This window comes from Halorussus pelagicus (genome assembly GCF_004087835.1).
Lineage (GTDB): Archaea > Halobacteriota > Halobacteria > Halobacteriales > Haladaptataceae > Halorussus > Halorussus pelagicus.
Genome location: NZ_CP035119.1, coordinates 1,455,077 through 1,508,643, shown reverse-complemented (window position 1 = coordinate 1,508,643; position 53,567 = coordinate 1,455,077). Strand labels below are relative to the sequence as shown.

Sequence of the window (53,567 nt, the reverse complement as noted above, 5' to 3'; positions counted from 1 at the left end):
GCCTCGTCGAAGCCGCGAAACACCTTTATCGCGCTCCACGCCAGCACGACCAGTCCGATGATGGTCGTCCCGCCTCGTCCCTGCGGGTTCGTGATGAACTCGACGATCTGTTCCTGTCCGGTCGCCGTCAGTAGCCCCGAGGCCTGACTGACGACATCCCGCGCGAACTGGTCGGTCGCCACGAACGAGATGACGACGAAGGCAAGCAGCAACAGCGGGATGAGCGAGACGAAGGCGTAGTAGGCCGTGCTCGCCGCGAGGAAGGTAATCTCCTGTTCGCGGGCCTCCTCGACGACCGAGCGACCGACGCTCACTGCGGTTCCGAGACTGGACACGCGAGTCATTTCGCCAACGAGATACAAATATTCACTGGCACGACGACGGGTATTCGGTCGTGAACCCCGACTTTAGGAGTTTCGTGTCGCGGCTCGAATATCTTCGACGGTCGCGCGCGTCTTGAACGTCGTCCCGCCGTAGTGGGTTCTCGACGCCTCGTAGCCAGCGTCCCGGAGACCGTCGAGAAACTCGTCCATGCCCGAGGCCGTGCGACTCCACTCCTTGCAGAGTCGGTGCTGGTCGTAGTGGGTCGGCAGGTGGAGTTCGCCTTCGAGCGTGTTCAGCAGTCGCTCGATCTTGCTCGCGGTGCCCATCGACGCATCGAGTTCGTCGCGGACGGCCGCCACGAACTCGGCGTCGTGAGTCGCTCCAAGCCACAGCGGTCCGGCGGTCAACATTCGTTCGCTGTCACACTCCGGACAGGAGTCGAAGGGGTCGGCGACGAGGCCGTGGTCGTGTTCGCGGTGGAGACAGTCCTCGCAGTGGTAGACGTGGCCCAACTCATCGATTGCGGCGTTGGCGTCGCTCGCGCTGTGGTCGAGTTCGAGGTAGGTCCGAACGTAGTGGTTGGTCGCGTGCGTGAGGATAGGCGTGACGCCCGCGTCGTAGCGCGCGGCCGTGCGTGCCATCGCCGACAGCAGGATTCGGACGCCCATCTCGGCGTGGTAGTCGGTGTTGCGCGGGACCGCGCTGTACTTGCGGACGCCGCTGTGGAAGTGCGCCCCACAGAGCGGCGCGGTGTCAGTCGCGGTGACACAGACCAAATCGCGGGTGTTGGCGAACGCGGCGTCCGCGAACGGAATCGGCGTCCCGAACGGGTCGATGTCCACCACGTCGAAAACCTCCTCGTGCATCAGCGCGTTGGCGTCGCGCTGGACGACTTCGGCGTCGAGGTCGTTCCGGTCGAGATTCCGGCGGCAGAGTTCGATGGCCTCCTCGTCGATGTCCGCGAGCGTGGCGTTCCACCCCTCGGCCGCGGCGCGGACGCCCCGGACGCCGCTGGCCGCCATCGCGTCGAGGTAGTATTCGGCGCGCGGCTCTCGGTCGCGGTAGGCCCGGAGCGTCGCCACTGTCAAATCGCGGTTCAACTCCTGCACCGGGTTGAAAAACACCTCGTCGCCGATTCCCTCGTCGGCCTGTTCGGGGACTTCGACCTCGACCCCGCCTTCGCTGACGTTCATGCCCGTAGTCGTCGCTCCCCGGCGAAAAGCGAACCGATTGGTTCGCTCGGCGTCGGCCGACTCGACTTCGACGCGAACGCGCGACACCGGAACCGGTTTAGTCCCGCCGTCCGAACGCCTCTGTCGTGTTCCCGGCCGACGATACAGTGCCCGAGAGTCCCGAGCGCGCGCTTCGGAGGCGGTCCCCGTGAACGCCGTCGAAGAGTGGCAAGCCGACCTCGATGCGGCGGGCGAACTCACCCCCGAGGTCACGAACGCCATTCTGTCGGTCCACGACGACCGAGGCGCGCAGGCCATCGAAGCCGTCTCGGAGGGCCGGGTCAAGGAGTACCGAGATTTCACCGTCGTTGTCGGTCACGACGAGGAGTACGTCGTGGAGGGCCGCGGCTGTGGCTGTCGGGACAGCGAGTACAATCTCGACCCCGAGGACCCGACCGACCTCTGCTGGCACGTCATCGCCGTCGCCATCGCGCGTCGGGTTGGCGAGGTAGACGACCACGACATGTGGTACTCCGACGTGCGCGATTTTCTCTAGAAATGCGGTAGTTTAGCAACTGTACGCCTGTCGGTCTGCGAACAGACCCGTCTCAACACCAAACGTTACCGCCACAGGGCGGCATAACGCGTTGTACGATACCGTACATCATAGTTCACCTCCTACATACATCCACGAGCCACAATAGTATTAAATCTTATGTATAGATAGCTGACTATAATAGAAACTATTCTAAATTAGAGTAAGATTTGACCAGTAAAAGAGTCAAGCGAGACCGGAGTATCAGTTACCATGTGATCGGACCCGTAATCGGCGACTCAGTAATCGGGGCGTCTGCCGTGATCGGTGCGGCAGACCACCGCCGGTGAACGCGATTCCCAGTACCGTGAATCCGATGCGGCTTCCGAGTGCAGGCATTCATAGTAATATTGTCGTGTTTTATTGTTTAATTATTTGTTGTAAAATCTTTATTTTTATTATCTAATACTGTGAAGAACCCATAATTATATCTTAATTTATATATTTTGGTAATTGCTCGATTCTGATACGGCCTGCGCTGTCCCGGCGGACGACGAAGACGTAGAAACGGACTGCCACTCACTCGGCGCAGATGTCAACGAAGTTCCGGAGGATTCGGAGTCCGGTCTCACCGCTCTTCTCGGGGTGGAACTGCGTTCCGAAAATGGTCCCGTCCTCGTTGGCGATGACCGCGGGGAACTCAGTTCCGTAATCGGACGTGGCGACGACGGCGTCCTCGTCCTCGGGGACCGCGTAGTACGAGTGGACGAAGTACGCATACTCGCCGTTGACCCCCTCGACAAGTGGATGGTCGCGTGTTACGTCGAGTTCGTTCCACCCCATGTGCGGGACCTTCTGGCCCTGCGCGAAGCGGACGTTCGTGCCCGGAATCAGGTTGAGTCCGCGCACGTCGCCCGCGTGTCCACCGGCACGCCCGTCGTCTTCGGACTCTTCACCGCGGACGCCACTGTCTCGTTCGGCCTCCTCGCTGGTCGTGAGGAGCATCTGCATGCCGAGACAGATGCCGAAGACGGGCGTGCCGTTCTCGGCGACTTCGAGGAGCGCGTCCCGGTACGGTCCCGCGTTTTCGACGCCCTCGCGGAACGCCCCGACGCCTGGCAGGACGACGCCGTCGGCGGACTCGAAGGTATCGGGGTCGTCGCTGACCTCGACGGTGGCCCCCGCACGCTCCAACCCCCGCGTGACGCTCCGGAGGTTGCCTAGTCCGTAATCGACCACGACGACTGTCGCCTCGGCCATGTCGCGGTCGCGCGTTTCCATGGTACTCATGCCAGGACGTTCTCACGGCACGGCAAAGTTCCTTTCCCTCGTGGGGTCGGGTCGCCGAAAAACCGGCGAGGTATCGAGTCGTATTCGCAGACGTGTCTCGGGAACTGGGGGTTCAGCGCGTCGTTCTTTTGCGCGTAACGGTTGCCACAGACTGCGGTGGTTCCAAGCATTATCACGGACGCGAAGTTCTACTCTATCAATCCACCAGTCTGACAACACCACATTATTTTACCGCAAATAGATGAAATACATGCATATATAAATATTATAAAATTATATTTTCTATCTCCGCCCGCCCGTATGTATGTCGGAGAAGTCCGATACGACACGAAGAGCACTGCTGCGAAAGATGGGAAGCGTCGCCGCAGTCGGAGCCGCTTTCGGTACACTAACTACCGAGAGCGTCAAGGCACGCTACCAGAAACGACAGCAACTTCTCAACGAGTACCGAGACGAGGATCGCCTCCGTCAGACGTTCACCGAACGGGCTGAGACGGTGAAGAAGACACTCGTGGCCGAAGACATCCTTCCGGCCGACTTCGACTTTGAAACGGAGTCTTTCCAGACGGATGGGAGTGTTGAACACATCGATCCCGAAGCAGACTTCGACGTGACGCAGGTCGGAACAACTCGTCAGGACGGCGAACAGACAGCCATCGTCCTCCATTCGACTGAAAGCGACTCACACCGCATCGACTTCTACGTCCAACCGGAGCGTGACCTTGCTTACGCCCGAGTTCGGGCGAAAGACGGCGACGAGACGTTTGTGGCGGACGAAAACGGCGTGACACCGTCCGACCACTGTTCCGGCTACGAGGACTGCACTCTCGAAGTGTGTGACGTGAATTATACTCCCGGTGGTCCGACACACTCCTTTGTGAAGAACTACTACGGTGCCAGAGAAGACTCCACTGGCAAGTGCGAATACTACACCTACGGGACTGGGTGCGACTGCTGACGACCGAATAGTTCAAATCACCGCCATTTATTTTCAGAACTTGAGAAATGGAAATTATATAAATATAGCTCCAGAATCACACGACATACTGTTCTGGCACGTACGTGTTTCTTCGACATACAAAGTGCAATGACACATATATATAGTAAGAATAGGAAGATTTAACAGATACGTGTCTGACCCTATAGATGACTCATCCATGGAAAAGCGACGGAAGTTCCTGAAATCTACGGCCGCCGCTGGCGTCGTCGGACTGACTGGGACCGCAGGTTGCATCGGCGACTTGTCCGGTTCTGACAACGGGGGCGACGAGACCTCGGAGGAGAACGGAACGGACGGCGAAGGAACCGAGACCAATGGGAGCGACGAGACAGAGGAATCGGAGACGGTCCGGTTCGTACTCACTCCCGCGGAGTCTTCGGTCAACGTCAAAAAGCAGTACCAAGGCCTGTTCAATTATCTCGAAGAGGAGACCGGCGTCACCATCGAAGCGACGGTCGCTGGCGACTATCCCGCGGTGTACCAGTCGCTCAAGAGCGACCAAGCCGATATCGCCGACGCGTCGCCGACGCTCGCGGTCGTCGGAACCAACGAGGATGTCGTTGACATCCTCGGCATCCGCGTCGCCTACGGCGCGGCGAAATACTTCTCGCTCATCACGACGACCCCTGATAGCGACGTTGAGGAACTCACGGACCTCGAAGGCAAAAACATCGCGCTCGGCGGTCGTGTCTCGACCAGCGGGTCGCTGTTCCCCCTCTATATGCTCGACGAGGCGGGACTCGACGTTGGCAACGCGCCCGACGGGAACCCGACCGACTTCGAGGCGCAGTGGTCCGACCACGACAACGCCAGAAAGGAACTCATCAACCGCGACGACGTGGTCGCCGCCGGAACCGGGGCGTTCTCGACGGCATCCCACGTCCCGGCCGACCAGTTCCCCGACCGGTTCGAAGAGCATTCCGCGGAGTTCGACGGTGCTGGCGAGGAGGACCCGGAACTTCAACTCGTGGCGGCATCCGACCCGATTCCGCGCGCGCCCATCCTGACTCGGAGCAACTGGGAGTCCGACAAGCGCGAGGAAGTCGAGAAGGCGCTGTTGAACGCCGAACCGGAGGACTTCAAAACCGACGACGAGGACGTTGAGGACATCTGGTTCACCGGTCTGAAGGATGGCGAGGCGAGCGACTACGAACCAGTTGGAAAGGTCAAGGACGCCCTCGGTCTCGAATTCGGTAGCAACTCGTAGACTGCCACGAACTTTCGTACTATTTTAGTTGGTAGGGAAGTCGGTTATAGCAAGGACGCTGCTCCGACAGAAGGAAAAAATGAGCACAATCAAAGTCGAAAACCTGAGTAAATCATACGGGGACGTGCAGGCGTTGGTAGACGTTTCGTTCGAGATACCGGACGGCGAGTTCGTCGTCATTCTCGGAGAATCCGGTGCCGGGAAATCCACGCTTCTGCGCTGTCTCAACGGATTGACCCGGCCGACGGAAGGGAGCATCACTATCGACGGGGAGGAGATAACCGGACCGCGAGACGACGTGGCGATGATTTTCCAGCAACACCACATCATCGAGCAGATGAGCGCGTACGGAAACGCGCTCACGGGGTCGCTGAACCGCACGTCGTTCGGACGAAGCCTGATTCAGTGGAACGACCGCGAGGACAAAATCGCCGCGCTCGAAGCGCTCGACACGGTCGGACTTCTCGACGAGGCCGACCAGCAGGTCGGCCGGATGAGCGGGGGACAGCGCCAGCGCGTCGGCATCTCCCGTGCGCTGGTTCAGTTGCCGAATCTTCTGCTCGCCGACGAACCGGTTGCGAGCCTTGACCCAGCGAGCGCCGAATCGGTGATGGGGTATATCCGTGACGCCGCGGACGAGCGTAACCTGACGACGCTCGCCAGCCTGCACCAAGTGAACCTCGCGCGCGAGTTCGGCGAGCGATTCCTCGGCATGAAAGACGGAAAGCTCGTGTTCGACGGCTATCGGGACGATCTCACTATCGACGTTATCGACAAAATATACGGTGACATCCAGACCGATTCCATCAGAGGCGGACAGGAGGTAAACTCATGAGCGCAGACGGCGGTATCGGTCAGCGACTCCGAGCGTACTTCGGCATCGGCTATCGCACCGACGACCGCATCGAACAGCGACTGACAGAACTGAAACGCGCCAAGACCATCCGGCGACTCCTGTGGTTGGTGGGTCTCGTCGTGTTCGGCAACCTGTTCGTCTCCGCGCTGGACACGGTCGGGTTCACCGTCGCGCAACTCATCGAGTATTGGCCAGAGTTCGAGGAAGCACTCACCGACTTCTTCCCGATGACGACCCACTTCGGCATACCGTTCGTTGACTTCGGAGTGTACTTGGACTTCCTTCAAGGGCGGTCGAACCCCACCGCCGCGAGCGCGGCACTCACGACCCTTTCCATCGGGTTTGCGGGGACCGTCCTCGGCATTCCCGGCGCGCTCCTGTTCGGCGTGCTGGGAAGCGAACGAGTCACGCCGTTCCCGTTCAACTTCGTCTTCCGGGGCACGATGAGTACCATCCGGTCGATTCCGGCGCTGGTGTGGGCCCTCATCTTCATCCCGCTGGGCGGTCTCTCGCCGTTCACGGCGACGCTCGCCGTCGGTACCGACACCGTGGGCAACCTCGGCCGACTCTTCACCGACGCGCTCGAAGAGGTCGAGGACGGTCCCATCGAGGCCATCGAATCAACGGGTGCGAACCGACCCCAGACGATTACGTTCGGGATGCTTTCGCAGGTGTTCACGCCGTTTATCGCGTGGACGATGTACATCCTCGAAATCAACGTCCGCATCGCGGTGACGATGGGTCTCATCGGCGCGGGCGGTATCGGTGGCATCCTGAACACCCAACGAGGACTGTTCAACTACACGAACATGATGGCAACCATCATCGTCATCTTCGTGCTGGTGGTCAGCGTCGAGATGGTCAGCCAACGTACGCGGTCGTATCTTCGAGGGAACAGCGATGGCGAAGGGTTCCTCAAACAGCTGTTCCGACTCGTTCAGGGATTCCCCCAGCGGATGGCCGAGTCGATGTGGCGGTAACGCCAAGCGACCTTTCGACGGCGGTCAGACGCCGAACGCCTATCTCTCGAACTCGCGGCACGAATCGACGCGGCGGAAACTTCGACGCCGGAGGAACTCGGGGTTAAATCCGACGCTTTCGCCCAATTTCCGGCCACAAGCCCTCTTAAAAACCATTACCTGTGAACCAGTAGAGCCACGCTACTTCGGTGTTTATCATAGGGAAATGAAAGACGAATTAGCCGAGGGCGACGAACCATCCGCGTCGTCCGCGCTGTCCCCGCGAGAACCGACTTTCGAGGTCCCGCCGCTCTCGCAGGACAACGTCTTCGACGCGCTGGCGTCCAAGCGGAGCCGGTACGTCCTCGTCACTCTTCGGGACGCGGAGGGACCGGTGGGGGTGCGCGAATTAGTCGATACGGTCGCGGCCTGGGAGACGAACAAGCCCATCGACCTCGTCTCGGAGGAACACTGCAAGCGCGTGTTCACCTCGCTGTGTCACTCCCAGTTGCCGAAACTGGCGATGATGGGTCTGGTCGAGTACGACGAGGACGACGAAGTGGTCAAGCGCGGTCCCTACGCCGAGCAGGCCGACGCCTACCTCGACATCGCAGCGAGCCGAGACGAGAACGTCGAGGTCTGAGCGTTCGGCCGACCGACCAATCGGACGAGGTGCCCGGCAACAATTGCGACCGAGTAGGAGCGTTTTTTACGGTTCCGGACACAGGTTCAGTCATGCTCGATTACGTCTCGCTGGAGGAGGACCTCGACGAGGAAGAGCAGATGATTCGGGACACTGCACGCGAGTTCGTCGAGGAGAACGTGAAACCCGACATCGGGGACCACTTCGAGGAGGGCACCTTCCCGACGGAAATCATCCCCGAGATGGGTGAACTCGGCTTCTACGCACCGAACCTCGAAGGGTACGGCTCGCCGAACGTGAGCGAGACCGCTTACGGCCTGCTCATGCAGGAACTGGAAGCCTGCGACTCGGGCCTGCGCTCGATGGCCAGCGTGCAGGGCGCGCTCGTGATGTATCCCATCCACGCCTTCGGCTCCGAGGAGCAGAAAGACGAGTGGCTTCCCGACCTCGGCATGGGCGAAGCGGTCGGCTGTTTCGGCCTGACGGAGCCACAGCACGGCTCGAACCCCTCGGGGATGGAGACCCGCGCGGAAGCCGCCGACGGCGGCTACGTCCTCAACGGCTCGAAGACGTGGATTACCAACTCCCCCATCGCCGACGTGGCGGTCGTCTGGGCGCGCGACAAGACGAGCGACGGCAACCCCGTGCGCGGGTTCCTCGTCGAGACCGAGCGCGACGGCGTGACGACGAACAAGATAACCGAGAAGCTGTCGCTGCGAGCGTCCATCACGGGCGAAATCGGTCTGAACGACGTGTTCGTCCCCGAGGAGAACATCCTGCCGGGCGTCGAAGGAATGAAGGGACCGCTCTCCTGTCTCACGCAGGCGCGCTACGGCATCGCGTGGGGCGCGGTCGGCGCGGCCCGCGACGCCTTCGAGACGGCCCGCGACTACGCCACAGAGCGCGACCAGTTCGGCGGTCCCATCGCGCGCTTCCAGATGCAACAGCAGAAACTCGCCGAGATGGCGACCCAGATTACGACGAGCCAACTGCTGGCCTACAGGCTCGCAGAGCTGAAGGAGCGCGGCGACCTCCGCCCCCAGCACGTCTCGATGGCCAAGCGCAACAACGTCCGGATGGCCCGCGACCAGTCGCGCGTCGCTCGGGAAATGCTCGGCGGTAACGGCATCACGACCGACTACTCGCCGATGCGCCACATGGCGAACATGGAGACGGTCTACACCTACGAGGGCACCCACGACATCCACACGCTGATTCTGGGTGAGGACCTGACTGGCATCGCCGCGTACGAGTGACCCGATAGGTCGCTCTCGTCGGGGTTTTCGACGACGACGCCGAGTAGCGCGAGAGGGAACGCCGAGAAGCTAGCTACTGCCGACGCCACTCAGACCGAAAACCCACCGCCCTGTATCAGCCTCGCCCCCCTAACATCCTCCCTCGCTTCGCTCGGTCGTCGCAGGCCCGTCTCGTCGCAGTCTTCACTCTCCGAGCAACTTTTGAACGCGACTTGCCTACGTGTATTCGGTGAACCTTCACGTCCGCTACGAGGGCGACGACGACCCGAAGAAGTGTACCGCCCGAAAGCTCGCGCGCTTCGACCTCGCCGAACTTCATCGGAGCGCGTCGGCGACGCCCTACGGCATCGTGCTGAATCCCCACGCCGAGCAGGCGCTGTCCCCGGCCGACCGCGCCGAGACCGACCGACTCGTCGCGCTCGACTGCTCGTGGGAGACCGCCGAGCAGGCGCTGTTCGAGATGCCCGGCGTCCACCGCGCGCTCCCGTTCCTCGTGGCGGCCAACCCCGTCAGCTACGGCAAGCCGTTCCGACTCAACACCGTCGAGGCGTTCGCCGCCGCGCTGACGATTCTGGGCGAGCGCGAGCAGGCCGAGCGAATCCTCTCGAAGTTCACATGGGGCGAGACGTTCCTCGAACTCAACGCTGAACCCTTGCGGCGGTACGCCGACTGCGAGGACTCGACGGAGGTCGTCGCGGTCCAGCAGGAGTATCTCGACGCCGGGGAGGCGCAGGCCGAAGAGACAGAGACCGAGAGAGCGCAGGCCGACGGCAACGGGTAGCCGGTCTCGGTCACTGCTCCGGGAACCCCTCGCTCACGAACGCGACGACATCGCGCGGCTAACTCTGTAACCTTTAAATGCCGTGACGGCTAACCGGTCGGTATGGCTAAATTCGAGAAAGCGGAAGCGCGAATCCTCGACAAGACGATCTGCATGCGGTGCAACGCTCGTAACCCCCACGACGCGGACAACTGCCGCAAGTGCGGCTACGGCAAGCTCCGACCCAAGAGCAAGGAACCGCGCAACGCCTAACGCTCCGTTCGGTTTCGTTTCGCTCGCGTTCGGATAGCTATGTCTCTGTTCGTCGTTTTCGAAGACGCCACTCGCCGGAACGGCCTATTCGCCGGAACCGGGGTCGCCGGTCGCCTCGATACGTTGCTCGTACTTCGCCAGCGCCTCGTCAAGCGCGGCCTCGGCGTCCGCGTCGAGCGATTCGGCGACCGCGAGTAGCGAGAACAGCGCGTCGCCGAGTTCGTCGGCGTTCACGTCAACCTGTTCGGGCGACGCGCCGTAGTCGGTGGACTCGTTGGCATCCTTGGCCAACTCGCCGACTTCCGAGGCGAGGTCCAAAATTCGGTAGGCGGGGTCGGCGTCCATCTCGTGTTCCGCGAGGAACTCCGCGACTTTTCGTTGCGGTTTCATCTTCGGAGTCGAGAGGGGACGCGCGAGCGGGAAAACAGTTATCGATTACTCGTCGGGGTACTTCGGTTCGCGGCGCTCTGCGCGCTCCAGCGCGCGCTCGACGACTTCGCGCACGTCGCCCCGGAACTCGTCGCCGTGTCCGGCGTACATCGACTCGACGCCCTCGCCCATCCGCTCCAGAATCTCGCGGATGCTCTCGATTTCTCGCTCGCGGGACTGTCCGGCCATGTCGGTCCGGCCGAAACTGCCGTCGTCGAACGCGCCGTCGTTGTACACCACCACGTCGCCGCTGAAGAGGGTCGAATCGGAGACGAACGCGAGATGGTCGTCGGCGTGGCCCGGCGAGTAGACGGTCTCGAACTCCTCGTCGCCGATGCGGAGCGTGTCGCCGTCGGCGAGTGCTTGGGTCCGGCGCGGGTGGTCGTCGTAGCAGAGCAGTTCTGGGTCGTAGGCGTCCAGCACGGCGTCGAGTTGGCCGACGTGGTCGCCGTGCTGGTGGGTCAACACCACCGCGTCCACGTCCTCGACGCGGTCGGCTACGACTTCTACGACGCCCGGCATGCTCCCGGCGTCCACCAGCGTCGTCCTGTCGCCCTCCACGAGATAGGCGTTAGAAGTGAACGTCTCCGCGTCGGCGGTGACGTTGTGTACGCGCATGCCGGGGTGTTCGACCGCACCCCTCAAAACCCTGACGGGCGCCAAGACACTTTAGTGGTCCAAGCACCTATATTCAGTTACACATGGGATTTGGGAGCTACGACGAGTCCGAACAGGAGAATCAGGACTACGATGCCGACCTCGACGACGATAGCGGCGTAAACACCGAAGAGAACGCCCACGAGGGCAGCGTGGACTTCGAGATTGGAGCCTCGAACGACGAACTACTCGACCGCCTCAAGGACATCAAGGACGACGAGCAGAGCGAGACCTGACCCCGTGAGACCGGACTCCGAGGGACCTGACTCGTGAAGTCGGGCGTCCGCGCGCTGGGTATCGCCGAGTCTTATCGAGAACGTCGTAGCACGCTCGCGGGCGTCGTCGCCCGAGCGAGTCGCGTCACCGACGGCTTCGCCTTCGAGACCTGCACCGTCGGCGGAACCGACGCCACCGACGCCGTGATAGCGCTATTTTCCGACCTCGACCGCGAGGACGTGAGATACGTCTTCGTCGCCGGAATCGCGCTGGCGTGGTACAACGTCGTGGACCTGCATCGCGTGAGTCGGGAGACGGGACGGCCCGTGATTTCGGTCACCTTCGAGGAGAGTCCAGGTCTCGTCTCCGCGCTGGAAGCGGAGTTCGAGGGCGCGGCGCTGGAAACGCGCAAGGAGACCTTCGAGCGCCAACCGTCCAGAGAGCGACTCGCCGTGAACGACCAGACCGTCTTCGTGCGCTCGGTCGGCGTCGGTGCGGGCGAAGCCCGCGAGGCGGTTCAGGCCTTCACGCCCGAGGGCGGTCGGCCGGAACCGTTGCGGGTCGCGCGGCTTGCGGCGCGGGCGGGCGACGACCTGCGGCGCGACGAGCAGTAGCGTGCGTCCGCGACCGCAGGCCGCCGATTCTTAATACCGCCGCCCCGTGGCCCCACGCATGGGAGACATGGACGGTCTCGAAGTGACCGAATGCACGCGCTGTCCCGCACTCGTGGACAGTCGGAGCCAAATCGTCAACGGCACCGGCCCGGCCGACGCCGACCTGCTATTCGTCGGTGAGGGTCCGGGCGAGCAGGAGGACCAGCAGGGCGAACCCTTCGTCGGACGGAGCGGCACAATTCTCGACGACAAGTTGCGCGACCGGGGACTAGCCCGCGAGGACGTGCGCATCACCAACTGCGTGCGGTGTCGCCCGCCGGAGAACCGCGACCCGACAAGCGAGGAACTAGCGAACTGCTGGCCCTACCTCGAAAGCGAAATCGAACAGATAGACCCCGAGGTGATAATCACACTTGGGAAGGTTCCGAGCGAACACCTGCTGGACGACGACGTGGCGGTCACGAAGGAAGCCGGGTCAGTCAGGACGGCCGAACTCGGCGGCGGGGTCCGGGACGTACTCGTCTGTGTCCACCCCGCCGCGACCCTCTACGACCGAAGTCAAGAGGAAACGCTCGACGCCGCCCTCGACAAGGCGGCCGCGATGGCGGGCGAGGACTCGGGCGGCCAATCGCAACTCGGCGACTTCTGACACGGGCGAACCCCACGCTTAAGTACCGCCTGGCGAATGTCCGCGTATGCCCAGATGTCCGTCCTGCGGGCGCGACGCCGACGCTCCGAACTACCGCCAGAAGCGCATCGAACCGAAAGCCGACCGCGAGGGCGTCACCGTGACCGCCACGACGGGGCAACGCTACTGGATGGTGCTGTGTCCCCACTGCGACACCGTCCTCGGAACTGTCGAGGGACGCCAGTAACGACGGAATCGCCGACCCAAAGCGTTATTTTTCGTCCGTCACTTCCGTCCGGTATGGACTCCGATACGAGACAGAAGATAATCTCGCTGTTCTTCGTGCTGTTGATGCTCGGTTCGGGCGTCGCCTACACGATTACGCTCATCTGAGCGGCGACCGGCGCGAAGGCCACCGGACGTGACCCCCGCAGGTCAACAGGGCGGGAACCCCCGAATCTGGACGAATAGCTGCTTGCTCTCGGGGTCAAGGTCGTCCCACGACACCCGCCCTTCCTCCACGATGGCGTCGGGGTCAAGCGCCGAGTCCGACAGGACGGTGTAGGCCCCGACTCGCGGCGGGGAAAGTTCTTCCTCGCCACCTTCCTGTTCGCTCCCTTCTGCCGTGGAACTCTCCGTCTCGCCGCTCTCCGCTCCGTCTTCGTCTCCCTGCGAATCGCCTCCGCCAGCGGCCGTCGTCGTGGCTTCGGCCGTCGCGGTGCCGGGCATTGCGGTGCCGGGCATCGTTGTCTGCGTCTCGGCCGCGGTTCCCTGTTGGGCGCAGAGGTCCGGGAGCGGTTCGGCCCCCGGTCCGCTCGTGGACCCGACGACCAGGCGCATCGCGTGGCCGAATATCTCGTGGGGCGCGCAGTGGAGGTCGTAGACGCCCGACCGCTCGAACGTGTAGAGCCAGTAGCCACCCTGCGGGAGCGCCGGGGCCGAGAACGGCGGCACCTCGTCGGGCACGCGCTGAAGGTAGCCGAACGCGGGGTGGTAGGCCGTCACGGTGTGGTGAGGCGACTCGTAGCTAAACCGCACCGTGTCGCCCGGTTCGACGGAGAGACCGGTCGGTTCGAAGACGAACTCCGGCGTCGGCGCGTCCCTCGGCCGAATTTGGAGTTCCACCTCGTGAGCGACGCTAGTCGGCGGTTCGGTTTCGTCGGACAGCGCCGGAAAGCCCCACACCGGGTCGATGTCGCCGCTCTGTCGCGCCCGTTCGCGGGCCGCCGCGGGACTGCGCGCGTCCGTCGCGTCCGCGACGGACGCCGCGCGCTCGCGTGCCGCAACACCGCCAGCGAACGCCGCGAGCGCACCTACACCGCCAAGCGCCCGCAGGATGCCGCGCCGGTCGGTCGATAGCGATTCCGCTCGCTCCGCGTCAGATTCGTTCTGGAAATCCCCCATGGTCCGAGTAGGAGTTCACCGCGAATTTCGATAAACCTACTCGCCCGTCGCACTCGCCCGGAGACCTACACGCTGTCGTCCCACACGTCCGCCATCGGACTTTTCCGGCCGGTCGAAGAGTTGTCCGACGACGTTCCACTCGAAGCGCTCCCCGAGGACTGTCCCCCGGTCGATTGGCCGCCCGACGACTGCCCGCTGGCCGACGTGCTTCCGGAGGAGCGACCGCCGGACGCCGACCCCGAGAGACCGCTGGAGCGCGAGCGAGTGCGGTTGCGGCGTCCGCTCGCGCCCGCCCCGTCCGCCGACTGACTGGCGCGCTGGGGGTCGAACTCCGGGAAGTCCGGGCGGCTCATGCGGTCTATCTGCTCGCGGAACCAGTCGGGCGTGTCGGTCTCGGCGCGGTCGAAGACTTGGAGGAGACTCGAATCCGCGAGGTAGGTCGCGCCGTAGTCGTCGGGCGACCGGACCACCCGGCCGCAGGCCTGAATCACGGTCCGGAGCGCGGTCCGATAGTACCACGCCCACTGGCCTTCTTGGAGTCGGTGGGCGACGCGGGAGTCGCGGGTGTTGAGAAACGGGGCCTTGCAGACGACCTGCCAGCGCGCGAGGTCGTCTTTCAGGTCGAGGGCCTCCTCCATCTTGACCGAGAGGAACACCTCCTCACCGTCGGTGGCCTTCCACGAGTCGAGTTGCGCGTCGCGGTCGTCCTTGTCGTGGGTTCGGATTCGGTCGCCGACGCCGAACTCGGCGAGGCGGTCCGCGAGGCGCTCCTGAATCGCGTAGGAGTGGGCGTGGACGATGCCCTTCTCGCCGCGGTGGGCCTGCATCACCCGGACCACGGTGCGCGCGATGTCCGGCAGGGTGTCCTCGCGGTGTTCGTAGGTCATCTTCCCCTGCGTCACGTCGTAGAGCGGCCGGTTCTCGACCGGGAACGTGTGGCCCACGTCCACCAGCGCGACGTTCTCGGGGTCGAGACCGACCTGCCGACAGAACGCCTGCTTGTTCAGGATGGTCGCCGAGAGGAGCGCGAACTTGTTGCCCCGCTCCCAGACGGTGTGGCTGAGGTAGCGCTCGGGGTTCATCGGCTTGATGGTGACGCCGCTTCCCCCGCCGTCGGGTTGATCGACGACCCACGTCGTCGCGCTGTCGGAGTTCCGATAGTCTTCCACGAACCAGTCCAACTCGCCGATGAGTTCCTGCAGTCGGTCGCGCTCGGCGGCCTCGTGGGGGTCCAGCTCCTGCTGGGCGACGAGTTCATCTTTCTCCCTGCGACACCGATTCTGGAGTCGGTCGGCGTACTCGACGGCGCGGTCCACGTCGGTCATCTCGGGCACTTTCAGGTCGTCCCAGATTGGCACCGTCCGGGGATTCAAGTCGATGGCCGCGTACATCTCGGCCCACTCCGCGAGACCGTGGGCCTCGTCTATCACCACGCAGTCGCGCTTGCGGAACACCTCCGACCCCGCGGTGCGCATGAAGTACGCCAGCGTCATCGCCGCGATTTCGCGGTTGCTCGCAATCGCGCGGTCCGAAAAGTATGGACAGCGGTGTTTGACCGAGCAGTCGTACCCCTTCTCGCGGGCGCAGGGTGCCCTATCGACCGGGGTGTCGGTCTCGCCCGGCAGGATGCACGAATAGTTTCGCTTGCCCCGGATTATCTTCAAATCGTCCAACAGGTCGTCCTCGGCCACGTCGTCCAGTTGAGAGACCTGCGGCGTGGTGTAGTAGGCCCCCGTCGCGTCGCTCGGGGCGGCGTCGTCCGGGCGGCGCGCACACCCCGCGATGGCCCGCGCCAGCAGGGACTTGCCGCTCCCGGTCGGCGCGCGCACCAGCACCACGTCGTTGCCGTCGTCGAAGGCGTCCGCGATGTCCGAGAGGGCCGAGCGCTGGTTGCCCCGATAGGAGGGCGCGGGGAACTCCTCGATTATCCGGTCGGCGTTCACTGTTCGAAGTCACGGCGGTATCGGGAATAAAGTCTGTTGGTCCCGGCGGTTCGAGTAGACAACGGCGTCGAGAAACGAGTCGGAGTCGCCGCTAAGACTCGCCGAGCGACGCCACGTCCTCAGCCCTCGGGTCGTCCGGAAGCCCGTCGATGCAGTCGAAACAGAGGAAGTGTTCGCTCCCGTCGGCGTCGAACTCCAGCGTCATCCCGCCCGTCGAGTCGTTTTCGAGCGTCCAGAGGTTGGCGATGCCGCCAGCAATCGTGACCTGCTCGCCGCATCCTTCGCAGGGTTCCGTGGTCATGAGCGGACCGAGCGGTCCCAGCGACAAAGCAGTGCCGACGATACCGAACCGTATTGACCCGAATTCGCTATCGACCTCCGGGCCAGCGACCACGTCTTCACCCGAAAGACGCGCTAAATCCGGTCGTCGGAGTCGTGGGCGTACGTTCGCTCGACCATCCAGACACGAATCGACGTTTCGGCGGGCATCTCGCCTCTCGGTTCTCCGTCCGGCGTCTCGCCCCTCGATTTTCCGCCAGTCGCTTCGGTCCCCGAACCTGTGTGGACGGGCGATTCCGACGAGTCTGCCCTATCGCTTATGTCACCTCGTCGCATAGTTTCGTGAGGAACCGACCGAGGTGATTCGATGGAGGTCAACTGCGAGGGCTGTGCGGGATGTTGCATCGACTGGCGGGCGATTGCGCCCGCCGCGAGCGACCACGAGCGGCGGGGACCGCGCGAGCCGCTGGACGACGCCTACAACCTCGTACCGCTGACCCGCGACGACGCTCGCGTGTTCCTCGACGCGGGGCTGGCCGACGCGCTGACGCCGCGGCTCTGGCGCGACGAGTCGGGCGTCGAAATCGACGGCGTGTCAGTCTCGGCCATCGACGGTAAGCCCGCCTTCTTCCTGGGGCTTCGAAAGCCGCCGAAACCGGTGGGACCGTTCGACACCGACCCGTCGTGGCTCCCGACCTGCGTCTTCCTCGACCCGACGACCCTCCAGTGTCGGATTCACGGCGAGGACACCTACCCCGAGGAGTGCGCGGACTACCCCGGCCACAATCTCGCGGTCGAACAGGAAACCGAGTGCGAGCGCGTGGAGAGTGCGTTCGGCGGGACTCGACTAGTGGACGACGACCCGCCAGAGGACCTGCCGGGGTTCCTGCTCGGCCCGCAGGCCATCGGCCAGAAGGTGTTCGTCTTCCCCGACGCCGAGCGACTGTCGGGCGTCGTCGGCCGCGCGGAAGAGGGCGAAGTCACCGACGAGGACCGCGCGCTGTTCGTCGCGGCCGCCGTCGCCTCCGCGCCGGGTACGACGACGGTGAACCGCGAGAAGTTTGAGCGCGCGCTCCCGAGGGCGCGCGAGGCCGACTCGTGGGCCGGGCGGGCAATCGCCGACTGGGAAGCGCGCGCCAGAGAGGAGGGCGCTCCGGCCGACGAACCCGAGTCTGCCGAGGAGGTCGAGGTCGCGCGCGGCGCTCCCGAAACGCCGGGATGGTAGGTGTCGGAGTCGGAAGACAACGAGCGCCACACTTGCGGCTACGCGGCGCGAACACCCAGTAGAAGCAGGAGACGCTATTTAGCCGACTTTATCTCCTCGAACTTGTCGAGGAGCGCTTCCGCGGAATCGCCCGAATCGTACTCTACGGAGCCGTGATAGGTCGTTCTGTCGTCGTCTTCGCTAACGTCAACCGTGTTGTTCTTGCGTTCACGGCGTTCGTGTTCGGCTTCGTCATAGGCACCCATTGACATGACAACCACACTCATGGGTAGGATTCGATCCGTAATGAATGTAACGGGTATTCACTTTTTTCATGCCTCGAAAGCGGGTCGAAATTCCACCTCGCAGCGCGACGGCCCTGCCCGAGTTCAACGCGAGTTCATCCGGCAATTCGACCGCGAAAGGCGGGGCGCGACACAAAAGGTAAACCCCTCGCGGGGCTAGAACCGCTCGTGGCAAGTCCGCTCCGCTTTCGCCGCTCTACGGAGCGGTGGACCGAAGAGAAGGTCGAACGAGACCTCTACGACCCGTTAGACGAGAAGTTCGGTGCCGAACTACTGACGCCCCACTACGCCGGGCCGTCGGGGTACGAAACCCGACGCATCGAGATGGGAAACGGCGACCTCGCGCTGTTCTGCTGGAACGACGACGAGAGCGTCGCCTACTGGTTGGGCAACACCGAGACGCCCTCTACGCTCTGGCGCACCGAGAAGTACACGTTCGAGGAGATTCCCTACACCGTCGCTCGTTGGGCACAGCGCGAACTGCTGGGCGACCTCCAGACCGAAGCCCCGTGGCTGGCCGACTACGAACACCTCTCGTGGTTCTTCCTCCCGGTGCTGTTCTCGAAGGACGGCCGACACTCCTCGCGGACGTTCTTCCAGGACCACGCGATGGGGTTCCCGGACGCGACCTACGACGACGCGCTGGCGTTCTACGAGGAGTTCTTGAACACGGGTGCGCTCGACGAGCATCGCTACGAGATGGCGTCGAAACTCGGCACCAGTCCGCAGGTAGACCCGGTGCGGATGGCCTCCGCGATGAGCGAGTTTACCGCGGCGAAGGTGCTGACCGACGCCGGGTACGACGTGACGCCCGAAATCGAGGTGACGACAGGCCACTCGTTGGACTTCCGGGCGGAGTCGCCCGGTAACGGTCACGAATCGCCATTGGTCGAAGTGACGCGACCACGACCGCCGACGCGCCGCCACGCCGACACGCCGATTGCCGCGGTGCGCGAGACGGCCGAGACGAAGACCTCGGGCCAACTCGAAAAGCACGGCGGCGGCGCGGTGCTGTTCGTGGACTGCTCGGGGTTCCGCGACGACGAGTGGAACGCGGTCCGCGGCGAGCAACCCGCGGTGCGCCATCGCCCCGCGGTGGTCTTCCGGGCGCGACCCTCCGGCAAGGTCGAGGCCTACAGCAAGGGGTCGGTCCCGCTGGACCTCGGCGGTGCCGTGAAGTGGGTGTAGGAAATCGGAAATTACGGGGTGGACTCGGTCGCCGTGCGGTCGCTGTGCGGAAATCGACCAGCAATTCTACCGCGAGCGAACGAACGTGAGCGAGCGGACCAAGGAAAGCCTCGAAGCCTCGCCGAGCGAAGCGAGGCGCGGCTGAGGGGGTGACGCCGTGTTTTTCATCAACGTTTTGCCAGCGAGGGAGCGTCTGAGCCTGCGGCTCAGACGCGACCGAGTGCAGCAAAAGGTTGTTTAGAACGAAACTTGGGCCGGACCCGTCGTCCCGAGCGTCGTCGGGTCACGGTCGCTGTACCCCTTCCGACCGATTGCCTTGCCGCTGACCGCCGAGTAGAGGGTCTCCTCGGCCTCGCCTGGGGTGCCGAACGTTTCGGACTCGACGCGGCCGAACACGTCGCCCAGCGTCTCGCTCCCGTTCGGGAGATCGAGTTCGAAGTCGCCGTAGGAGTCGGTGAGTTGGTCGGTCGTCGCGGGGTACTCGTGGTCGCGGAGCAGTTCGGTCGCCTGTTGCAGTGTCATCGATCACACCTACATCAAAGATAATGATAAACCTTCCTGCGGTAGGACATTGAGGAATTTAAGGAATATAAGGTTGAGAATAGATGCCACAGAGACGAACTGTGAGAGCGGAGCGAAGCGTTTTCGGGGTGGCCACCCCTTCTGCGGGTATGAGCGTCTTCGCGGACCTACACGTCCACACGACCAACTCCGACGGCGAGATGCGCCTGTCGGAGGTGCCCGAGGCCGCCCGCGAGGCGGGCGTCTCCGTCGTGGCCGTCACCGACCACGACCGCCTGCATCCCGAACTGCCGACGCCGGTCACGGCCTTCGAGGGCGTGACGGTGGTCCACGGCGTCGAACTGCGCGTCGAACCCGAATCGGGCGAGCGCGTGGACCTGTTGGGCTACGGCGTCTCCCCGACCGACGAACTCACGGCCGAACTCGACCGCATCCAGACCGACCGAAAGGAGCGCGGCCGGAAGATTATCCAGAACGTCGAGGACCACCTTGGCATCGAACTCGGTCTCGAACCGCGCGAAGGACTCGGGCGACCCCACGTCGCCCGCGCCGTCGTGGACCACCCCGAAAGCGGGTACGACGAGATGAGCGCCGTGTTCGACGACCTCATCGGCAACGACGGACCCTGCTTCGTCGCGCGCGACGTGACCTCGTTCGAGCGCGGCGTCGAACTGCTCTCGGCGGCCTGCGGACTGGTCGGTCTCGCGCACCCGTACCGCTACGACGACCCCGAAGCGGCGCTCGAACTGACCGCCGACCTCGACGCCGTCGAGCGATACTACCCCTACGACGAGGAGGTAGACCCGCGGCCGGTCGAGCGCGCCATCGCCGAACACGACCTGATTCCCACCGGTGGGACCGACGCCCACGGTCACGAACTCGGCGAGGCGGGTCTCTCGAAGCCCGAATATCGCCACTTCCGGTCGTCGGTGAATCTATCCCCCGAGCGCAGAGGTTAACTTCCGGCGCGGACTAACTGGTGATATGCGGTGTCACTACTGCGACCGGGACGCGGCGTTCGCGCCCGAGTTGAACGGCGTCCGAGTCGGTCTCTGCGACACGCACTTCCGCGAGCAGTTCGAGTATCTCGCGGACACCGACGCGTTGGCCTCCCTCCGCAAAGAGTTAGACGTAGACCGAGCAGAGTAGCGACTCTCCCGTCGTGGGCATCGAAAAATCGAGTTCCGAATTAGGCCCGACCTGCGTCCACGTCGATGGCGTCAACGGGACACACGTCCACACAGAGCATGCAGTCGATGCACTGGGCCTCGTTTGCGGGGTCGGCCTTCTTCTCGCTCTCGGGGTGGTCGGGGGTGTCTACCCACTCGAACACATCGACCGGGCAGTCCTCCAGGCACGCGCCGTCGGCGATACAGAGGTCGAAGTCAACGGCGACGTGAGTGCCGTGGATACCCAGTTCCTCGGGTTCGTCAACGGGACCCCACACGTCGTGGCCCTCGTGGTCGTCTACCTTCTCGCGGTTCTCGTGAAATTGCGGGTCAATGGCCATTGTTGGTCACCTGTTCGCACACAGGGCGAGCAGGTACTTAAAACAACCCCCTCCACGGAAGCGTATCGGGTTTAGGCCGGGCTAAAACCCCCGTACGGAGCGGGTTCGTACGAACAGGTCGTGCTGTAGAGAGGCAAGATTTTAAATACTATCCGGGGTCACTGACCGAGTGCAGAGAACGGCGATTACTCGCGTTCGCATTTCGGGTCCGGGCCGAATCGCATCCACGCCACGCCGAGAATCCCGACGGTCAGCACCGTCACCAGCACCTGCGCGACGTTCGCACCGACGCCGCCAGCGACCGCACCGCTCGCTAGCGCGGCCCCGCCGACCGCCGAGGTGCCGACACAACAGAGACTCGCCAGTCCGCCGATTCCGAGTAGTCGCCACGGCGGGTCGTCACCGGCCATATCCGAGGGTTCGCGCTCGTGCCGTTTCGCTCTTTTGTCCCTTCTCCTACATTAACTCTCTTCAGCGAGCGTTTTTATCGAATCGGGAACGACGTTCGACCGTTCCGTGACCGACCGCGCTCGCTGGCCCTCGTCGCTCGCGTCCGACCGACTCCCGTCCTCGCCAGTTCTGAAGTATTACTGCTATCAGGCGACGGTCTCGTTCGGGTTCTTCTCGCCAATCTTCACCCTGTTCCTGCTTGACCGGGGTCTCGACTACACCGCTATCGCGTCGCTGAGCGTGCTGTACGCCGTGCTGACCGTTGTCGGGGAGATACCGACGGGCTACGTCGGCGACCGACTCGGCAGGCGGGCCAGTCTCCTGCTGAGTTCGGCGTTCATGACCCTCTCGATTCTCGGGTTCGCGGTCGTCCGGTCGTACGCCGGTCTCGCGGCCCTCTACGTCCTCTGGACGCTCTCGACTGTCTTTCGGTCGGGGACCGACGACGCGTGGCTCTACGACGCGCTGGACGCCGAGCGCGACGCCGACCGCTTCGCCCACGTCCGCGGCCGGGGGCAGTCGGTCCGGCAGGCCGTCACCGTCGTCACCATGCTCGCGGGCGGCGTCCTCTACAGCGTTCGCCCGACGCTCCCCTTCGTCGCCTCGGGGATTCTTAACGGCGCAGGCGTGGTGGTACTGCTCACACTCCCGAAGAACCGCCAGTTTGCCAGCGAGCGACGAGGCGACCGCGAGACGTTCGCCGTTCTCGACGCGCTCCCGGTCCTCCGCGAGCAGTTGACGCGCCCGTCGCTCCGGTGGTTCGTCGCGTACGCCGCGCTCTTCTTCGGCGTCGTCGCGGCGGCCGACACCTACGTCCAGCCGATTAGCACCGACACGCTCGGCGTTCCAGTCGCCTCGATGGGACTGCTGTACGCGGCTTTCGCGGGCGTCTCGGCGGTGACGAGCTACTACGCCGGGGCGGTGCAGGACCGCCTCGGCGTGGACGGGGCGGTTCTCGCGGTGCCGCTGGTCCTCGGCGTCGCGCTAGTCGCGCCCCTGTTGTGGCCGCTGCTCGCGCTCCCGACGTTCTTCATCCTGAAAGGGTCGCGCTCGCTCCTCCACCCCATCGTCACCCACCACGTCAACGACGAGGTGGAGTCCGTCGGGCGCGCGACGGTCCTGAGCGCGGCGTCGATGGCCTACGCGCTGGTCAAACTCCCGCTGTATCTCCTCGGCGGTGCGGTCGCCGACACCGCCTCCGCGCTGGTCGCGGTCGGCGTCCTCGGCGGCGTCTTCCTCGCCGGAATCGCAGTCGTCCGGGCGCTCGCCTCGCCAGTCGAGAGAGCGCGCGACGGGTGAATCGAGGCGGTTGCCGACGCGCGTACATTTTTCCGCGCGGCCGGAGACGGGACGACCATGACGACCATTCCGAGTCCGGGTCTTGGCACCTCCGGCAACGACAACGCCGAGCAGTGCGCCGAGACGGTTCGGACGGCGCTCGAAATCGGCTACCGACACCTCGACACCGCCCAGATGTACGACAACGAGGCCGCGGTCGGCGACGGCGTCGCCGCCAGCGAGGTCCCCCGCGAGGACGTGTTCCTCGTCACGAAGGTCCTCCCCTCGAACCTCGCGCCCGAGGACGTGCGCGAGACGACCGAAGCGAGTCTCGACCGCCTCGGCGTGGACACCGTGGACCTGCTGTACGTCCACTGGCCGATGAAGGCCTACGACGCCGAAGCGACCCTACCAGTGTTCGACGAGTTGTACGACGAGGGGAGAGCCGAGAACGTCGCGGTCAGCAACTTCACGACCGACCTGCTGGCGGAAGCCCGAGAGATTCTGGACGCCCCCGTCGTCGCCAATCAGGTCGAGATGCACCCGCTACTTCCCCAAGACGACCTGCTTTCGTTTTGCCGGGAGCGCGACATCACCGTCGTCGCGTACTCGCCGCTGATGCAGGGCGAGGCGGGCGACATGGACGCGCTGGCCGACATCGCCGATGACCGCGACACCACGCCGGAAGCTGTCAGTCTTGCGTGGCTCCGCCAGCGCGACGGCGTGGTCCCGATTCCGAAAGCCACCGGCGAGGACCACCTCCGGGCCAACTTCGAGACTCCGACTCTCTCCGCGGAGGAAGTGGCACGAATCGACGCCATCGAGGAGCGCGAGCGACTGATAGACCCCGACGACGCGGCGTGGAACTGACTCCTGCTCCCGACGAATCAGACGCGTTTTGTACTCGGAACGATTCACTCCGAGTCGTGCCGCGGTTCGACTACCCCTGCCCCGACTGCCGGACGACGAGCAACCTCCACGGTCCCGACTGCGAGTTCGAGGGCGCGTCGTGGTCCGACATCGAGAAGGCCTACACCGACCTCGTGGCGGTCCTCTCAGCCAACGCACTCCCCGAGGAGACGCTTCACGAGGCGATTCACGGCCGGTGGAGCAACCTCCACAAGGCCGCGCTGGACCGACTGGTCCACGAACAGCGCGTCATGGAGACCGAGGACGGCCACCTCGAACTGCTGACCGCCGCCGAGTACAAGGAACACGTCACCGACCCGAACGTCGAACCCATCAAGACCGTCGCCCGGAAGGGGTCGGTACCGGGTGCCCACGACAACGCCGTCTTCGCCATGATAGCGTGGTACGAGATGGTCGGTCTCTCGTGGAACGAGACCCGCGAGCGCGTCGTCGATTGGCTCCGCGAGACGGGGACGTGGACCCGCGGCGGGTTCGAAGAGGCCTCGCCCCAAGAACTCGTGAACAAGAAGCGCCACGTCTACGAGTCGAGCTACGGCTGGAAGGAGAAGGCCGAGGCCGCGAAGGCAGTCATCGACCGGAGTCTGTAGCGCTCCGACTCGTTGCGAATCGGGTCGTCGTCATCAATATTTTCGATTACTTCCAATTTCGTCGCCGTCGCTTCTCACCGTCAGTTTCGAGAGTCGAAAGAGAAAACGAAGTCAGCGGAACGGCGGCGTTAGTCGCTCTGAATCCGCGGCGCGAGCATGAAGGTGACGTTGCCCTGTCCCTCCGCGATGTCGAAGTGAAGCTTGACGGGGAACTCCTCGCCGAGTTCGACCGTGACCTCGGCGTCGCTCGGGATGGCCTTGTTCATGTCCTTGAGATAGTCGAGGCTGAACAGCGAGCGGGCGTCCCCGGCCTGCAGGTCCACGAGGTCGTCGCGGTCGAGTTCGAGGCGCACGTCGTCGGTGTCGCCCTCGGCCTCCACGACGAACGTCTCCTCGTCGGGGTCAACCGCCAGCGAGATGTGGTCGCTGACCATGTCGGCGGCCGTAACCGAGCGGTCGATGTCCTTGCCCTCGACGACGATTTCCGCCGAGAGGTCGAGGTCCGGAATATCGGGTTCCTGCCGGATGGAGTCGGGGTCGATGAGCGCGAGCGTGTACTCCAGCCCGTCGATCTGGATGTGAAGCTTGCGGGTCTCTTCGTCGAGTTCGAGGTGAACCGGCTGGTCGCCGCTGGCCATGCCAGCGATGTCTTCGAGTCGGTCGAGATTCACGCCGATGATACCGCCGTCGGCCTCGTAGGATTCGAAAGCCGCCGCGTCGAGTTCGAGGTCCACCATCCCCACGTTGGCGGGGTCTACTGCACGAATAGCGAGACCGTCCTCTTCGAGGTGGATTTTGCACTCGTCCACCAGCACGCCCACGGAATCGATAGTATTCTTGAGCGTGTCGGCGCTCACGATAGCCTTAAACATCTTGGCAAAAGGTACGAACCCCCGGCATAAAAAGTCACCCGTTCGGGCGCGTGCGCGTGAGAGCGTGACGAAACGGCGACCGAAAATCCGTCCGACGGCTCTCGACTGCTCGCTGGCCGGTAGCTTTTTCAGTCGGGTGAACGTACGAATAGTCGAAAATGACTTCCACGGAGCAGAACGTCGAGTCGAACGCCGATTTGCCGGAAGTGCTCAATCCGGACGAACACGGGACTCTCAAGCTCGCGCTTTATGACGAGCGAGTGAGTGACTGTGACGGTATCGAGATGCCTGACCCGTCGAGTTAGAGATAAAGTTCGACGTTAGCCGTTCTCTTCCGCAGTTCGTTTTCCCCGTACTTCTCCTCTAATCGTTCGATTAACTCGGTAACTATCGTGTCACACTTAGACTCGCTGTTTTCGATTACCGGTCGAAGGGCGAGTACGTCCCGCTTCGACCCGTGGAAAAACGTCTGGAAACCCGGCTGGTTACCGCCCCAATTGCCGTGTTTTCGCAAACTTTCGAGATACATGCAGACAGCGGGTTTCGTGGATAGTTCTGTTTCGACGATGTTCACGCCCACGAGTCCTCGATGATGGATACAGTGCCGAATCCCGATTAGTTTCGGCACCTCGTGACGAACGGGGTCGCAGTTTCGCAGCCTAATACCGAACTCGTCGGTCGTTCGCTGGACGAGTTCGTCCAGCATGTGCAGGAGACTCGCGTACCGATACGTCGCCCACTCGCACTCGTTCAAATCGCGGCGGAGTTCGTGTTGGCCCGAGTACGTCTGTCGATAGGCGCGAATAGACGTCTCGAAGTCGGTTATCGCGTCGCGGCGTGCCTCGTGGAGTTTCGACTGGATGCTCTCGAACTCGACCAGTCGTCGTGCGGCGAGGGCGACACCATTTCTGGGCACTTTGAAGTAAAATAGTCTATTTCGACTCATAAGTTCGTCGCTTCGGCCGTGGAACCGAGCCGCCGAGCGAATCCCGACAAACGAAGCGCATAACCCCCTCGCCCGACTATCTACCGGTAATCGAATGAGCCACAAAGACCACTACTACAACAAGTCCAAGCAGGAGGGCTACCGCTCCCGAGCGGCCTACAAACTGAAACAACTCGACCGCGAGGAGAACCTGCTCCACGAGGGCAAGACCGTCGTGGACCTCGGGGCCGCGCCCGGCGGATGGCTACAGGTCGCTGCCGAGGAGGTCGGCGAGACGGGCACCGTAATCGGCGTGGACCTCCAGCGAGTCAAGGACGTAGACGGCGTCGAGACCGTTCGCGGGGACATGACCGAGGAGTCCACGAAGGAGGAAGTCCGGGACATCGCGGGCGACGACGTGGACGTGGTCGTCTCCGACATGGCACCGAACATGACCGGCGAGTACAGCGTAGACCACGCCCGGTCAGTCCACCTCGCTCGCCAAGCGTTCGAGACCGCGCTCGACGTGTTGGACACCGGCGGCGACTTCGCGGTGAAGGTCTTCGAGGGCCAAGACTTGGACGACTTGCGCGACGAGATGGACGAGGAGTTCCAGTATGTCCGCGTCCTCCGGCCCGACGCCTCCCGAGACTCCTCCTCGGAGGTCTACCTCGTTGCGAAAGGTCGGATGACCGCACCCGTCGAGGAGGGCGACGTGATGGAGGTCGAAATCGTCGATGAAGGGTCGGAGGGCGACGGCGTGGCCAAAGTCGAGGAGTACACGCTGTTCGTCTCCGGCACCAGCGAGGGTGAGACTGTCGAAATCGAGGTCACGGAGGTCAAACCCCGGTTCGGGTTCGCCGAACCGGTCTGACCCTTCGGGAGCCTTTTCAACGCGAAATCCAGCAGTACGGTCAGATTCGCGCGCCGACGCCCGCCAACCGGACGAGTCCGCGGAGGAAGACGACGACGCCGACCAGAAACGCGGTCAGGGCCGCGACCATCGGAACCGATTCGAGCGACGGGCCGTGAAAAACGGTTCGTCTAAGATACTTGAATAGAGCAAAAGCGTTTCTTTTTGAGGCGATTAGGCGTCGAACTCCGAGTCGTTCGAGAGAATTCTCTCGAACGATTAGGCGGCCGACGAGTTGCGGGCCTCGTTGAGCCACGAGGGTTCCGTGACGGTCGTCTCGCCCACGTCCGAGACGTTCATCGAGAACCGAGTCTGGGCCTGCTGGCCCTGACGTGTGGCCGAGATATCGACCGAGACCGAGTGGACGACGCCCTGCTGGTCAACCAGCATGGTCGCGTTGTAGTCGGTGATGTTGACCTGCTGGCTCTCGGTGGCGTTACTGCCGTCGGCTTCGAGCACGATGAGCGTCGTCCCGTCAACCGTACGAACGCCGCTCGGCGTGAAGTTGCCCGAACCGGCGAACTGGGCGATATACGTCCGACCGGTGTACGACTCCGGAATGAGCTGCATCGAGTCGGGCGTGCGCTCGGCGACCTGATACCGCGGTTCGGCGTCGCCAGTGCTGATTCGGGTGAAACGCTGGTCCGCGGTCACGTACACCGACACCTGCTGGCCCATCGCAGAACCGTTGGCGCGAATCCGGTCGCGGTCGGCACTGACTGCGGCGTCAAGGCTGACCGTCTGGTTCCCCGCCGGGCTGTTGACGGTGGAGTCAACTGCGAGCGAGAGACTCTCGTTTTGAAGCTGGCTCTCGTGGGCGTCCGCGAGCGCCGTCACGTTCGTCCCATCGTCCGACACGCCCGCAGGGTAAGTCACGTCGCCGAGTGTCTGTGCGCCGTCGCCGCCCGAGAGCGCGCCGGAGCATCCGGCGAGGGCGACGAGGCAACCGATAACGAGTAACTGGAGGGCTTTGCGTCGCATGTGACTCGTCGGTGTCGGGGCGGCACGAAAGAAGTGTCGGTGTCGGCCGAAAACTCGGTGTCTGCGTCGGTTTGCCGACACGAAACCCGCTCAGTCGGCGGTCCGCGCCGCAGGCGCGGCCGACCCGCGCGAGCGGAGGTAGCCGACCACGGCGTAGACGAACGGCGTGTCCGCGACCGCGATGAGCAGTTTCAGGACGTACTGGCCGACCACGAGACCGAGCAGGGCGTTCAGGGTCATCGCGTCGCCTCCGCGGAGCGCGGGCATCGCGGCGAACCCGACGAACACGAAGATGAGCGTGTCGAGGAGCTGACTGCTCGCGGTTGAGGCGACGTTCCGGACCCAGAGGGCGTCGCCGTCGGTCGCCTCCCGAATCGCGTGGAAGACGCGCACGTCCCAGTGCTGGCTCACGACGTACGCCAGCAGGCTTGCGACGACAATGTTGAGGCTCGCGCCGAGGACCTGCTCGAACGTCGCGGGGTCAACGGAACTGAACGGCGCGGCGGGCGCGGCGATGGTCGAGTACACCAGCGCCAACAGGACGAAGTTCATGGCGAAGCCGACGTTGACCATCTTGTGGGCCTCCTCGGGACCGTAGAGTTCAGAGTAGCAGTCCGACGCGAAGAACGTCACCGCGTAGGCCAGCGCCGCGCCGGGCATCGCAAGGAGGCTTCCGGTGAACGGGAGTTCGAAGGGGATGGAGAATCCCAGTAGCTTCGAGGCGGTCATCTGGGCAGTCACCAGCGCGGTGACGAACAGCGCCACGAGCGCGATGCGACCGGTCGGGAGCGGCGTCGTGTCTCGGTAAGAATCAGTCATCTTCGAGTCCTCGCTCAGTCGTCTTCGAGTCGGCCGTGGCGCTCGTCTATCTCGTCCAGTACGTCCAGCATCTTCCGGACCGACGCGCGAATGGCCTCACTCCGGTTGACGAACTTCCCGTCGTCTCCGACGTGGCCGTCGAGGTCTTCGAGGAGTTCGTCGGGCACTTCGACGCTTATCTTGCTCATACAGGAGTATTATCGCTCCGAGGTTTAAACCGTTCGAGATTTCGAGGTGATCACCGACGACGTAAATAACCCCGACGCTATCTCGGAGCGAGGACGAGCGTGAACGAACAGCGACCAACGACGACCGCGAACGAGAAAAACGCCAAAAGAACGCGAACGAGCGTGCTACCGCCGTCCGCCGACCGTCACGACCCAGAGACCGCCGAGTCCGATGAGGTACGCCACCGACAGCGGGACCGCAATGAGGAACATCGTGTAGAGGCTGTCGGGCGTTGCCAGTCCCGCGACGGCGAAGATGGCGATGGTGACCTCACGCCAGCGCTCTTTCATCGCGTCGAACGAGACGATGCCGCCGCGCTCAAACAGCCACATCGTCAGAGGTACGTCAGCCAGCAGGCCGATTCCCGCGGTGGTGAAGAACACGAGCCAGAAGAAGTTGTTGACCCGGTAGGAGATTATCATATCGGCGCGAATCGCGTCGGCGACCAGCCACGAGATGATGCTCGGCGCGATGATGGCGTAGCCGAGCGCGCTCCCGGCGATGAGACCGACCGCGATGGTCACCGACCAGAGACCGAACACGTTCCGGTTTCCGGCGGCGAGACCACGCTCTTTCATCGCGGGCCACGCGTAGTAGAGGACCAGCGGCAGGACCGCCACGGCCCCGAGTAGTGTGGCTATCTTGACCTCGAACACCAGCGCCTCGACGGGGTGGAGCGTCACGATGTTCAGCACGTTCTCGCCCGACCCCATCTCGGGGCGGACCTCGGCGGGAAGCCGCGAGAGGAAGTCCCTACGGATGACGCCGATACCGCCCCGATAGAGGAACGTGAACACGCCCGCGAGGACCAGCATGAACACTGCCACGATGCGGAACATCTTGGAGGTAAGACTCTCGAAGATGAACCGGAGGTCGTAGAACCACCCGCCGATGTCGTCCTCGGTTGTCTCCTCCTCGGTGAAGGCGTCGGCCATGCCCGCCGCCGTGCTTTCGAGGACGTTGCCCGAGTCCTCGGTCTCGGGCGGTGCGGTCGCCTCGGCCGTCTCTCCCTCGGCGTACGCGTCGGTCGCTTCCGCACCGGCGGCGGCCTCCGCGGCCGCTTCGCCTTCGGTCGCTTCGCCTTCGGCCTCGTCGTCGGGGTTGAGTTCGTCGTAGCGGTCGAGGATGGCTTGGGCCTTCTCGGCGTTATCGGCGTCCATCGCCTCGCTGGCGTAGCCGACCGCGTCTTCCTCGCTCATGTCGCCGAAGACCTCCGGCGGGGCCGCCCGGACCGCGCCCGCGTCGAGATTTTCGAGGTCGATGTTTGCTGGCGACCCAGCGGCGGGCGGGGAAGCGCCAGCGGCGGTCGCTGCCTCGCCGAGGGCGTTGGTCAGATAGTAGAGGAACGCGACGACGAACGCGACCAGCGCGATGGACCCAGACGCGACGAGAATTGACTCCGAACGGGGAAGTCCCACGACCGACTCGACGGCCGGAAGCGCGTACTTCGCGGGGAGTTCGGCGTTCAGCGTCTCGACGCCAGCGCGCGTGAAGAAGAACCGGACGAGCAGGAACACGAGCGCCGGAGCGCCGAGCATCCGAATCGCGTTATCACGAACGACATCGACGAAGCTGAGGCGCTCGCTCCCGCGCTTGAGCGTCACGACGACCTTCGTGAGATAGAGGCTAAACGCGTACAGCAGGATGAGCGGCGTCGCCCACATGATCTGGGTGAACGGGTCCGGCGGCGACGCCACGGCACCGAAGAGGAAGATGCCCATAATGGCGTAGCGCCACTTGTCGCGGAACGTCTCGTACTGGACGATGCCGGTGTAGGCCAGTCCGCTCATCGCCAGCGGAAGCTCCGCGGCGAGACCGAACGACAGCGAGAGGAACGCGATGAACTCCGTCCACTTCACGATAGAGTAGCGCGTCTCGAAGCCCGCGTTGATGGCGTTGTCCGCGAGGAACTGGAACATCAGGGGGAAGAAGACGCCGTAACCGTAGGTCATCCCGCCGAGGAACAGCGCCAGCGCGAGAAAGACCAGAATCGCTATTTTCCAGCGAGCGATAGGTACGCCCGGATACCACGAGCGTTGGCGAAGGGAGTCCCGAGAGTAGTACAGCAGGACGGGAAGCGCGATGATGCCACCCGCGATGGCACCGATTTTCGCCTGTAACAGGATAACGTCGAACGGCGTTACGGCGATGACCGTGACGGAGTCGGCTAGCGACGGCGGCATCTGAGCCTTGGTCACTTGTTTGAGGAAGGGCCACCCGACGGAACGAAGCGCGTAGAAAGACGCGACGAAGCCGACGAGGAAGACGATAAACACCTTCTGGAGATGCTCTTGCGCCGTCGAGAGCATCGCTCCGATGGTCTCTCGCCCGCTGTTGACGGCGTTGGCGGTGTCCTCGTCGACGATGCTACTTCCAGTCCCGGACATTCTTTGGAAAGGGTAGCCGTGTCGTAGTTATCAATCTTCTCGTACAGACGGTCACAGAAGACCTATAAGAACGGCAGAACGTAGAGCCACTGAATGGCTGACGAATCGGAGGCGACGGCCAGCAATCTCACGCCCGCGGAAGATACCGGGCCCGCGAGGCGAGAGCCGGAGACGGTGAACGACCCGGCCCCGCGGCCGGAAGAGCCGCTGGAAGACGAAGAGATGCCGCTGGCCGACCACATCGAGGAGATGGTCAAACGATTGGCAGTCATCATCGCCGTCGCGGGGATGGTCACTGCCGTCGCACTGCCGTTTTCAGAGCAAGTCATCAACTTCCTCTGGTACAACACCATCCCGTTCGACCAACTCGGCGAGCAGGCGCGTCCCCGACTCTACCACCCGCTCGCGCTGGTGCTGACCAATCTGAAAGTCGCCAGTCTCGCGGGCGTCATCATCGCGCTTCCGGTGTTCGTCTACGAGACGTACCTCTTCATGCGGCCCGGTCTATACCCCCACGAACGTCGCTACTACCTCGCGGCAGTCCCGACCAGTCTCGTGCTGGCGGTCATCGGCGTCAGTTTCGCCTTCTTCCTCATCCTCCCCGCGGTGTTCACCTACTTCATCCAGTACACCGAGGGCGCGGCGGAACTCGCGTTCGGCCTGACGAAGACGTTCAACCTCATCCTGATGCTGATGGGCTATCTGGCGGTCGTGTTCCAGATTCCGCTGTTCATCATGCTCGCCATCATGATGGGGCTGACGACCCGGCGATGGCTCGCCGACCGCCGCCTGCTGTTCTGGGGCGCGTTCCTCGGCATCTCGTTCCTGTTCACGCCGGACCCAACCGGGATGGCACCCATCCTCGTCACGCTGACGATGATTACGCTCTTCGAGGGGACGCTGTTCCTCCTCAAGTGGACCGGGAACTGACGGACAACGCTCCGTTCCGACGGCGGAAACGATTCGTTTCCCTCGGCGTATTCACCGTATAACTAAGTAGAACCGCTCCCAACGGTACGGTAGCGTTCGCGCCTGCCACATAGCTCGCGTGCCAGCAGCTACATACCGCAGTTCGCGTGCCAGCAAACTGCCACCCTTAGGTGCGAACGCCCATGCCGTTTTCTCGAACTCGACTGGCAAGTGACGACCGTCGAGTCGCTACTCCGCGGTCGGATACTCCGACGCGAACACGTCTTCGACCAGCGGTTCGTCGTCCGTCGCGGTCGTCTCGGCGGCGTCCTCTGCGCGCTCTTCGTCGTCCTCGGGGCTGACGCTCCCGGTCTGATAGCCGTGAAGGTCGAGAGTCACATGGTCGAAACCGAGGTCGGCCAGATGGTCGCGGGCGGCAGCCACGAAGTCCTCGTTCAGCGCGGTCTCCAGTTCGTCGCGGCCGACCTCGATGCGGGCGAGACCGTCGTGGTCCCGGACCCGGAACTGCGAAAAGCCCCACTGGCGGAGCAGAGTCTCGGCCTGCTCGACCCGCGAGAGTTTCGCCTCGGTGACTTCGAGACCGGTGGGAATCCGCGACGAGAGACACGCCATCGATGGCTTGTCGGCGACCGAGAGGTCGTAGGCGTCGGCCAGTTCCCGGACCTCCTCCTTGTCGATGTCGTGAGCCAACAGCGGCGAGTAGGCGTCCAACTCATCGACGGCCTGTAGACCGGGGCGGTGGCCGCCGTCGGCGTCGCTGGCGTTCGTCCCGTCGCAGACCACCGGGATGTCGAGTTCCTCGGCAGTCTCGAACATCTTGCCGAGGCGCATCGTCCGGCAGTGGTAACACCGGTCGCCGTCGTTGGCCACGAAGTCGGGGTCGTCCAACTCCGAGAACTCCGCGAGTTCGTGGCGGATGCCGATTTCGTCGGCGACGCGCTTGGCGTCGTCGAGTTCCGCCTCCGGCAGGGTCTCGCTCTTGGCGGTGCAGGCCACCGCGTCGTCGCCGAGCGCGTCGCGGGCCAGCGCCGCGACGACCGACGAGTCCACCCCACCGGAGAACGCGACTAGCACGCCCTCGCGCTCGGCGAGGTCCTCCCGGACCGCCTCCGCCTTCTCCTCGATAGTAGCCATATCCCGGAGGTTGGTGACTGCCAGCAAAAAGTGCGTTGAACGCGGCGACCGGTGTGAGCGGTATCTACTCCTCGGGGATGCAGTCCAGCAGGTCCCACTCCAACTGCGCGAGGTCCTCGGCGGCGGGGTTGTCGCGGTTGATCTGGTACATCTGGCTGTTGCCGACGGTTCGGGTCTCCTCGACCACGTCGTAGGCCACGAGGTCGTCGATGTGTTCGTAGAACGTGCTTCGGTCGATGCCCGCGTGTCGGGCGATGTCGGTGGGGTTGAGGTCGCGGTCGTTTTCACCCAACAGCGCGACGAGGATTTTCACTTTCGCGTGCGGGCCGAGAACGTCCGTGAGGACTGTGTTCTCGGCGTCGGCTTCCGTGGCGGACTGGGAAGAGGTCTCGTCTGCCTGTGGAGTACTCATGTTACGCTATGTCTGGAGCTACACACTTGAATATGCCGATTAAAAGTATCTCTATCGGAGATAGCTACCTTCGGAGGTGTTGAATAAATAGGACAGATATAAGTAATAGCTATTTCATTTTCTCACGTATGACGAGCGACGGGCAACTCCGGACCAAGATAGTGAAAAAGATGGTCCGAAAACGGGTCGTCGGCGGACACAAGAAACAGGTAGAGACGGTGAAAAACTGGTGTGCGACAAGCGACCAAGGCCGAGCGGAAGACCTCGTGCGCGAGATGATTCGGGACCCGGAAGCGCCGCTCGAAGGCTACGGCGGAAGTCGGGACAACGTTCGACTGACCGGCATCGACGACGCCAAGGCGTACATCGAGACCCACGGCGGCGACCTGCCGTGGGGACTCCGCGACTGACTTTCGCACAATCGCGGACGGCGTTCGGTCGGCGGCCGCGAACCGGCCCACGAACGTTTTTAACCGAGGCGTCAGTATTCTCGCCCGAATGGAGTTGGAGGCGATACCGGGCGTCGGGTCCAAGACCGCGGCGGCGCTCTCGGAGTTGGACGACCCCGAGCGCGCGCTGGCGGACGGCGACGTGGCCGAACTCGCCAGCGCGCCGGGCATCACCGAGGGCCGGGCCGCGGCCATCGCTCGCGGTGCCGTCCGGAAGCGCCACGACGACCCCGGTGACTTTCTGGCGACCGACCGCGCGAAGGAGATATACCGGGACGCGCTCGGCCTGCTCAAAGACCGGACCGTGACGAGCTACGGCGAGAAGCGCCTCGAAACGCTCTACCCGAGCGGCGTCGAGTCGCGCATCGAGGAGACCCGAGCGTTCGCCGCGTCGGCGTTGGAGCGAACGCCCGACCCGGAGGTGCTGGACGCGCTCGCGGACGTGGAACCGCTCTCCGCGCCGCGGGACGTGTCGGTCCGCGACCGCTGTCTGGCGACGACCGACGCCGAACGCTACACCGAGGCCAAGGAGGCGATTCCGGAGTTGAGCGTCGAAGTCGTGGAGGACGCCCGCGACCTCGCGGACCTCGCGCGGGGCTACTCGACGGTGGTCGCGCTCGACGAGGAGTTCGCGGGCGTGGCCGTCGAGGGCGATGTGCGCGTCGAACCCGACGCCTTGGAGCGCCCCGCAGAGGTCGTCCCCGAGCGCGTGCTGGCCTTCTACGCGGCAAACCGCGAGTGCTTGCAGGCCGCCGCGCGGGTCCACCGGGCCGCGGGCATCGACCCGCCGCTGGACGTGGATATCTTGGAAGAGACGCTGGCCCGCGTCGATTCGGAGGGGACCGTGGTCGGCGACGACGAATTAAACCGCCTCTCGCGGGCCGTCGATGACCTCGATGCCACGGTCTCGACCGCCGAGAGCGTCGCCAACGACGCGCTCCGGGAGACCATCGAGGAGCAGGACGTGACCGTCGAGGGGTCGGACCTGCTCTCGCTGGTCGAGCAGGGCGCGGGTGTCGATTCCCTGCTCTCGCGGGAGTTGAGCGACGAACACGCCGCAGCAGTCGAGCAGGCCCGCGAGGAGCTAATCGACTCGTTGGACTTGAACTCGGGCGAGGCCGAGGTCGCGCGCCGGGCGTTCCCCGAGGAACCGACCTTCCCGGTCGAACGCGACGAGGAGGTAGTCTCGCGCCTCCGCGACGACTTGCAGGCCGCGAAGGACCGCCGGGCCGCCGGGCGGAAGCGCGAACTCGCCGCGGACCTCGCGGACCGCCGCGAGGACGCCGAGCAGTTGGTCAGGACCGCGCTGGAGTTGGACGTGGAGTTGGCCGTCGCCCGATTCGCCGAGGACTTCGACTGCACGATGCCGGAGTTCGGCGACGGGGGGTTCACCATCGAGGGCGGGCGCTCGCCCCTGCTGGACGTGTCCTTCGAGGCGGTTGAGCCGGTGAACTACGACGTGTCGGGCGTCGCGCTCCTCTCGGGTGTCAACAGCGGTGGGAAGACCTCGACGCTCGATCTGGTCGCGCTCGTCGCAATTTTGGCCCACATGGGCCTGCCGGTGCCCGCCGAGCGCGTCCGCATCGAGCGATTCGGCGAACTCCATTACCATGCCAAGACGCAGGGCACCCTCGACGCCGGGGCCTTCGAGTCCACGCTCCGAGAGTTCGCGGGGCTAGCGACGGGCGGCGAGCAGTCGGGCAGGACCTTGCCGAACGGCGGGAGCGAGTCGGACGGCGCGGACCGACTGGTGCTGGTGGACGAACTGGAGAGCATCACCGAACCCGGCGCGAGCGCCAAGATTATCGCCGGAATCCTCGAAGAGTTGCGCGGCCGGGATGTGACTGGCGTGTTCGTCTCGCATCTCGCCGCCGAGATTCGGGAGATGGCCGACTACGACGTGCCCGTGGACGGCATCGAGGCGAAGGGGTTGGAGGACGGCGAGTTGGTGGTGAACCGCTCGCCGGTGAAGAATCATCTGGCGCGCTCGACGCCGGAACTCATCGTGGAGAAACTGGCGGGGGACTCCGACGGGGAGTTCTACGACAAGTTGCTGGAGAAGTTCTAATTTCCACTGGAAACGAAGGGCCAAAGAGAAAGCGAGAAAGCCGACGGTAACGCGCGACGAACGCCGTCTCTCCGGAAACGGGTAAATCGACGCCCTGAACCGCTCTCAGACGTATTATTCTCGTCTGCCGAAAGGTTAAGTAGCTGGGAAAGCGAGGTGAAAGTGATGGCTGACGACCCCGAGGAGGGGATGCTCTCGTGGGGCGAGTCCGTGTTCCGGGACGAACACGTCTTCGAGATCGACTACGTTCCCGAGACGTTCGCCCACCGCAAAAGCGAGATGCGGAACCTGAAATACGCGCTCCGCCCCGCCGCGCGTGGGTCCCGACCCCTCAACGTTATCGCCCGCGGCCCGCCCGGCACCGGCAAGACCACCGCGGTCCAGAAAGTGTTCGGCGAACTCGGGGTCCAGACCGACGTGCGGACCGTCCGCGTGAACTGTCAGGTCGATTCGACGCGCTACTCGGTGTTCTCGCGCGTCTTTGAGGGCATCTTCGAGTACGAGCCGCCGTCGTCGGGCATCTCGTTCAAGAAGCTCTTCCGCCAGATTACCGAGAAACTGGTCGAAGAAGACGAGGTGCTGGTGGTCGCGCTGGACGACGTGAACTACCTCTTCTACGAGGACGAGGCCTCCGACACCCTCTACTCGCTGTTGCGCGCTCACGAGGCCCACAGCGGCGCGAAAATCGGCGTCGTCGTGGTCTCCTCGGACCTGAACTTAGACGTTATCGAGGACTTGGACGGGCGCGTCCAGAGCGTCTTCCGGCCCGAGGAAGTGTACTTCCCGGTCTACGACAACGAGGAAATCGTGGATATCCTTCGGGAGCGCGTCGAGCGAGGGTTCCACGAGGGCGTCGTCTCCACCGAGGTGCTGGACGAAGTGGCCGAACTCACCGCCGAGAGCGGCGACCTCCGAGTCGGCATCGACCTGCTCCGGCGCGCGGGCCTGAACGCCGAGATGCGCGCGAGTCGGACCGTCAACCTCGAAGACGTGGAAGAAGCCTACGAGAAGTCGAAGTACGTCCACCTGAGCCACAGTCTACAGGCGCTTTCCGAAAGCGAGACGGAACTACTCGAAGTCGTCGCGGAACACGACGGCGAGCGCGCTGGCGACGTGTACGACGCCTTCCACGACCAGACCGGTCTCGGCTACACGCGCTACTCGGAGATAATCAACAAACTCGACCAACTCGACATCATCGACGCGACCTACACCAACGTCGAGGGCCGCGGACGCTCGCGGCAACTCTCCCTGCGTTACGAACCCGAAGCCGTGTTGAATCGACTGGAAGGGAGTTAGAGACCGGTTGCGGACCCGAACTTTTAGGTGATTCAGCCGATACGTTTTCACAGAGACCATGCCTGAAGTGAGATCCGCGGAAGAACTCGCCGAGGCGGCAGGCGTAGACGTTGAAGTTGTCGAGTCCGGGGACGAGGCGGCCGCGTACTTCGCCGAGATCACACCGGAAACGGAGTGACTATCTAGACTACATTCCAGAAAGTTTACGTTGAGGCTCTCGGTAGTCGTCTTCGTCGTGAACGCAGTGGAATCGCTACTTGGGGAGGAAACCGGCGGGCCGACCGAGAAGACGCCAGTAACGAAAGACGAGTCTGCCCGGTTCGAGATGTCCCGCACCATCGTTTTGGAGAACTTTGCGGACCTCAAAGCGTTCGTAGACGGCGAGATAGAGAACGATGCGTGGATAGTAATTCACGATTCTCAACAACCACAATCTATCGCACGAACGCTCTTTCAACACGTACACAACTACCTCGCCTCCCTGTATTCGTTCAACGAGCAGATTCGAGAGCTAGTAAACAACAAGACATCGGGAGCGGCAATCGAGAAGCGTGACTTCTCACCTCGAAAAGGAGAATCCCCGGCAACAGATTACGTCGAGAAACTCGCGTTTCTTCGCGGCCTTCGTCACAGCATGCAACACGGGGACTACCGGTCGCTCGACTTCCGACCAGTCGAGACAACGAATGGGTTCGAGTTCTGGGAAGTGACTTTCAATAGACAGAAGTTCGAGGGCGGGACAGTCAACTACCCGAAAAGCTTCGTTCAGTACAGAAACGCGAAGGAGATGGCGAAACCCCTCCAATACGTCGCCGACTTTCACCAAAATTACTTCGTCGGGTTCACACAGGATTGTATCGACTGGTTAAACGGAAATCCGTAGCGCAATCACGAAGAAAAGACGCGAATGGCCCGCGACCGACCTATCGCTCGATGACTTCGACCTGAACCCCGTCCGGCACGTCGGTTTCCATGAGTTCTCCGGAGAAGGCGAATCGGTCGTCGCCGGACCCGACGGTGCCGTTGACCCGAACTCGGCCGTCTACTTCCTCTACGAGGTCCACCGCCGCACCGCTGTCCTCGTCCGGTTCGAGTTTTTCGAGGTCGCCGGTCACCTCGATAACGTAGTTCATCCGCCCAGCGGTGCCGGTGGTGGAGACGATGACCTCGTAGGGCAGTTCTCCACCTTCCGCGTCGTCTTCCTCGTCGTCGTCCATGCTGGTCTGGTCGCGCAACATCTGGGACAGGTCGGCGAGCGTCCCGCTGGTCCGGAAGTCGGAGACGACCGCCTCGCCGTCCGCCGTGACCTCGGCCAAGGAGAGTTCGAAGCGGGCGCTCCCGAGCGCGTCGAGCGTGTTGGCGACCGTGACACCGGAGTCGGCGGCGGCCGACTTGACTGCCGAGAGCGTCAGAGACCCCTCAGAACCAAGCTGGCGAACCTGTGAGGCGAACTCGACGTGCGGGGCGGGGAGGGTCTCGGGCGGCAGGATGTCCAGCGTCATCTCGCTGAACTCGAACGACCGCCCCGAGACCTCGGCGGTCCCGCCGGGCGAGGCGATGGCGAACGTCGTGCCGTCGAGTTCCATCGTCACGCCGTCGGCGACGAGCGTGGCGTCGCCGCGCTCGATGCGGAGTTCGCTCCACTCCGCGGCACCGAGTGACGCGAGCGCCGACAGCGACGCGCCCCCGGAGAGGAAATCGCGGGTGCCGTCGGGGACGACGCTGCCGACCGTGCCGGTGGCAACGACCTCGTCGGCGAGAAGTCGGCCGTCGCTCTCGACCGAACTCAGAGACACCTGCAGGTGGCTGTCCGGGTCGAGGTCGGACTCCACGAGTGCGGAGAGCAACGGCGACAGCGACTGTCCCTCGTAGGTCTCGACCATCGCCGCTCGAACCGCGGCGTAGGTCTCGGGGGTGACATCGCTCACGTTGACGCGCTTGCGACCCACCGAAAGCGACGCGTTGTCGCTCTCGACGGACCAGTCGTCCAACTGCAACCGCATCGCGCCGTCTCGGTATCGGAACGTCGCGCGGCCAACCGACACAGTCGCCTCTCCGAGTTCCATCGACACGTCTTCGATCTCCAACGGGTCGGTCTCCTGTGCGGATGCGTCCGCCGCCGCGCTCGATACGCCGCCGAGCGAGAACGTTGCGGTTGCGAGCATCGCGCCGAACTGACGCCGTTTCATGCTTCTCACGCCGCAGTGCTACTCCGGACATTGGAATAAATCGGAGATACCGTTCGAACCGTTCACGGAGATAAGCCGGGTTTTCCGCCTCGATACTTCGGAACACTCGGCCGCCAACGCCGCCGACTCGCCGGAAAGTCGGTCGGGTGTGTTCCGTCGATAACAACTTGTTACAGTAATAGATTTGTCGTTAGGGAAATCGTTAGAACGGTCGTAACGGAGCGTGAAACGTCCGTTTTCTCGGCCGGGAGCGTCCTCCAGTCGAAGGGAGCCACCGGTCACTCGTAGCGGAGCGCGTCGATGGGGTCGGTCTTCGCGGCGCTCCACGCCGGGTAGAGACCCGCGACGACGCCGACCCCCACTCCGACCGCGACCGCGATGGCGAACCACTCGTAGGGCAGGACGAGGCGCAGGCCGATGTATTCCGCGGCGGCGTAGGCCCCGACGACGCCGGTCGGGATGCCGAGAAGCGCGCCGGAGAGACCGAGCAGGACCGCCTCCAGCAGGAACAGTTGGAGGATATCGCGGTTCTGCGCGCCAACCGATTTCATGATGCCGATTTCCTTGGTGCGCTCGGTGACCGACACGAGCATGATGTTGGCGATGCCGATTGAGCCGACGACGAGCGAGATGACCGCGATGCCCGTCACGAAGTTCGTGAGCGTCGTGAGCAACTCTTCGAGTTGGTCCACGAGGTCTTGGTCGGTCTCGACGGAGAAGGCGTAGTTGCCGGGGACGAGTTGGGCCGCGGCCGAGTCGTCGTCCAAGTACGCCTGCACGCCTGCCTTCGCCTCGGGGACCGCCGCGAAGTCCTCGGCGACGACCGTGAGCGTGGGGTAGACCCGCTGGCTCTCGCCGGTCGTGGGACTCTCGATGGTCGTCCGATAGAACGGGTCGGTCGGCACGAACACGAGCGGTTGAGAGCCGCCCAACCCCTCGAAGGCTCCGCCGCCCGACGAACCGTTGAGTAGGCCGACGACCTCCGCCTCGATGGAGTCGCCCGAAGCGAGTCGCAGCGTGACGTTCTGACCGACGCCGACCGAGGGGTCGAAGAGGTCGGCGGCCTGCTCGTTCAGGACGACCTCGCGCGACCCCTCGCGGAAGCTCCGTCCTTGCGCGACCCCGCCGCCGTCGAAATAGCTCGGCGACGTGGCGATTACCTGTCGCTGGGCGACCGTCTCGCCGCCCGCCGAGAGCGCCGCGGTGGGTACCACGCCCCTCGGAATCACCGATTCGACCCCCGAGACGTTTCCGAGCGCGTCCACGTCGCCGCTCGTGAAGACGGGTTGCGCGCCAGCGCCCGGCCCGCCCTCTTGGCCTTCGGGTCCGGCCCAGACGTAGACGTTCGGGGTTTGGTCGGCCCCGACCTGTCCGAGAACGTCGGCGCGCAGACTGGTGCCGAGCGTGACGAAGGTGATGACCGCGGCGACGCCAATGATGACACCCAGCATCGTCAGCGTCGAGCGGAGTTTGTGACTCCTGATGGCCCGCCAACTCAGGCGGAGACTCTGTATCAACTCCATTAGGCGAGTTCGCTCTCGACGCGCCGGGGCGACTCTATCTCCTCGATGCGTTCGACGGTGCCGTCGAGAACGTGAATCACGCGCTCGGAGTGTTCGGCGATGGGTCGCTCGTGAGTCACCATCAGGACGGTGTTGCCCTCGTCGTGGAGGCGCTGGAACAGGCCCATTATCTGCTTGCCCGTCTCCTGATCGAGATTTCCGGTCGGTTCGTCGGCGAGGATGATGGCGGGGTCGGCCGCCAGCGCGCGGGCGATGGCGACGCGCTGGCGCTGGCCGCCCGAGAGTTCGTTGGGGCGGTGGTCCGCGCGGTCGCCGAGACCCACGTCGTCGAGCAACTCCTCGGCCCGGCCGATGCGCTCGCGCTTCGAGACGCCCTGAAAGACCAGCGGGAGCGCGACGTTCTCCGCGGCGGTGAGTTTCGGCATCAGGTTGAACGTCTGGAAGACGAATCCGACCTCCTCGCCGCGGACCTGCGTGCGCTCGCGCTGAGAGAGGTCAGAAGTCTCGCGCCCGTTGACCCACACCTCGCCCTCGCTGGGCGTGTCGAGACAGCCGATGAGGTTGAGCAGGGTACTCTTGCCCGACCCGCTCGGTCCCATGACCGAGGTGTACGACCCTCGCGGAATCGAGATGTCCACTCCGTCAAGGGCGTGGACCGGTTCGCCGAGGAAGTAGGTCTTGCGCACGCCGCGGAGTTCCACCGCCGCCTCCCGCGACTCGCGTCGTCGCTCCGAATCTCCCCGGCCGTCTCCGTCCGCGTCCCCTCCGACATCTCGGTTTCCATCTCCACCACCGTCTCCTGCCTCTGCGTCGGAATCGGCGTCCGAGTCGCTGGCAGCCATTGTCATGCCTAGTACGCGCGACGTTGTCAAAACAGTAGCGCCCGTTGGGGCGCGAAAGGTTCCGTTGTCCGGCGGCGACCGAACCATTCCGTTGTCCACGGCGACCGAACCATTCCGTTGTCCACGGCGACCGAACCATTCCGTTGTCCACGGCGACCGAACCATTCCGCTCTTCGACGGCGAGAGCGTCGCTCCTTGGCGACGCTCTCGTCCGACTTCGACCAGACTTTTCACCCGCGGCGACCGACGTGCAAGCATGAAATCGACCGGCGGAAGCGACGCACAGAAGCGCGCGGCGGGCGAGAGCGCGGCCGAGGCGGTCGAAGACGGTGCGGTCGTCGGTCTCGGTACGGGTTCGACCGCGGCCCACGCGATTCGGGCTATCGGCCGGAAGGTCGATAGCGGTCTCGACGTGCGCGGAATCCCGACCTCGTTCCAGTCGCGGGAGTTGGCGAAGGAGACCGGAGTGCCGCTCACGACGCTCGACGAGGCCGATACCGTGGACCTCGCCATCGACGGTGCCGATCAGTTCTCCGGGCCGCATCTCGTGAAGGGCGGCGGCGCGGCCCACGCCCGCGAGAAAATCGTGGACGCGGCCGCCGACCGCCTGCTGGTGGTCGCCGACCCGAGCAAGGCCGCCAAGCGACTCGATCACCCGGTCCCCGTCGAGGTCCTTCCGGACGCCAGAACGACGGTGGCCGAGAAAGTACGGGCACTCGGCGGGTCGCCGACGCTTCGGAGCGCCGAGCGCAAGGACGGCCCGGTCGTGACCGACAACGGAAATCTCGTGGTGGACTGTGAGTTCGGGAAAATCGAGGCTCCGGCCAAACTCGCGGCAGACCTCTCGCAACTCCCCGGCGCGGTCGAACACGGCCTGTTTGTTGGGATGGCCGACGAGGTTCACGTCGGCCGCGAGGACGGCGTGGACGTAGAAACGTTCTGAGCGGCGTTTTTCGGCGTCGTTCCATCCGGACGAGAGACGAGCCGAGGGCTACGGAGTATCGGGCGCGATAAAAGAAACGTAACGGAATCCCTATTTAAAGGTCGCGCGGCTGGACGGTCTTTCGGTCGTTGGCTTCGGCGCGGCGGGCGGCCTCGTCGAGAAGCTCTTCGACGCGGTCGTCGAGGGCGTCGTAGAAGTCCGACGCCACGTTCTTGTCGTCCAGTGCGTCCTTGACAGCTGCTTTGACGATGAGGTCTGCCATACGCGTTTTTCTTTCCTGCCGCCCCTAATAAAGCTTCTCAAATCTGCGGGCGAGCGGCGCTCTGTCGTTCAATTCCCGGTCATCTATCAAGAAAGCCAAAAAGAATAAATACTAGTGAGTTGTGTGGCTCCCGCTCGCCGGGGTCGGAGGATAGGAGTACGTAGAGTGCCCAGAGTCGGACATGCGCGAACTACTCGACGCAGTTGCAGCGGGCGAAGTGAGTCCGGCCGACGCCGAGGCGCAACTCGCAGGCTACGCGACCGGTGAGGCGGGTCGGTTCGACGCCGCCCGAGAGACCCGACGAGGCGTCCCCGAGGCGATTCTGGGCGACGGCAAGACGCCCGAAGAGACCGCGTCGCTCGCCGCGACGGCGGTCGAGACCACCGGACGGGCCATCGTGACCCGGACCAACCGCGACCAGCGACGTGCGATTCGACAGCGACTCGCCGACGAGCATCCTGCGGCCGAGGTGACGGTCCACGAGCGGTCCGACGTGGTAGTCGCCCACGCCGCCGACTTCGACCCGCCGGAACTGGCGGCGACCGTCGGCGTCGTCACCGCGGGCACGAGCGACGCGATTCCTGCGGGCGAGGCCGCGGTCCTCGCCGAGGAGATGGGCGCGACCGTCGAGCGAATCGAGGATGTCGGCGTTGCGGCGCTGACCCGCATCGTGGACCAGCTCGACCGACTCCGAGACGCCGACGTGCTGGTCGTCGCCGCGGGCCGCGAGGGCGCGCTCCCGACCGTGGTCGCGGGACTGGTCGATACGCCCGTCATCGGCCTGCCGGTCTCAACCGGATACGGCTACGGCGGCGAGGGCGAGGCCGCGCTCTCCGGGATGCTCCAGTCCTGTTCGGTCCTGTCGGTCGTCAACATCGACGCCGGATTCGTCGCGGGCGCGCAGGCCGGACTCATAGCCAGAGCGGTTGACAGCGGTGGCGCGGTCGGCGGCGACGAAACCGACGCCCGATAATCTCGGTCCGCCGAACCGTACTTCGAGGCAACACGTTAGTACAATCTGAGTATTTCAGTTACGCGCTCGAAATTGAAACCCGAACACCGGAAACGTTCTTTGTATTTCCTAAAAAGAGATTCGCGCTTGGGAAGGATTTTTGATAGTGGGGTGCGAAGGAGTAAGTGCTGGTAGTGACCCTGCCAGATGAAACCCAATGCCAAAGTGTGACCACTGTGGCGCGCACATCTCCGAACAGTTCGTCCGAGTGTTCGCCGACGAGGACGGTGAAGTCCGAGCGTGCGTCTCGTGTTCGGCGAACGCCGGAATCGCAGAAGTTGCGCGCCAACGCGCCAGAGAGGCAAAAGCATAGCCCGCCGAACGGGCGGGAACCAAACGGATAAGAACCACCACGCGAAGCCTGTAAGGCGTGCCGGTCCACCACTGGGTCTACGTCATCGAATGCGCTGACGGCAGTTTTTACACGGGATACACCACCGACGTGGAGCGTCGCGTCCGCGAACACGACCGCGGCGAGGGCGCGAAGTACACCCGCGGGCGAACCCCGGTCGAGTTAGTCCACAGCGAGCGCTTCGAGTCGAAATCGGGGGCGATGTCCCGCGAGTACGAAATCAAGCAGTTGTCCCGTCGGCAGAAAGAGCGGTTGGTCGAAAGAGACGGAGAGGACCTGTAGTCACGCCATCGGGTCGCCCTCGGGTACCGACGCCGGAAGACCGACCAGTTTCGCGCTCCGCTCCCAGAGTCGTCGCCTGAGTTCCGGGTCGTCGGCCACAGACGCGGCCGACGACCGCTCTCTCCGGTCGAAGTACGCGCCCGATACGTTGGCCGCCGCGTCGCTCGTGGCGAGGTAAACCAGCGCGTCGGCGGCCCCCTCGACACTCTCGAAGGGACCGATGGGTGCGACGCTAGCGACGAGGGCGGCCGCGCTCGTGAACAGTTTCGAGAACCCGGTCGCGTTCCGCACGAGGTCAGTGTGAGGAATCCACCCCGGATGTACACAGTTAGCTGTGACCCCCGTGCCGTCGAGTCGGGCGGCCAACTCGCGGGTGAACAGGATGTTCGCCAGTTTCGAGTCGGCGTAGGCGTCGAGTCCATCGAAGTTCTCGCCGCGGACGACCGATTCGAGGTCGGCCAACGACCCGTTCTCGTGGAGCGCGCTGGTCATGGTGACGACTCGCGCGGGTGCGCTGTCGCGGAGGCGCGGCGCAAGCAGGTTCGTGAGCAGGAACGGCGCGAGGTGGTTGACCGCGAAGGTAAACTCGACGCCGTCCTCGGTCGTCCGGCGCTCGCTCCGAGAGGTTCCGGCGTTGTTCACCAGCGCGTCGAGGCGGTCGTAGTCGGCCCGGACCTCGCGGGCCAGTTCCCGGACCGCGTCGAAATCCGCGAAATCGACCCGGTAGAACTCGCCGTCGCTCTCGGGATGGGCGCGCCGAACCTCGGAGCGGACTTCGCGTCCGGCCTCGCGGTCTCGGCCGGTGAAGAGGACCGTCAGGCCCTGCTCGGCGAGCTTTCGGGCGGCAACCCGGCCGATGCCGCTCGTGGCTCCGGTCAGGAGAACGATTCGGGACACGGCGATTCAGTCGTCGGCGTCGGCCTCGGCCTGCGTGCCCTCGGCCTCCTCGTCTGTGTCACCTATCTCGTCCACACCGGCGTCGGGCGCGGTCACGTCCGGGTGGATGAAGGCGTACTCGACGGCCTGCTCGCCGAATTTCCGGACGCGCTCGGCGATATCGGCGTCGGTGATTTCGCCGTCCTCGATCTTGTCTCGGGCGCTCCGGATACCGACCTGATGGGGCAGGACCCACGCGTGGACGCCGCGGGCAGTCACGCGCATGTGGTCGAGCGTGCTAGCGAACGACCCGCCCCCGGCCGACGCCAGCAGGCCGACCGTGGTGTTCTCGTACTCGTCGAACCCGCAGTAGTCGTGGACGTTCCGGAACGCCGCGGAGTACGACCCGTGATAGACGGGACTTCCCCACAGAACCGTATCTGCCTCCCGAATCTTGCGCTTGAGTTCGGTCGCGGCCTCGGGTTCGTCGTCGTCGGGGTCGAAAACGGGGAGGTCGTACTCGCGCACGTCCAGCAGTTCGGTCTCGGCACCGCGCTCGGCCGCCGCGTCGAGCGCGTGGCTCAGCGCGGTCCGGGTGTAGCTTCCGTTGCGCATGCTTCCCGACAGCGCGACGACGACAGGAGTTCCGTTCATATTGACCGATTCTACGGGGCTGAGTGGGAAAACAGTTTCCGGAACCGGATTTCTGTAACGATTCGGAAATGTCGGCAGGAAGTTGTCGAGGCGCAAGCGAGCCACTCCGTCGGGGTGAAACGGAGCCGTGTGGTCGGGATGGGACGGAGCCACGCGGTGGTTTTTTCGGCGGGGGTAGCGACGTGTTGGGTATGGAGACGCCGATTTCGTTCGGAACCGACGGCTGGCGAGCGACGCTCGACGAGTTCACCGCACCGCGCGTCCGGATGGTCGGGCAGGCGGTCGCCGACTACCTCCGCGAGGTCGAGGAACGCGACGGCGGAACGGTCGCGGTCGGCTACGACGCCCGCGACACCTCGCGCGGGTTCGCCGAAGAGCTATGCCGTGTGCTGGCGGCCAACGGCTTCGACGCGCTAATTCCGCCGCGGGACTGCCCGACGCCCCTCGCCGTGTGGACCGTCGCGGACCGGGAGTTGGCGGGCGCGCTGGTCGTCTCGGCCAGCCACAACCCGCCGAACTACAACGGCGTGAAGTTCTTCCCCCACGACGCCGCGCCCGCCCTGCCCGAAGTGACGGACGAAATCATGGCCCGCATCGCCGAGCCGCGCACGCTCCCCGACGACGAGCAGGGGAGCGTCCGCGAGGAGGACCTGCTGGAACCATACGCCGACCACGCCTTCGACGTGGTGGGCGTCGGTCCCGACGAGGAGGCGGACCTCGACGGCCTGACCGTGGTCTACGACGCGATGCACGGGTCGGGCCGCGGGTTCACCGACGAACTGCTCGAACGCGCCGGGGCGACGGTCCACCGGCGGCGCTGCGAGCAAGACGCCGAATTCGGCGGCACGAACCCGGAACCGAGCGCCGAGAATCTGCAAGGACTGGTCGAGGAGGTCCGCGAGAAAGACGCCGACCTCGGCATCGCCAACGACGGCGATTCGGACCGAATCGCCGTCGTGACGCCCGACAGGGGCTTTCTGGACGAGAACCTCTTTTTCGCGGCGACCTACGACTACCTGCTCGAAGGCGGTCACGCGAGCGACACGAGTGGGGTCTCGTCGGGCGAGCGAAGCGAGTCCGACGGGGAATCCGGACCCGCGGTCCGAACCGTCTCGACCACGTTCCTCGTGGACCGCGTGGCCGAGGCCCACGGCGAAGAAGTCGTGGAGACCGCGGTGGGCTACAAGTGGGTCGCCGAGGCGATGAAGGAGTCTGACGCGCTCATCGGCGGCGAGGAGTCCGGCGGATTCTCGATTCGGGGCCACGTCCGTGAGAAAGACGGGGTCCTGATGGCGCTCCTCGCCGGAGCGGTCGAGAGCGACCGCTCTTACGACGAGCGCGTGGACGACCTACTGGCGGAGTTCGGCGAGATTCACCAGTCGAAGGTCAGCGTGGACTGCCCGGACGAGCGCAAGCAGGACGTACTCGCGGCCCTCGAAGCCGAACTCCCCGAGGAAGTAGCGGGCGAGCGCGTCGAGCGAGTCAACGACACCGACGGCTTCAAGATTCTGCTCGAAGACGGGTCGTGGTTGCTCGTGCGCCCGAGCGGGACGGAACCGAAGATGCGCGTCTACGCGGAGGCCGCGAGCGAGGCGCGCGTGGAGGCGCTGTTGGACGCCGGGCGCGAGTTGGTCGAACCGTTAGTGTAGCGGTCCGTGCAAGCGGATAGTTTTCGTTCAAGGCGGTCCCAATCGACGGCATCAAGAACCGAAAGACGCAGGAAGACGGAACAGTCGATATCGAGGCCGAACGGAAAGAATAGAGACTATCGGTCGAAAACGCGCGCGAACAGAGCGGACCAGTCAGGACGGTTCGTCCGGACTCGACCTTCAGACTCTTTCACTTTTTCGCGGTGTCGTTCGGCTTCGGACATACATACATATTGAAAGCCGACCCAGATATACGTTCGGGTTTTGTAGAGCAAACTACGTTTACACGACCGTTAGTGATGGAAGGAGAATCAATACTTGAGAAGAACGACCGACAGCGAGAGCGCGACGCCAGCGATACAGCCGACGACAAACGTCGTTACAATGATGCTGTAGAACTCGAAAGTACGGTTGCTAACGTAAGTGATTCCGCTAACAGTTACGGATACCGCTGCAAACGCCAATAGTGCCTGCGAAATAGAGAGAAGTGCTTTGTCTTTGTTTAATCTCTTATCGTTTCTATCGATGTAGTTCGGATACGTCTGAGCGAACGTAGCGAGCATCTCTTTTCGTCCGAACGTTGCCTGTTTGTTGAGGTCCGAAACGCCAATTTCCGTTTCGAGTTTCGTGTGATAGACGGTGGCGAACGCCGTGAAAATACTCAGCACGCCGAACAAAATCCCAGCATACGTGAGTGGGTTATCAATACTGCCAACGGTAGCGGGGTCATGTTGGCGAGAGATGTAGTACGCGATTGCGGCAGCAACTCCAGAGAACGTGAAAGACGCACGGAGCAACGACATAGCCTTCTTATCAATGTGTTCTGCTTCACTCACTTGGTCAGCGAGAGTCTCGTTGAGTTTCCGATGGCTCAACCGTAAGGCGTACAGCGAATCATCCGCCGTCAACTGTTCTTCGTCGTCACTCACAGATATGTACCGTAAATTAGTCTCGTTAGATAAAATTTCCTACTGAGTCCGGGACCTCTACTCGCCTTCCCCAAAGTCCAACATCCCGTTGGGGTTCGCGTAGTAGACGTAGGCGAGTCCGAGACCCAACAGCACCGCGAGCGCTCCGAGCAGGTCCCCGGCGTCGGCGGTGAACCCGTCCAAGAGCGTGACGTAGGCCATCGCGGCGGCGAACGCGACCCAGATTACGGCGACCCGTCGGCGGCGTTGCTCGTCCATACCCGTGAGAGCGGCGGCGAGGGAGTTGGGTCTGTTGAAGTTCGTTCGCGGGCACGCGAAAATCCGACCGCTCGCGTCACTCTCCGTCCGCGTCGTAACGCCCGCGAAGTCGGTCGGTGTCGCCCTCAACGGGCAAAATATGGAAGTCGAGCGACTCGTAGAACGGTCGGACGCCGGGGTTAAACTCGGCGGTCAGTCGGTCGTGGCGCTGGGCCGCAGCGCGGAGCAGCGCGGTCCCGACGCCCCGCCCGCGGCGCGCGCGTCGGACCGCCACGGCGTCGATGTGCGCGGCATCGCTATTCGCGGCGTCTCGGGAAGTTTCGCCTTCCGAGACCAGAACCAGCGCGCCCAGAATCGGCGTTTCGTCCGCGGCGCTGTCGGCGTCGCGCTCCTCGTTGGCCACCAGCACGTCCCCGCCGTCGATTCGCTGGTCGAGGTCGTCGCGGACTTCGAGCATCGCGGCGTCGAGGACGCGCCGGACGCCGAGGCGGTCGCTCGCGGTAGCTTCACGGACCGCGATACCCTCCGGGCAGTCCACACCATGGCTCCCGCTCATTCCTCGTCGGCGAGCATCCGATCGAGCATCGCCAGCACGTCGTCTACCGAGGGCCGGTCGGCGGGCTTGTCGCCGCGGTGGACGCCGAAGAGTCGCAGGTCGTCGCCGCGCGCGTCGAGAATCGCCACCTCCGGCATCCGGCCCACGAGGTCGTGGAGACCGCCCAACTTGCCGAATCGGGTGGGCTGGCCGTACTGCTCGGCGACCGCCTTCTCCTCGTCGGCGACCAGCGGGAACGGGAGGTGGACGTTCGTCTGCCACTTCCGGGCGCGCGCCGCTGATTCGGGCAGGACCGAGACCACGGCGGCGTCGCGCTCGCGGAACTCGCCGTAGCGGTCGGCCACGTCCCGCACCTGCTGGCGACAGTTCCGGCAGTGGTAGTCCCGTTGAAAGAGAAGGACTATCGCGTCGTTGTCGGCCGCGAACGCCGAGAGCGCGAGCGGGTCGGGACCCGCGCCAGCGTTGGGCAACTCGAAGTCGAGTTCCGAGACGCCGAGGTCGTCGTGCGTCCGCGCCGACGCCTCGGAGTCTCCGCTTCCCCCCTTGATGAGCCGAAGCACTTTGACGTGGTCCGCCTCGACCGGTTGGTCTTCCGGGACCGGGCGGCCGTCCACCATCACCGACACCTCGTGGGGGCTGAGACCCACCTCGGCCAGCAGGTCGGCGTAGGTCGCGTCCTCGACTTCGAAGTCGTGGCTCCCCTCGCCGACGACCTCGACGGTCACGTTCATGGCGTTACTTTCCGGGGCGCGCGTCGTAAGCGTGTCGGGCTATGGAGTGGGCGAGAATTGATCGGCGAGAGAACCCAACCCCGAACCTCTGGCGCGTTACATCGTCGATTCGGTCTCACCACGCCCGCCGTACCGCTTCCGGCCCCCGAACGCGAGCGCGCCGAGACCGAGCAGGAGAACGACGAACTGGGCCAGACCGCCGAGAATCGGCACGAACCCGACCAGCGAGACCACCACGAGACCGACCACGAGCGCGACCCACTTGCTGGCGTCGTCGGCGAGTCCGGCCAGCCAACTGCCGAGCGCGAACGCGCCGTAGACGTAGCCGACCCACAGCACGATGCCGTAGAGCAGTATCCCGAGCAGGCCGAGCGGAATCCCGACGAGCGAGACGAACAGGAGCGCGATTAGTATCGGACCCTCGACGAACAGCAGGAGTCCGACCCCGGCCGACCGGAACGGGTCCGAGACCGCCCGGTCGGTGACGCCCGCGGAGAACCGCGGGAAGACCAGCAGAGCGACCGCGCCGAGCGCGAAGTTGACGAGGAACCCGTACACCGCGCCGACCCAATTCGGAACCAGCGGGCCGGTGACGCCCACGTCGAGACCGAGGTCGGGTTCTTCGCGGACCGCCCCGTCGATTCGGGCACCCTCTGCCCGGTCTACGTCGCCGTCGTAGAGGAAATCGCCGCCGACGACTGCGGTCGGCCCGAGCGTGATGGACCCCGCGCCGACGCGCGCGCTCCGGCCTATTTCGCCGTCAACCGCGACGTTGCCGCCAGCGGCCTCCAACTCGCCGCCGATTCGACCGCCCTCTTCGAGCGCGACGTTCCCGCCCGCGACGCTGGCGTCGCCGGTGACGGTTCCGTTGACGCGGACGTTCCCCGCGAAGGCTTCGAGGTCGCCGGTCACCTCACCGTTCACGAACACGTTGCCAGCGAACGCCGTCACGTCGCCCTCGACGGTACCCCGGATGATGACCGTCCCACCGAACGCGTTCAAGTCGTCGCTGACGGTCTCGCCCTCCTCGACGACGACGGTGCCGCCGCTCCGGGTCTCGTCGGCCGCGACCGGAGCGGGCACCGCGGCGAGGGCGACCAGTAGCGCGAGGAGAACTGCGAATCGCTTGTTCATGGAGAACCTGTCGGCGGGACGCAAAATAGTCCTTTCCCGGTTATCGTCAAAACCGATAGTTAAGCCGGTCTTACGGATGAGAACTCGGGAGAGAATCGCGGTTTCCCTCAAAGACTCTCGGGTCCCGACCGCGCCGAACCTCGGGGAGTTTAAGACCGGCAAGCACCTCGTCTCTTGCATGAGCGAGGCCGAGAGCGACGCCGACGAGGCGGCCGAATCGGACGAGGTGGCCGAGACCGAGGCGGTCGCCGAAGAGAAAGCGACGGCCGAGACCGAGGACCCCGCCGAGTCCGACGGAGCGAACGCACCGGACGAGGCGGCCGACGCCGGGCGCGACCAGATCTGGATCGAGAAGTACCGACCTCAGCGGTTGGACGAGGTGGCGGGCCACGAGGACATCACCGAGCGCCTGAGCAGGTACGTCGAGCGCGACGACCTGCCGAATTTGCTTTTCTCAGGGCCTGCAGGCGTCGGGAAGACCACTTCCGCCGTCGCCATCGCCAAGGAACTGTACGGCGACGACTGGGAGAGCAACTTCCTCGAACTCAACGCCTCCGACCAGCGCGGCATCGACGTGGTCCGGGACCGCATCAAGAACTTCGCGCGGTCGTCGTTCGGCGGCCACAACTACCGCATCATCTTTCTGGACGAGGCCGACTCGCTCACTTCTGACGCTCAGTCGGCCTTGCGCCGGACGATGGAGCAGTTCTCGAACAACACCCGGTTCATCCTCTCGTGTAACTACTCCTCGAAAATCATCGACCCGATTCAGTCGCGGTGCGCGACGTTTCGGTTCGGACCTATCTCCGAGGAGGGCGTCACCGAGCAGATTCTGAAGGTCGCCGAGCAAGAGGACATCGAGACCACCGAGGAGGGCGTGGAAGCGCTGGTCTACGCCGCCGACGGCGACATGCGAAAGGCCATCAACGCGCTTCAGGCCGCGGCCGTGATGGGCGAAGTCGTGGACGAAGAGGCCGTGTTCACCATCACCAGCACGGCGCGTCCCGAGGAAATCGAGGAGATGGTCACGGACGCCATCGAGGGGAATTTCGGCACGGCGCGCTCGACGCTCGACGACCTCCTGACGAACAAGGGGATGGCGGGCGGCGACGTTATCGACCAACTCCACCGCTCGGTCTGGGAGTTCGACCTGAGCGACGAGGAGACGGTCAGACTGATGGACCGAGTCGGCGAGGTCGATTACCGCATCACCGAGGGCGCGAACGAGCGCGTCCAGTTGGAGGCGCTGTTGGCCTCGCTGTCGCTCGAACGAGAGTAGCGTCGGCTGACCGCGACCCAATCGTTCGTTTCCGGAACGCTCGGCGCGGGCCACGCGCGTTCCGGGCGAGAAACCCGGCGTTGTTCGAGCGAACGCTCGGAAACGGCCACCTCTCTTATCACTCGACCCCGTGTAGCGACGACCGAGTACACATGGGACGCTATCCGCGAACGGCACGGGACGCGCGCTTGAAATGTATCGAGTGCAACGCGCCCGTCGTCGAGACGGTCGAAGGAAGCTACGCCTGCGTGGGATGTGGC

General features: G+C 64.1%; 66 protein-coding genes and 1 pseudogene (2 of these 67 running past the window's edge). 34 read left to right on the top strand and 33 right to left on the bottom strand.

Annotated features, from left to right (window positions below; all coding sequences use genetic code 11):
• Both EP007_RS07645 and EP007_RS07640 read right to left on the bottom strand, forming a co-directional pair.
• Nucleotides 1-335: the start of a YihY/virulence factor BrkB family protein gene (locus EP007_RS07645; protein WP_243700464.1), read on the bottom strand. The gene continues 904 nt to the left of window position 1, outside the view; 335 of the gene's 1,239 nt are visible here — the first part of the coding sequence; the start codon lies at nt 333-335; its stop codon lies beyond the left edge, outside the window.
• 72 nt (nt 336-407) lie between these two features.
• Nucleotides 408-1,517: a tRNA (guanine(26)-N(2))-dimethyltransferase gene (locus EP007_RS07640; protein WP_128477091.1), complete on the bottom strand. Its 1,110-nt coding sequence runs from the start codon at nt 1,515-1,517 to the stop codon at nt 408-410.
• A 187-nt stretch (nt 1,518-1,704) separates the two neighbouring features.
• Here EP007_RS07640 and EP007_RS07635 point away from each other — a divergent pair, with 187 nt between their 5' ends.
• Nucleotides 1,705-2,052, top strand: coding sequence for a hypothetical protein (locus tag EP007_RS07635; RefSeq protein WP_128477090.1), 348 nt, complete (start codon nt 1,705-1,707; stop codon nt 2,050-2,052).
• Between the two features lie 558 nt (nt 2,053-2,610).
• Here the strand turns inward: EP007_RS07635 and hisH are convergent.
• Nucleotides 2,611-3,321 carry an imidazole glycerol phosphate synthase subunit HisH gene (gene hisH, locus EP007_RS07630; protein WP_368408095.1) on the bottom strand — a complete coding sequence of 237 codons (711 nt, stop codon included), beginning with the start codon at nt 3,319-3,321 and terminating at the stop codon, nt 2,611-2,613.
• Nucleotides 3,322-3,625: 304 nt separating this feature from the next.
• Here hisH and EP007_RS07625 point away from each other — a divergent pair, with 304 nt between their 5' ends.
• The 8 genes from EP007_RS07625 to EP007_RS07590 all read left to right on the top strand — a co-directional run bounded on the left by EP007_RS07625 (nt 3,626) and on the right by EP007_RS07590 (nt 10,275).
• Nucleotides 3,626-4,279, top strand: coding sequence for a hypothetical protein (locus tag EP007_RS07625; protein ID WP_128477089.1), 654 nt, complete (start codon nt 3,626-3,628; stop codon nt 4,277-4,279).
• A 199-nt stretch (nt 4,280-4,478) separates the two neighbouring features.
• A complete protein-coding gene (locus EP007_RS07620) occupies nt 4,479-5,528 on the top strand; it encodes a PhnD/SsuA/transferrin family substrate-binding protein (RefSeq protein ID WP_128477088.1) in 1,050 nt (349 codons plus the stop codon).
• Nucleotides 5,529-5,607: 79 nt separating this feature from the next.
• On the top strand, nt 5,608-6,363 hold the full coding sequence (locus tag EP007_RS07615; protein WP_128477087.1) for a phosphonate ABC transporter ATP-binding protein: 756 nt from the start codon (nt 5,608-5,610) through the stop codon (nt 6,361-6,363).
• Nucleotides 6,360-7,364 carry a phosphonate ABC transporter, permease protein PhnE gene (gene phnE, locus EP007_RS07610; RefSeq protein WP_128477086.1) on the top strand — a complete coding sequence of 335 codons (1,005 nt, stop codon included), beginning with the start codon at nt 6,360-6,362 and terminating at the stop codon, nt 7,362-7,364. Before EP007_RS07615 ends, phnE begins: the two co-directional genes overlap by 4 nt.
• Nucleotides 7,365-7,569: 205 nt before the next feature.
• A complete protein-coding gene (locus tag EP007_RS07605) occupies nt 7,570-7,986 on the top strand; it encodes a DUF7344 domain-containing protein (RefSeq protein WP_128477085.1) in 417 nt (138 codons plus the stop codon).
• Between the two features lie 92 nt (nt 7,987-8,078).
• Nucleotides 8,079-9,242: an acyl-CoA dehydrogenase family protein gene (locus EP007_RS07600; RefSeq protein WP_128477084.1), complete on the top strand. Its 1,164-nt coding sequence runs from the start codon at nt 8,079-8,081 to the stop codon at nt 9,240-9,242.
• Nucleotides 9,243-9,471: 229 nt separating this feature from the next.
• Nucleotides 9,472-10,023 (top strand): DUF367 family protein, encoded by a 552-nt coding sequence (locus EP007_RS07595; RefSeq protein WP_128477083.1) that lies wholly within the window; start codon nt 9,472-9,474, stop codon nt 10,021-10,023.
• 102 nt (nt 10,024-10,125) lie between these two features.
• Complete coding sequence (locus EP007_RS07590; protein ID WP_128477082.1) at nt 10,126-10,275, top strand: 50S ribosomal protein L40e; 150 nt, start codon at nt 10,126-10,128, stop codon at nt 10,273-10,275.
• Nucleotides 10,276-10,359: 84 nt separating this feature from the next.
• Here the strand turns inward: EP007_RS07590 and EP007_RS07585 are convergent, their stop codons facing one another.
• Entirely contained in the window at nt 10,360-10,665 is a 306-nt protein-coding gene (locus EP007_RS07585) for a MazG-like family protein (protein WP_128477081.1), read from the bottom strand.
• Nucleotides 10,666-10,710: 45 nt separating this feature from the next.
• Nucleotides 10,711-11,322 (bottom strand): MBL fold metallo-hydrolase, encoded by a 612-nt coding sequence (locus tag EP007_RS07580; RefSeq protein WP_128477080.1) that lies wholly within the window; start codon nt 11,320-11,322, stop codon nt 10,711-10,713.
• Nucleotides 11,323-11,405: 83 nt separating this feature from the next.
• Here EP007_RS07580 and EP007_RS07575 point away from each other — a divergent pair, with 83 nt between their 5' ends.
• Genes EP007_RS07575 through EP007_RS07560 form a run of 4 tightly spaced genes read left to right on the top strand, consistent with a single transcriptional unit; the run spans nt 11,406 to nt 13,066 of the window.
• Complete coding sequence (locus tag EP007_RS07575; RefSeq protein WP_128477079.1) at nt 11,406-11,597, top strand: DUF5786 family protein; 192 nt, start codon at nt 11,406-11,408, stop codon at nt 11,595-11,597.
• A gap of 33 nt (nt 11,598-11,630) precedes the next feature.
• Nucleotides 11,631-12,191 carry an endonuclease dU gene (locus tag EP007_RS07570; protein WP_128477078.1) on the top strand — a complete coding sequence of 187 codons (561 nt, stop codon included), beginning with the start codon at nt 11,631-11,633 and terminating at the stop codon, nt 12,189-12,191.
• Between the two features lie 58 nt (nt 12,192-12,249).
• Nucleotides 12,250-12,840, top strand: a complete 591-nt coding sequence (locus EP007_RS07565; RefSeq protein WP_128477077.1) for a uracil-DNA glycosylase — start codon at nt 12,250-12,252, stop codon at nt 12,838-12,840.
• Between the two features lie 46 nt (nt 12,841-12,886).
• Complete coding sequence (locus EP007_RS07560) at nt 12,887-13,066, top strand: hypothetical protein (RefSeq protein WP_128477076.1); 180 nt, start codon at nt 12,887-12,889, stop codon at nt 13,064-13,066.
• Nucleotides 13,067-13,254: 188 nt separating this feature from the next.
• Here the strand turns inward: EP007_RS07560 and EP007_RS07555 are convergent, their stop codons facing one another.
• The 4 genes from EP007_RS07555 to EP007_RS07540 form a co-directional block, all read right to left on the bottom strand.
• Nucleotides 13,255-14,223, bottom strand: a complete 969-nt coding sequence (locus EP007_RS07555) for a cupredoxin domain-containing protein (RefSeq protein ID WP_128477075.1) — start codon at nt 14,221-14,223, stop codon at nt 13,255-13,257.
• A gap of 65 nt (nt 14,224-14,288) precedes the next feature.
• Nucleotides 14,289-16,166, bottom strand: a complete 1,878-nt coding sequence (locus EP007_RS07550) for a helicase C-terminal domain-containing protein (RefSeq protein WP_128477074.1) — start codon at nt 16,164-16,166, stop codon at nt 14,289-14,291.
• Between the two features lie 91 nt (nt 16,167-16,257).
• The gene (locus EP007_RS07545; protein WP_128477073.1) at nt 16,258-16,467 is read right to left on the bottom strand and encodes a DUF7561 family protein; all 210 of its coding nucleotides are present in this window, start codon (nt 16,465-16,467) and stop codon (nt 16,258-16,260) included.
• A 113-nt stretch (nt 16,468-16,580) separates the two neighbouring features.
• On the bottom strand, nt 16,581-16,781 hold the full coding sequence (locus EP007_RS07540; protein WP_128477072.1) for a hypothetical protein: 201 nt from the start codon (nt 16,779-16,781) through the stop codon (nt 16,581-16,583).
• A 31-nt stretch (nt 16,782-16,812) separates the two neighbouring features.
• On the opposite strand from EP007_RS07540, the gene EP007_RS07535 reads away from it, so the two are divergent.
• Nucleotides 16,813-17,670, top strand: coding sequence for a YkgJ family cysteine cluster protein (locus EP007_RS07535; RefSeq protein WP_128477071.1), 858 nt, complete (start codon nt 16,813-16,815; stop codon nt 17,668-17,670).
• Nucleotides 17,671-17,744: 74 nt separating this feature from the next.
• Here the strand turns inward: EP007_RS07535 and EP007_RS07530 are convergent, their stop codons facing one another.
• A complete protein-coding gene (locus tag EP007_RS07530; protein WP_243700480.1) occupies nt 17,745-17,921 on the bottom strand; it encodes a DUF5786 family protein in 177 nt (58 codons plus the stop codon).
• Nucleotides 17,922-18,122: 201 nt separating this feature from the next.
• Here EP007_RS07530 and EP007_RS07525 point away from each other — a divergent pair, with 201 nt between their 5' ends.
• On the top strand, nt 18,123-19,142 hold the full coding sequence (locus tag EP007_RS07525) for a DUF5784 family protein (RefSeq protein ID WP_128477069.1): 1,020 nt from the start codon (nt 18,123-18,125) through the stop codon (nt 19,140-19,142).
• A gap of 237 nt (nt 19,143-19,379) precedes the next feature.
• Here EP007_RS07525 and EP007_RS07520 read toward each other — a convergent pair whose 3' ends face one another.
• Nucleotides 19,380-19,664, bottom strand: coding sequence for a DUF5789 family protein (locus tag EP007_RS07520; RefSeq protein ID WP_128477068.1), 285 nt, complete (start codon nt 19,662-19,664; stop codon nt 19,380-19,382).
• 149 nt (nt 19,665-19,813) lie between these two features.
• On the opposite strand from EP007_RS07520, the gene EP007_RS07515 reads away from it, so the two are divergent.
• Both EP007_RS07515 and EP007_RS17375 read left to right on the top strand, forming a co-directional pair.
• Nucleotides 19,814-20,623 (top strand): PHP domain-containing protein, encoded by an 810-nt coding sequence (locus EP007_RS07515; protein WP_128477067.1) that lies wholly within the window; start codon nt 19,814-19,816, stop codon nt 20,621-20,623.
• A 25-nt stretch (nt 20,624-20,648) separates the two neighbouring features.
• The gene (locus EP007_RS17375; protein WP_166035478.1) at nt 20,649-20,813 is read left to right on the top strand and encodes a DUF6757 family protein; all 165 of its coding nucleotides are present in this window, start codon (nt 20,649-20,651) and stop codon (nt 20,811-20,813) included.
• A gap of 40 nt (nt 20,814-20,853) precedes the next feature.
• On the opposite strand, the gene EP007_RS07510 is transcribed toward EP007_RS17375, so the two are convergent.
• Together EP007_RS07510 and EP007_RS07505 are read right to left on the bottom strand one after the other, a co-directional pair.
• On the bottom strand, nt 20,854-21,174 hold the full coding sequence (locus EP007_RS07510; protein WP_128477066.1) for a 4Fe-4S dicluster domain-containing protein: 321 nt from the start codon (nt 21,172-21,174) through the stop codon (nt 20,854-20,856).
• Between the two features lie 185 nt (nt 21,175-21,359).
• Nucleotides 21,360-21,584, bottom strand: coding sequence for a hypothetical protein (locus tag EP007_RS07505; protein ID WP_128477065.1), 225 nt, complete (start codon nt 21,582-21,584; stop codon nt 21,360-21,362).
• A gap of 106 nt (nt 21,585-21,690) precedes the next feature.
• Between EP007_RS07505 and EP007_RS07500 the strand changes: the two genes are divergently transcribed.
• Genes EP007_RS07500 through EP007_RS07490 form a run of 3 tightly spaced genes read left to right on the top strand, consistent with a single transcriptional unit; the run spans nt 21,691 to nt 24,419 of the window.
• Nucleotides 21,691-22,923 carry an MFS transporter gene (locus tag EP007_RS07500; RefSeq protein WP_128477064.1) on the top strand — a complete coding sequence of 411 codons (1,233 nt, stop codon included), beginning with the start codon at nt 21,691-21,693 and terminating at the stop codon, nt 22,921-22,923.
• 57 nt (nt 22,924-22,980) lie between these two features.
• Nucleotides 22,981-23,772 (top strand): aldo/keto reductase, encoded by a 792-nt coding sequence (locus EP007_RS07495; protein WP_128477063.1) that lies wholly within the window; start codon nt 22,981-22,983, stop codon nt 23,770-23,772.
• Between the two features lie 56 nt (nt 23,773-23,828).
• Complete coding sequence (locus EP007_RS07490; protein ID WP_128477062.1) at nt 23,829-24,419, top strand: DUF7474 family protein; 591 nt, start codon at nt 23,829-23,831, stop codon at nt 24,417-24,419.
• A gap of 128 nt (nt 24,420-24,547) precedes the next feature.
• Here the strand turns inward: EP007_RS07490 and EP007_RS07485 are convergent, their stop codons facing one another.
• Nucleotides 24,548-25,291: a DNA polymerase sliding clamp gene (locus EP007_RS07485; protein WP_128477061.1), complete on the bottom strand. Its 744-nt coding sequence runs from the start codon at nt 25,289-25,291 to the stop codon at nt 24,548-24,550.
• Nucleotides 25,292-25,449: 158 nt separating this feature from the next.
• Between EP007_RS07485 and EP007_RS17370 the strand changes: the two genes are divergently transcribed.
• Nucleotides 25,450-25,596, top strand: a complete 147-nt coding sequence (locus EP007_RS17370) for a hypothetical protein (RefSeq protein ID WP_166035476.1) — start codon at nt 25,450-25,452, stop codon at nt 25,594-25,596.
• Here the strand turns inward: EP007_RS17370 and EP007_RS07480 are convergent.
• Nucleotides 25,593-25,997, bottom strand: coding sequence for a hypothetical protein (locus tag EP007_RS07480; RefSeq protein ID WP_128477060.1), 405 nt, complete (start codon nt 25,995-25,997; stop codon nt 25,593-25,595). The genes EP007_RS17370 and EP007_RS07480 overlap by 4 nt on opposite strands.
• A gap of 334 nt (nt 25,998-26,331) precedes the next feature.
• Here EP007_RS07480 and EP007_RS07475 point away from each other — a divergent pair, with 334 nt between their 5' ends.
• Nucleotides 26,332-27,090 carry a 23S rRNA (uridine(2552)-2'-O)-methyltransferase gene (locus EP007_RS07475; protein WP_128477059.1) on the top strand — a complete coding sequence of 253 codons (759 nt, stop codon included), beginning with the start codon at nt 26,332-26,334 and terminating at the stop codon, nt 27,088-27,090.
• 258 nt (nt 27,091-27,348) lie between these two features.
• On the opposite strand, the gene EP007_RS07470 is transcribed toward EP007_RS07475, so the two are convergent.
• The 4 genes from EP007_RS07470 to tatC (EP007_RS07455) form a co-directional block, all read right to left on the bottom strand.
• Complete coding sequence (locus EP007_RS07470) at nt 27,349-28,110, bottom strand: DUF7537 family lipoprotein (RefSeq protein WP_128477058.1); 762 nt, start codon at nt 28,108-28,110, stop codon at nt 27,349-27,351.
• Nucleotides 28,111-28,200: 90 nt separating this feature from the next.
• Nucleotides 28,201-28,929, bottom strand: coding sequence for a queuosine precursor transporter (locus EP007_RS07465; RefSeq protein WP_128477057.1), 729 nt, complete (start codon nt 28,927-28,929; stop codon nt 28,201-28,203).
• A 14-nt stretch (nt 28,930-28,943) separates the two neighbouring features.
• Nucleotides 28,944-29,117: a ribbon-helix-helix domain-containing protein gene (locus EP007_RS07460; RefSeq protein WP_128477056.1), complete on the bottom strand. Its 174-nt coding sequence runs from the start codon at nt 29,115-29,117 to the stop codon at nt 28,944-28,946.
• A gap of 165 nt (nt 29,118-29,282) precedes the next feature.
• Nucleotides 29,283-31,544: a twin-arginine translocase subunit TatC gene (gene tatC / locus EP007_RS07455; RefSeq protein ID WP_128477055.1), complete on the bottom strand. Its 2,262-nt coding sequence runs from the start codon at nt 31,542-31,544 to the stop codon at nt 29,283-29,285.
• A 93-nt stretch (nt 31,545-31,637) separates the two neighbouring features.
• Here tatC (EP007_RS07455) and tatC (EP007_RS07450) point away from each other — a divergent pair, with 93 nt between their 5' ends.
• Nucleotides 31,638-32,474, top strand: coding sequence for a twin-arginine translocase subunit TatC (gene tatC / locus EP007_RS07450; RefSeq protein ID WP_128477054.1), 837 nt, complete (start codon nt 31,638-31,640; stop codon nt 32,472-32,474).
• Between the two features lie 228 nt (nt 32,475-32,702).
• On the opposite strand, the gene larE is transcribed toward tatC (EP007_RS07450), so the two are convergent.
• Both larE and EP007_RS07440 read right to left on the bottom strand, forming a co-directional pair.
• Nucleotides 32,703-33,608 carry an ATP-dependent sacrificial sulfur transferase LarE gene (gene larE / locus EP007_RS07445; protein WP_128477053.1) on the bottom strand — a complete coding sequence of 302 codons (906 nt, stop codon included), beginning with the start codon at nt 33,606-33,608 and terminating at the stop codon, nt 32,703-32,705.
• A gap of 64 nt (nt 33,609-33,672) precedes the next feature.
• Nucleotides 33,673-34,020 carry a winged helix-turn-helix domain-containing protein gene (locus EP007_RS07440; RefSeq protein ID WP_128477052.1) on the bottom strand — a complete coding sequence of 116 codons (348 nt, stop codon included), beginning with the start codon at nt 34,018-34,020 and terminating at the stop codon, nt 33,673-33,675.
• A gap of 128 nt (nt 34,021-34,148) precedes the next feature.
• Here EP007_RS07440 and EP007_RS07435 point away from each other — a divergent pair, with 128 nt between their 5' ends.
• The 4 genes from EP007_RS07435 (at nt 34,149) to EP007_RS07420 (ending at nt 38,719) form a co-directional block, all read left to right on the top strand.
• A complete protein-coding gene (locus tag EP007_RS07435; RefSeq protein ID WP_128477051.1) occupies nt 34,149-34,430 on the top strand; it encodes a hypothetical protein in 282 nt (93 codons plus the stop codon).
• Between the two features lie 88 nt (nt 34,431-34,518).
• Nucleotides 34,519-36,537, top strand: coding sequence for a helix-hairpin-helix domain-containing protein (locus EP007_RS07430; protein ID WP_128477050.1), 2,019 nt, complete (start codon nt 34,519-34,521; stop codon nt 36,535-36,537).
• A gap of 165 nt (nt 36,538-36,702) precedes the next feature.
• Complete coding sequence (locus EP007_RS07425) at nt 36,703-37,836, top strand: ORC1-type DNA replication protein (protein ID WP_128477049.1); 1,134 nt, start codon at nt 36,703-36,705, stop codon at nt 37,834-37,836.
• A gap of 235 nt (nt 37,837-38,071) precedes the next feature.
• Nucleotides 38,072-38,719, top strand: a complete 648-nt coding sequence (locus EP007_RS07420) for a hypothetical protein (protein WP_128477048.1) — start codon at nt 38,072-38,074, stop codon at nt 38,717-38,719.
• A gap of 40 nt (nt 38,720-38,759) precedes the next feature.
• Here EP007_RS07420 and EP007_RS07415 read toward each other — a convergent pair whose 3' ends face one another.
• The 3 genes from EP007_RS07415 to EP007_RS07405 form a co-directional block, all read right to left on the bottom strand.
• Nucleotides 38,760-40,025, bottom strand: a complete 1,266-nt coding sequence (locus EP007_RS07415) for a hypothetical protein (protein WP_128477047.1) — start codon at nt 40,023-40,025, stop codon at nt 38,760-38,762.
• A 278-nt stretch (nt 40,026-40,303) separates the two neighbouring features.
• On the bottom strand, nt 40,304-41,548 hold the full coding sequence (locus EP007_RS07410; RefSeq protein WP_128477046.1) for an ABC transporter permease: 1,245 nt from the start codon (nt 41,546-41,548) through the stop codon (nt 40,304-40,306).
• Nucleotides 41,548-42,390, bottom strand: coding sequence for an ABC transporter ATP-binding protein (locus EP007_RS07405; protein ID WP_128477045.1), 843 nt, complete (start codon nt 42,388-42,390; stop codon nt 41,548-41,550). Before EP007_RS07405 ends, EP007_RS07410 begins: the two co-directional genes overlap by 1 nt.
• A 256-nt stretch (nt 42,391-42,646) precedes the next feature.
• Between EP007_RS07405 and rpiA the strand changes: the two genes are divergently transcribed.
• A complete protein-coding gene (gene rpiA, locus EP007_RS07400) occupies nt 42,647-43,333 on the top strand; it encodes a ribose-5-phosphate isomerase RpiA (protein WP_128477044.1) in 687 nt (228 codons plus the stop codon).
• A gap of 94 nt (nt 43,334-43,427) precedes the next feature.
• Here the strand turns inward: rpiA and EP007_RS07395 are convergent, their stop codons facing one another.
• Nucleotides 43,428-43,595, bottom strand: a complete 168-nt coding sequence (locus tag EP007_RS07395) for a DUF1931 family protein (protein ID WP_128477043.1) — start codon at nt 43,593-43,595, stop codon at nt 43,428-43,430.
• A 181-nt stretch (nt 43,596-43,776) separates the two neighbouring features.
• Here EP007_RS07395 and larB point away from each other — a divergent pair, with 181 nt between their 5' ends.
• From larB to EP007_RS07385, 3 genes are all read left to right on the top strand, one after another.
• Nucleotides 43,777-44,568 carry a nickel pincer cofactor biosynthesis protein LarB gene (gene larB / locus EP007_RS07390; RefSeq protein ID WP_128477042.1) on the top strand — a complete coding sequence of 264 codons (792 nt, stop codon included), beginning with the start codon at nt 43,777-43,779 and terminating at the stop codon, nt 44,566-44,568.
• 196 nt (nt 44,569-44,764) lie between these two features.
• Nucleotides 44,765-44,920, top strand: a complete 156-nt coding sequence (locus EP007_RS17365) for a DUF7563 family protein (protein WP_166035474.1) — start codon at nt 44,765-44,767, stop codon at nt 44,918-44,920.
• Between the two features lie 57 nt (nt 44,921-44,977).
• Nucleotides 44,978-45,241, top strand: a complete 264-nt coding sequence (locus tag EP007_RS07385) for a GIY-YIG nuclease family protein (RefSeq protein ID WP_128477041.1) — start codon at nt 44,978-44,980, stop codon at nt 45,239-45,241.
• On the opposite strand, the gene EP007_RS07380 is transcribed toward EP007_RS07385, so the two are convergent.
• Both EP007_RS07380 and EP007_RS07375 read right to left on the bottom strand, forming a co-directional pair.
• Entirely contained in the window at nt 45,242-46,138 is an 897-nt protein-coding gene (locus EP007_RS07380) for an SDR family oxidoreductase (protein WP_243700463.1), read from the bottom strand.
• Nucleotides 46,139-46,144: 6 nt separating this feature from the next.
• Nucleotides 46,145-46,771, bottom strand: a complete 627-nt coding sequence (locus EP007_RS07375; RefSeq protein ID WP_128477039.1) for an NADPH-dependent FMN reductase — start codon at nt 46,769-46,771, stop codon at nt 46,145-46,147.
• A gap of 191 nt (nt 46,772-46,962) precedes the next feature.
• On the opposite strand from EP007_RS07375, the gene EP007_RS07370 reads away from it, so the two are divergent.
• Complete coding sequence (locus EP007_RS07370) at nt 46,963-48,420, top strand: phosphoglucomutase/phosphomannomutase family protein (protein WP_128477038.1); 1,458 nt, start codon at nt 46,963-46,965, stop codon at nt 48,418-48,420.
• A gap of 311 nt (nt 48,421-48,731) precedes the next feature.
• Here the strand turns inward: EP007_RS07370 and EP007_RS07365 are convergent, their stop codons facing one another.
• From EP007_RS07365 to EP007_RS07345, 6 genes and pseudogenes are all read right to left on the bottom strand, one after another.
• On the bottom strand, nt 48,732-49,349 hold the full coding sequence (locus EP007_RS07365; RefSeq protein WP_128477037.1) for a hypothetical protein: 618 nt from the start codon (nt 49,347-49,349) through the stop codon (nt 48,732-48,734).
• A 57-nt stretch (nt 49,350-49,406) separates the two neighbouring features.
• Nucleotides 49,407-49,607, bottom strand: a complete 201-nt coding sequence (locus EP007_RS07360) for a hypothetical protein (protein WP_128477036.1) — start codon at nt 49,605-49,607, stop codon at nt 49,407-49,409.
• A gap of 76 nt (nt 49,608-49,683) precedes the next feature.
• Nucleotides 49,684-50,163: a GNAT family N-acetyltransferase gene (locus tag EP007_RS07355; RefSeq protein ID WP_128477035.1), complete on the bottom strand. Its 480-nt coding sequence runs from the start codon at nt 50,161-50,163 to the stop codon at nt 49,684-49,686.
• Nucleotides 50,160-50,723, bottom strand: a complete 564-nt coding sequence (locus EP007_RS07350) for a peroxiredoxin family protein (protein WP_243700479.1) — start codon at nt 50,721-50,723, stop codon at nt 50,160-50,162. The genes EP007_RS07355 and EP007_RS07350 overlap by 4 nt, the downstream gene beginning before the upstream one ends.
• Nucleotides 50,700-50,894, bottom strand: a pseudogene (gene samp2, locus EP007_RS17905) (ubiquitin-like small modifier protein SAMP2); the annotation flags it as partial. The gene EP007_RS07350 and the pseudogene samp2, both read right to left, overlap by 24 nt.
• A 96-nt stretch (nt 50,895-50,990) precedes the next feature.
• The gene (locus EP007_RS07345; protein ID WP_166035472.1) at nt 50,991-52,028 is read right to left on the bottom strand and encodes a bactofilin family protein; all 1,038 of its coding nucleotides are present in this window, start codon (nt 52,026-52,028) and stop codon (nt 50,991-50,993) included.
• Nucleotides 52,029-52,206: 178 nt separating this feature from the next.
• Here EP007_RS07345 and EP007_RS07340 point away from each other — a divergent pair, with 178 nt between their 5' ends.
• Together EP007_RS07340 and EP007_RS07335 are read left to right on the top strand one after the other, a co-directional pair.
• A complete protein-coding gene (locus tag EP007_RS07340; protein WP_128477033.1) occupies nt 52,207-53,307 on the top strand; it encodes a replication factor C small subunit in 1,101 nt (366 codons plus the stop codon).
• Between the two features lie 152 nt (nt 53,308-53,459).
• On the top strand, nt 53,460-53,567 hold the 5' portion of the coding sequence (locus tag EP007_RS07335) for a hypothetical protein (RefSeq protein ID WP_128477032.1). The gene runs 75 nt beyond the window's last position; the window shows 108 of its 183 coding nt (coding positions 1-108); its start codon is at nt 53,460-53,462; its stop codon lies off the right edge, out of view.

Coding starts and splice junctions, on each gene's coding strand:
- EP007_RS07640 (WP_128477091.1), bottom strand. CDS start 1,517: ATGAACGTCAGCGAAGGCGGGGTCGAGGTCGAAGTCCCCGAACAGGCC.
- hisH (WP_368408095.1), bottom strand. CDS start 3,321: ATGAGTACCATGGAAACGCGCGACCGCGACATGGCCGAGGCGACAGTC.
- EP007_RS07625 (WP_128477089.1), top strand. CDS start 3,626: ATGTCGGAGAAGTCCGATACGACACGAAGAGCACTGCTGCGAAAGATG.
- EP007_RS07620 (WP_128477088.1), top strand. CDS start 4,479: ATGGAAAAGCGACGGAAGTTCCTGAAATCTACGGCCGCCGCTGGCGTC.
- EP007_RS07615 (WP_128477087.1), top strand. CDS start 5,608: ATGAGCACAATCAAAGTCGAAAACCTGAGTAAATCATACGGGGACGTG.
- phnE (WP_128477086.1), top strand. CDS start 6,360: ATGAGCGCAGACGGCGGTATCGGTCAGCGACTCCGAGCGTACTTCGGC.
- EP007_RS07605 (WP_128477085.1), top strand. CDS start 7,570: ATGAAAGACGAATTAGCCGAGGGCGACGAACCATCCGCGTCGTCCGCG.
- EP007_RS07600 (WP_128477084.1), top strand. CDS start 8,079: ATGCTCGATTACGTCTCGCTGGAGGAGGACCTCGACGAGGAAGAGCAG.
- EP007_RS07590 (WP_128477082.1), top strand. CDS start 10,126: ATGGCTAAATTCGAGAAAGCGGAAGCGCGAATCCTCGACAAGACGATC.
- EP007_RS07585 (WP_128477081.1), bottom strand. CDS start 10,665: ATGAAACCGCAACGAAAAGTCGCGGAGTTCCTCGCGGAACACGAGATG.
- EP007_RS07580 (WP_128477080.1), bottom strand. CDS start 11,322: ATGCGCGTACACAACGTCACCGCCGACGCGGAGACGTTCACTTCTAAC.
- EP007_RS07575 (WP_128477079.1), top strand. CDS start 11,406: ATGGGATTTGGGAGCTACGACGAGTCCGAACAGGAGAATCAGGACTAC.
- EP007_RS07565 (WP_128477077.1), top strand. CDS start 12,250: ATGGGAGACATGGACGGTCTCGAAGTGACCGAATGCACGCGCTGTCCC.
- EP007_RS07560 (WP_128477076.1), top strand. CDS start 12,887: ATGCCCAGATGTCCGTCCTGCGGGCGCGACGCCGACGCTCCGAACTAC.
- EP007_RS07555 (WP_128477075.1), bottom strand. CDS start 14,223: ATGGGGGATTTCCAGAACGAATCTGACGCGGAGCGAGCGGAATCGCTA.
- EP007_RS07545 (WP_128477073.1), bottom strand. CDS start 16,467: ATGACCACGGAACCCTGCGAAGGATGCGGCGAGCAGGTCACGATTGCT.
- EP007_RS07540 (WP_128477072.1), bottom strand. CDS start 16,781: ATGCGACGAGGTGACATAAGCGATAGGGCAGACTCGTCGGAATCGCCC.
- EP007_RS07535 (WP_128477071.1), top strand. CDS start 16,813: ATGGAGGTCAACTGCGAGGGCTGTGCGGGATGTTGCATCGACTGGCGG.
- EP007_RS07530 (WP_243700480.1), bottom strand. CDS start 17,921: ATGTCAATGGGTGCCTATGACGAAGCCGAACACGAACGCCGTGAACGC.
- EP007_RS07520 (WP_128477068.1), bottom strand. CDS start 19,664: ATGACACTGCAACAGGCGACCGAACTGCTCCGCGACCACGAGTACCCC.
- EP007_RS07515 (WP_128477067.1), top strand. CDS start 19,814: ATGAGCGTCTTCGCGGACCTACACGTCCACACGACCAACTCCGACGGC.
- EP007_RS17375 (WP_166035478.1), top strand. CDS start 20,649: ATGCGGTGTCACTACTGCGACCGGGACGCGGCGTTCGCGCCCGAGTTG.
- EP007_RS07510 (WP_128477066.1), bottom strand. CDS start 21,174: ATGGCCATTGACCCGCAATTTCACGAGAACCGCGAGAAGGTAGACGAC.
- EP007_RS07505 (WP_128477065.1), bottom strand. CDS start 21,584: ATGGCCGGTGACGACCCGCCGTGGCGACTACTCGGAATCGGCGGACTG.
- EP007_RS07495 (WP_128477063.1), top strand. CDS start 22,981: ATGACGACCATTCCGAGTCCGGGTCTTGGCACCTCCGGCAACGACAAC.
- EP007_RS07485 (WP_128477061.1), bottom strand. CDS start 25,291: ATGTTTAAGGCTATCGTGAGCGCCGACACGCTCAAGAATACTATCGAT.
- EP007_RS17370 (WP_166035476.1), top strand. CDS start 25,450: ATGACTTCCACGGAGCAGAACGTCGAGTCGAACGCCGATTTGCCGGAA.
- EP007_RS07480 (WP_128477060.1), bottom strand. CDS start 25,997: ATGCTGGACGAACTCGTCCAGCGAACGACCGACGAGTTCGGTATTAGG.
- EP007_RS07475 (WP_128477059.1), top strand. CDS start 26,332: ATGAGCCACAAAGACCACTACTACAACAAGTCCAAGCAGGAGGGCTAC.
- EP007_RS07470 (WP_128477058.1), bottom strand. CDS start 28,110: ATGCGACGCAAAGCCCTCCAGTTACTCGTTATCGGTTGCCTCGTCGCC.
- EP007_RS07465 (WP_128477057.1), bottom strand. CDS start 28,929: ATGACTGATTCTTACCGAGACACGACGCCGCTCCCGACCGGTCGCATC.
- EP007_RS07460 (WP_128477056.1), bottom strand. CDS start 29,117: ATGAGCAAGATAAGCGTCGAAGTGCCCGACGAACTCCTCGAAGACCTC.
- tatC (WP_128477055.1), bottom strand. CDS start 31,544: ATGTCCGGGACTGGAAGTAGCATCGTCGACGAGGACACCGCCAACGCC.
- tatC (WP_128477054.1), top strand. CDS start 31,638: ATGGCTGACGAATCGGAGGCGACGGCCAGCAATCTCACGCCCGCGGAA.
- larE (WP_128477053.1), bottom strand. CDS start 33,608: ATGGCTACTATCGAGGAGAAGGCGGAGGCGGTCCGGGAGGACCTCGCC.
- EP007_RS07440 (WP_128477052.1), bottom strand. CDS start 34,020: ATGAGTACTCCACAGGCAGACGAGACCTCTTCCCAGTCCGCCACGGAA.
- EP007_RS07435 (WP_128477051.1), top strand. CDS start 34,149: ATGACGAGCGACGGGCAACTCCGGACCAAGATAGTGAAAAAGATGGTC.
- EP007_RS07430 (WP_128477050.1), top strand. CDS start 34,519: ATGGAGTTGGAGGCGATACCGGGCGTCGGGTCCAAGACCGCGGCGGCG.
- EP007_RS07425 (WP_128477049.1), top strand. CDS start 36,703: ATGGCTGACGACCCCGAGGAGGGGATGCTCTCGTGGGGCGAGTCCGTG.
- EP007_RS07415 (WP_128477047.1), bottom strand. CDS start 40,025: ATGAAACGGCGTCAGTTCGGCGCGATGCTCGCAACCGCAACGTTCTCG.
- EP007_RS07410 (WP_128477046.1), bottom strand. CDS start 41,548: ATGGAGTTGATACAGAGTCTCCGCCTGAGTTGGCGGGCCATCAGGAGT.
- EP007_RS07405 (WP_128477045.1), bottom strand. CDS start 42,390: ATGGCTGCCAGCGACTCGGACGCCGATTCCGACGCAGAGGCAGGAGAC.
- rpiA (WP_128477044.1), top strand. CDS start 42,647: ATGAAATCGACCGGCGGAAGCGACGCACAGAAGCGCGCGGCGGGCGAG.
- EP007_RS07395 (WP_128477043.1), bottom strand. CDS start 43,595: ATGGCAGACCTCATCGTCAAAGCAGCTGTCAAGGACGCACTGGACGAC.
- larB (WP_128477042.1), top strand. CDS start 43,777: ATGCGCGAACTACTCGACGCAGTTGCAGCGGGCGAAGTGAGTCCGGCC.
- EP007_RS17365 (WP_166035474.1), top strand. CDS start 44,765: ATGCCAAAGTGTGACCACTGTGGCGCGCACATCTCCGAACAGTTCGTC.
- EP007_RS07375 (WP_128477039.1), bottom strand. CDS start 46,771: ATGAACGGAACTCCTGTCGTCGTCGCGCTGTCGGGAAGCATGCGCAAC.
- EP007_RS07370 (WP_128477038.1), top strand. CDS start 46,963: ATGGAGACGCCGATTTCGTTCGGAACCGACGGCTGGCGAGCGACGCTC.
- EP007_RS07360 (WP_128477036.1), bottom strand. CDS start 49,607: ATGGACGAGCAACGCCGCCGACGGGTCGCCGTAATCTGGGTCGCGTTC.
- EP007_RS07355 (WP_128477035.1), bottom strand. CDS start 50,163: ATGAGCGGGAGCCATGGTGTGGACTGCCCGGAGGGTATCGCGGTCCGT.
- EP007_RS07345 (WP_166035472.1), bottom strand. CDS start 52,028: ATGAACAAGCGATTCGCAGTTCTCCTCGCGCTACTGGTCGCCCTCGCC.
- EP007_RS07340 (WP_128477033.1), top strand. CDS start 52,207: ATGAGCGAGGCCGAGAGCGACGCCGACGAGGCGGCCGAATCGGACGAG.